The organism is Gordonia sp. PDNC005, assembly GCF_016919385.1.
Lineage (GTDB): Bacteria > Actinomycetota > Actinomycetes > Mycobacteriales > Mycobacteriaceae > Gordonia.
On sequence record NZ_CP070351.1, the window covers coordinates 854,964 to 912,200 of the forward strand.

Genomic DNA, 57,237 nt, shown 5'->3' on the forward strand with positions numbered 1-57,237 from the left:
CAGCGGCAATCCCTCGAAGGGCTCGGGCTGATGAGGGTGTCGATGCTGCGGAAGCGAGGCATCGAACTTCCGCGAGCGTGGTTCGCTCTCGGGCTCGATGAGGACGAGGCATGGGGATTGCTTGAAGAACTCCTCAAGACCGTTCGACTGCAGGGCGCCATCACGCTCCTTGACGAAGTCGATATCCAGCAGGAAATCTTCGAGCCGCGCAATATCACGGTGCGAATCCGGTCTATGGACTCCGATGTGAAGAAGCGCATCATCAGTTGGCTGCCAGGAGGTCGACCCGGCACGTCTAACAACCGGATTCTGCTGGTGCGAAAGGTGCTCGCAGATCTCGGGGCGGACGTAGACGCGGCGAAGGTACTCGACAGCTTCTGGAGGTTTCTGCTTGACAACGGGTACCTCGCGACAGCCGCGGACAAATTCGCCGGCGACGTCTACCAGGTCGATCACACTATGTTGCGTATCCGGTCGGGCGCAGACTGTCACTGGTTTATGTGCGGGTCGTGCCGTCGTCTCACCGCGAACAATGTACGAGGAGTCTGTCCGCACGGACCGTGCGATGGGGCGGTGTCGGAGTTCGAGATCCCCGATGTCGATGCTGACGCGAATCACTATCGGCACATGTACCGCACCATGAACCCCGTGCCGCTGTCTGCGCAGGAGCACACAGCGCAGTGGGCATCGAGGATCGCCGCGCAAGTGCAGAGAGACTTCATTGACGGCAAGGTCAACGTGCTGTCGTGCTCGACCACGTTCGAGCTCGGTGTCGACGTCGGCGACCTGCAGTCTGTGGTGCTTCGGAACATGCCGCCGAAAACCGCCAACTACGTGCAGCGTGCGGGCCGAGCCGGCCGACGGGCAGCGTCCGCCGCGCTGGTGCTGACCTACGCCAAGCGGAGTTCACACGACCTGTCCAAGTATCAGAGCCCCGAGTCGATGATCGCAGGGGAGATGCGGATTCCGTGGATCCCCATCGACAACGAACGGATCGGGCGCAGGCACGCTCATTCCGTCGCCTTGAGCGCGTATTTTCGACACCGGTTCGAGAACGAGGGGCTTACGTGGAAGCATGCCGCGGCGTTCTTCACTCCTGCTGTCGAGGGGCAGGATTCTCCCGCGGCCCAGGTGCGCAGTTTCCTGACGCCCGTGCCAGATCGTGTGCAGAGCGCGATCCTCGACGTCCTTCCCGCCTCTGTCGCATCTGAGATCGGTGCCCTTGACGGCACGTGGGTCGACCGGCTCTGTGAACTGCTCGCGATCGCGGAGCAGGACATCCGAAACGACCTGGATACGTTCCGGAAACTGATTGCAGAGGCGAAGGCGGACGACAAGCTGAGCTTGGGTGGGCGACTGCAGAAAACTCTGCAAACGATCGAACAGCGTCAACTGCTCGGCTATCTCGCCAACAAGAACATTCTCCCCAAGTATGGTTTCCCGGTCGACACGGTCGAATTGCGTACAGCGCACTGTGAGAGTGATGTCGGACCGCGGCTTGAGTTGTCGCGTGACCTCTCCCAAGCCATCTACGATTACGCGCCCGGCAATCAGGTGGTGGCGGGAGGCAAGTTGTGGACCTCGCGCGGCCTGCACAAGCTCCCCAAACGGGAGCTCGTTGAATACCAGTTCCGCGTATGCAGCACCTGCGAACAATTTCAATGCGGCACTGTTCTCGACGCGTCAGAACACTGTCAGAGCTGTGATGAGCCCTACGGTGCCATCCGGACTTTCGTTGTACCTGAGTTCGGGTTCGTCGCCGATCGGAAAGTGGAAGACGTGAAACCGGAGCCACCGTTGCGGAACTGGGGTGGTGCCACCTACGTCGAAGACATCGGCGACGTTCTCGACACGTTCACCTGGGAATCGACGGGAGTGCAAGCACGCGCCGGCACACGTGCCAAGATGGCGGTCATCTCGACAGGCGGTGGCCGGGGATTCGCGCTCTGCGGGTGGTGCGGCTGGGCCGAACCCGCGCCTAATGGACGTCCGTCACCCAAGCGGGCGCACAAGCGTCCGGCCACCGGACAAAGCTGCAGCGGATCTACCCGTACAGTCTCGTTGGCACACCGATACGAGACGGACGTCGCTGAGTTCACGTTCGAAGCGATTGCGTACGACAAGGATTCCGAATCGAGCTGGCTGTCGGTGCTGTACGCCCTCCTAGAGGGTGCGTCAGAGGCTCTCGAAATCAGTCGGGACGACATCGACGGAACCCTGTCGTGGAGCAAGGACGGGAAGCGCAGCATCGTACTGTTCGATACGGTGCCTGCGGGTGCAGGCGCATCGAAGAAGATTGCCGAGAACCTGCAGCGCGTCGTCCAGTTCGCGGTTGCACGGGTGAGCCGTTGCGACTGCGGTGAGGAAACGTCGTGTTACGGCTGCCTGCGGTCCTATCGAAACGATCGGCACCACGATCGCCTGTCGAGGGCTGGCGCACTCGCGATCTTCGCTGAGCTCAAGATCGATGGCGCCGTCGGTGCGGTTGACGGACCGTGGGGTCAGACCCTCACCCATACGTCGAGTTCGGTAGTCGAGTTGTTCGTTTCACTCGCGACTCGGGGCGTCCAGAAGCCAGAGATCGGTGTCGACTTCGGCGAATGCTACTGGCCTGTTGAGGCGTTGTGGCGCGACGCGGGCGTCGTCCTTGTGGAGGACGCAGATGTCGACCGCGACGCTGCGTTGGCGAGCGATGGGTTTACGGTGTTCACCGTCGACGGCTGTGACATCGATCAGCTTGCTGAGCTCTTGGATCCTGAGAGTGCGTAGGCGGTGATCGGTAGCGGCGTCGAGACCCTGCTCGCTATTCCCGTCGACGAGGATGGTCCGCGGGAAATTAACGATTCCCTCACGGGTGCGCGCGTGTTCGGCGAGCACGACCGCGTTCACGCTTGCTGGAGCAGAGGGGCTTCGTCCAGTTGATGTGACGCTGGGGTGATGCCGCCCGGTATACCGTTCACCCGTGACGAACTCTCGCGCGGACCTCCGCCGCCCAGTCTTGGTCGCTGTTCTTCGGTGCTCACCTACTTGAAGTCGACTGACGAGACCGGCTTCGCGTCGATGATCGCTGCAGGTGTGACCGGAATTGGGTGTTGACGTCAGCACGCGAACGGGCTCGCTTTCGCTGGGGCCGTCGAGGTATCGGTGTCCTGAGGGAGGGGAGGTCGCTCGGATCCACATGGACAAGCTAGTAGCGGGGATGGCCGGTGAGTATTTCGCGAATCCAAGGTTGCTTAACTGGTTCGCGGAGGGGCTTGCTCGCGTCCGTCCGCTTCTCTGCGGGCTTCTTCGAGGGCTGTGATTGCGATTCGCCAGCGCGGGCGGTTTGATTGGCGCCTTCCGGGGTTTGCGCGAGGATCGTGAACTTGCTGGAGTACCTTTGGCCGATTTTGACCTGCGCTGCGCTTTATCACATCGATTGCATGTTGTCTTTTGTAAATGGAGCGTCCAAAGTTCCTTCTTGCAGCCACTGCATGTGAAATATATCCTGGACTCTTCGGGCGCGACCTTGTAGTCGTTGCCGTCTCGCCTGGATTTCTTGCGCTTCTTATTCTTTGGTGTGCTGTTGCTCAATTGTAATTGGGCCTTGGGCTCGATGGGGTCGGGCAGTCGCCCAGCCATTAGGGTGCACGGTTGTCGCGGTTGGCAGCCTCGGGTGAATTGCCTGGCAGGTCCGGGTATTGCGGTATATTCGTTCGATCGTGCGAATGGGGACTGGCGAGCGGGGTCCTCGCGCGCACATATTTCACTCCGGTAGGCGCGAGCGGGTTCCAGCTGTGCCGGAGGAGACGGGGTCCGTCCGGCAGCAGGGCAAGGTGGAGGTACTGGCACTGTTACGATCTGTAGAATGCACCCGTGACGAACTCTCCCGCGGACCATCCCCGCCCAGTCCTGGTCGTCGACTTCGGTGCTCAGTACGCGCAGCTCATCGCTCGGCGCGTGCGCGAGGCCCGGATCTATTCGGAGGTCGTCGCCCACGATGCGACGCTCGAGGAGATCACCGCCAAGAACCCGGCGGCGCTGATCCTCTCCGGTGGCCCTGCATCGGTGTACGCAGACGGCGCCCCGACGATCGACGAGAAGCTGTTCGACCTGGGTATCCCTGTGTTCGGCATCTGCTACGGCTTCCAGAAGATGACGACGGCACTCGGCGGCGAGGTCGCGAACACGGGTGGACGCGAGTTCGGCCGCACCAACTTCACACCCAACAACGAGGGCACGCTCCACCGCGGTCTCCCGGAGACCCAGCCGGTGTGGATGAGCCACAACGACGCCGTACAGGTGGCGCCGGAGGGTTTCACCGTCACCGGCTCCACCCCGGGTGCACCGGTCGCCGCGTTCGAGTGCGTCGAGCGCAAGATGGCCGGCGTCCAGTACCACCCCGAGGTGCTGCACAGCCCGCACGGCCAGGAAGTCCTGACCCGTTTCCTGTACGAGATCGCAGGCCTCAAGCCCACGTGGACTGCTGCGAACATCGCCGAAGCGCTCATCGCCGACGTCAAGGCGCAGGTCGGCGACGAAGGCCTCGCGATCTGTGGTCTGTCCGGCGGCGTCGACTCCGCGGTTGCCGCAGCGCTGGTCCAGCGCGCGATCGGTGACCGTCTGACGTGCGTGTTCGTCGACCACGGTTTGCTGCGTGCGGGCGAGCGTGAGCAGGTGCAGAACGACTTCGTCGCCGCCACCGGCGCCCGCCTGGTGACCGTCGAAGCCGAGGAGACGTTCCTCGGCCACCTCGACGGAGTGTCCGATCCGGAGACCAAGCGCAAGATCATCGGCCGCGAGTTCATCCGCTCGTTCGAGGGCGCCGTCTCCGAGGTTCTCGGCGATCAGGCCGCGGCAGGCAAGAAGGTCGACTTCCTCGTCCAGGGAACCCTGTACCCGGATGTCGTCGAATCCGGCGGCGGCAGCGGAACCGCGAACATCAAGAGCCACCACAACGTCGGCGGCCTTCCCGAAGACCTCGAGTTCAAGCTCGTCGAACCGCTCCGACTCCTGTTCAAGGACGAGGTGCGCGCCGTCGGCCGCGAACTCGGACTGCCCGAAGAGATGGTCGCCCGCCAGCCGTTCCCCGGCCCCGGCCTCGCGATCCGCATCGTCGGCTCGGTCAACAAGGAACGCCTCGAACTGCTCCGCAAGGCCGACCTCATCGCGCGCGAAGAGCTCACCGCGGCGGGGCTCGACGGCACCATCTGGCAGTGCCCCGTGGTGCTCCTCGCCGACGTCCGCAGCGTCGGCGTCCAGGGCGACGGCCGGACCTACGGCCATCCGATCGTCCTGCGTCCGGTCTCCAGCGAAGACGCGATGACCGCCGACTGGACCCGCGTGCCCTACGAGACCCTCGAGATCATCTCCACCCGCATCACCAACGAGGTGGAAGACGTCAACCGCGTTGTGCTCGACGTGACCAGCAAGCCGCCGGGGACCATCGAATGGGAGTGACCTCCCGCTGACCACAGACGGCCTCTGCACTCTCATGGTGCGGAGGCCGTTTGTGTGAGTGGGTGCGTATCGCGGCGGCCTTCGTAGCCGTGGGTCGGTCCGTTAGAGTCCGAGAAATGGGATTCTTCCGCAAGAGCGAGGCGCGTGATGCTCCGGCGCCGAAGCCGGGGACGCCGTTCACGTTCCGGGTCGACGACATGTTCACCATCACCGCGCGGGGGCGGGTGTTCACGGGTGTGGTCGAGTCCGGTGAGGTAGTCGTCGGGACGTCGGCCGATCTTGTGCTCGACGATCGGGTGCTGCCGGGTCGCGTGGCGCGGATCGAAGCTCGTCGACGCAAGTCGCAGACTCTTCGTTCGGGCGAGACCGGAGGAGTGTTCCTCGACGGCATCACCACCGAGGACCTCCCGCTGCGGCACTCTGACGGTGACATGCGTGTTGATGTCGCGGCGCTCAAAGGTGCGTTGATTCGGTCGTCGGACTGACCTCGGTTCGACTCAGCTCGTGGGCCTGGGACGCTTCGACTCGCTTCGCTCGCTCAACGAGCAGTAAGGGCGTCCTCGCAACGAGCAGAGCATCCCACTGCTCGTTGAGTGCCTTTCGTCTCGCAGGCTCGCTCAAGACCCGCGCAGCGAGTCGAAGCGTCGCACCAACAACCGCCTAACGCCGTCGCATGCCGGAGGCGACGAGGCCGAGACCGATGACGACTCCGACGGCGAGGACGGCCCAGGGGAGGGCTCGGGTGTCGCCGAGGCTCGGGCCGCCCGCCAGACCCCAGCCGGCGACCATCAGTGCCAGAATGCCGAGGACGGCGAGGCCGGGGCTGCGTCGGCGCTCGGTCGACTCTGCTTCAAGAGTGGTGTTCTCAGTCATCGGATCATCTCCACATTGCCCATGTTCACGTGGGCGTCGATGGTCAGGGTGGGAGTCTTCGCGTCGGGGTTGACGACGCCGTCCTTGCAGCTCACGTCACCGACGGTGACGCTGCAGTCGGTGCGGACACGGATGTCGTCCGGCAGGAACACCTTGATCTCGCCGATGCCCTGGCGGATCGAGACGGTCCGGTCCTTGTCGAGTTCGTTCAGCTCGCGCAGGTCGAGTGTTGTGGAGCCGATCGTCAACGAGTAGTCGTCGCGCAGGTCGGACGACGTCGGGGGAGTCCACGTCCGCTCGCCCACGCCGCCGGACGGGAACGTCTCACCGGGGCCTGCGAACGCGGTGGTCGCGAGGACGGCGACCGCTCCGAGCGCGGCAAGCGGAATCAGGCCCGACCCGCTGTGACCGGCGGGCCGACGCTGCAACGACGCGACCACCAACCCGGTCCCCAGTACAGCCAGCACCAATGACGCAATGCGCCCGGGCGTCAGCCATCCGACTCCGGCCAGTGACGCGGCCGACGTCGCCGCACCGGTCATCACGGCGAGCCCGAGGAAGATCGGTGTGACCGGCGAGCGCGGCACACGAGGGGCAGGCGGCTTCACGGGTTCAGTCGGCTCGGGCAGATCCCACGCGAACCGGGCAGCGCCCAACGGATCCCAACTCGGAGGCGCATCGGTGGGAGGGACGTCTTTCGTGAGCTGGACGGTGTCGCCGGACTGCTCCGTCGCCGCAGCGATACGGGGCTCGGCGCCAGGGTCGACGGACGAGGAGCTCCCGACCGGCGAGAAGTCTCCGATGGTCGAGGAACTGCCGTGGACGAGCTCGGCGGCAGACGTGCCAGCCGGGGCGACGGGAGTCCGCTGGTAGAGGAGATACCAGCCGCCGGCCATCAGGACCGCGCCGAGCACGCCGCTCGTTCCCCACGCGTTCGGGGAACCGATGATCGACATCGCGATCACCGCGATGATGACCAACGGGATCCACCTCAGGTGGCTGCGATGCCCGGCGCGCGCCCACGGAGGCCCGCCGTGCCATTGGTGTGCCTTGCTCTCGTCCTCGGCGGGAAGCGCGATCGCGGCGGCGATGTACAGCAGGATGCCGCTGCCGCCGAACACCGTCGCGACCACGAAGGCCACCTTCACCAGCGTCGGATCCACCCGATAGCGCTCACCGACACCGATGCACACACCGGCCACGGTGTTGCCGGAACGACGTCGCACGGGGCGCGTGTTCCACATGTCTTGGACAGTCGAAGCGTTCATGCCATTCATCTTGGCGACATTCGCGCCGCCGTGAATCCGGCGAAACCCTGAGATGCTCCCTGATGTGCGAACCGGCCACGACGTGCCACTATCGAATCAATGAGAAGAGAACTGCGCACGACTACAACCGTGCCGCGACTGCATCGACGCAGCGGCGGCAAGGTGATCGCCGGTGTGTGCGGCGGCGTCGCCGACCACCTCGGCGTCTCCGTATTCCGCGTGCGGGTCGTGTTCGTGGTGCTCGCGGCGCTGGCCGGAGCTGGAGTCATCGCCTATGCGCTGCTCTGGTTCTTCTGCCCGACCGGCGACGACACCGCCGCCGCGCCGCCGGGGGAACGCCGCCAGGCACACGGCCTCATCGTCATCGGCGTCCTCGCGCTCGCCGCGAACGGCATGGCCGCGACGAGCGCGCCCGCGCAGTCGATGCTCGCGATCCTGTTCGTCCTCGGCGGCGCCGCCATCGTGTGGCGAGAGGCCGACGTCACCGGCATCGCAACATCGCAGTCACGAACGCTGACGTGGGTCCGGCTGGCGACGGGTGCGGTGTTCGTGATCGGCGGGCTCGTCGTCATGGTGACCGTCCCCGACACGGCACTCGCGGGCATGCCGCCGATCGTGGTCGCGGTCCTCGCGACACTCGTCGGTGCGGTGCTGCTGACGGTGCCCGTCTGGATGCGTATGCTCCGCGCCTTGAACGAAGAGCGCGCTGCACGCATCCGAACCGACGAACGTGAAGAAATAGCCTCCCACCTGCACGATTCTGTTCTGCAGACGCTGGCGCTGATTCAGAAGCAGGCCGCGAACCCCGACACCGTCGCCCGCTTGGCGCGCAGCCAGGAACGGGAACTCCGCCAGTGGCTGTTCGGCGACCGCGCCCGGCCCCGCGAGTCCCTCGCCGCGGCGATCAGCGCTGTCGCCGTCGAAGTGGAAGATGCTTACGGCGTCGAGATCGAAGCCATCACCGTCGGCGACGTGACCCCCGACGAGATGCTCGACCCGGCCCGCGCACGCGGCTGGAGCGCACTCGTCTCGGCAGCCCGTGAAGCGATGGTCAACGCGTCCAAACACTCCGGCGCCGCGACGGTCGACGTGTACTGCGAAGTGGCCGATGACCAGGTGGAGGTGTTCGTCCGCGACCGCGGAGCAGGCTTCGACGTCGACGCCGTCGACCCCGACCGCCAAGGTGTCAGCCGTTCCATCCGAGCCCGCATGGAACGCGCAGGCGGCGCGGCACGTGTCAGCTCGACCATCGGACGCGGCACCAACGTCGCACTGACCCTGCCACGTGCCGCGGGCGAGATCGCGTCCGCTACAACAGAAGACGCACCCGCACAGAACGATCAGGAGATCGCATGACCGCCTACCGCCTCTTCCTCGTCGACGACCACGGAGTGTTCCGCTCCGGAGTCCGAGCCGAACTCGCGGGCGAAGACGGGATCGACGTGGTCGGCGACGCGGGCACCGTGCCGCAGGCCATCAGCGAGATCGTCGCGACCCGACCCGACGTGGTGCTCCTCGACGTCCACATGCCCGGCGGGGGAGGTGTCGGTGTCCTGCGCGGCGTGACCGACGCACTCGGTTCTGAGGCGCCGGTGTTCCTGGCGTTGTCGGTGTCGGATGCGGCGACGGACGTCATCGCGACCATCCGGGCGGGCGCGCGCGGCTACGTCACCAAGACCATCAGCGGTACGGAATTGGCCGACGCCGTCCGACGTGTCGCCGAGGGGGACGCCGTGTTCAGCCCGCGGCTGGCCGGATTCGTCCTCGACTCGTTCACCGGACGCTCCGCCGTCCCGGAACCGCACCTCGACCCGGAACTCGACTCGCTCACCAAGCGTGAACTCGAAGTGCTGCGACTGCTGGCACGCGGGTACACGTACCGCGAGATCGCCGAAGAACTCTTCATCTCGGTCAAGACCGTCGAGACTCACGCGTCCAACGTGCTCCGCAAGACCCAGCAGTCCAACCGGAACGCCCTCACTCGCTGGGCCGTCAACCGCCAACTGGGCTGACCGCTCGAAGCGTGTCGCCGCAACGCTAAACAGTGAGGACGATGATCCCGGCGATGATGGCCGTGAGCAGGACGAACAATGCGAAGATCGCGGCGGCGAGGCTGGCGTTGCTGCCACGCTGGGGCTGGTGCTGCGGCGGATAGAACTGGTACTGCGGCTGCGAGTACGGATACTGCTGCACCGACGGGTTCGACGGGTACTGCTGCGGCGGAAGAGGCTCGGGAGTCGCGCGCGGTGCGTACCGGCCGGGCGGGGGTGTCGGAGTGCCGACGCGCGTGTGCGCATACGGCTCGGGCTTCTGCAGCAACACCGACGGCGCAGGGGGACGGACGCGTGTGTGATTGGGCTTCGTCGAGACGAGGCCTGTCAGCACCTTCTCCGACGTGCCGAGTTCGGACGCCGCGTACTGGACGAGCAGATCACGGGCCTGCGACATCGTCGGCCGGTTCGCAGGCGAAGGCTCCAACAGACGCAGCAGGATTGGCTCGAGTCCGCCGGCTCGTGTCGGCGGGTCGATGCGGGCGGCCGCGGCGCGGTGCAGCGTCGCGATGTAGTTGTCACCGTCGCCGAACGGCGGTCGGCCCTCGATCATCGTGTACAGCGTCGCGCCCAGTGAGAACACGTCCGACGCCTCACCGGGTTCGTCACCGCGCGCCACTTCGGGGGCGAAGTAGGCGGGTGTTCCGGTGACGATGCCGGTCTGGGTGATCGACACGTCGTCTTTCACACGCGAGATGCCGAAGTCGGTGATCTTCACCAGACCCGTCGCGCGACCGCTGTTGGCGATCAGGATGTTGGCGGGTTTGATGTCGCGGTGGATGATGCCAGACGCGTGAGCCTCGGCGATGGCGTCGGCGACCTGCGCGATGATCTGAGCGGCCTCGACGGGCGCGATGGTCTCGTTGTCGCGCAGCACGTCGGCGACACTGTGCGAGGGGAGGTACTCCATCACCAGCCATGGCTCTTCGCCGTCGAGCGCGACGTCGTGCATCGACACGGCGTTGCGGTGCGAGAGACGAGCGGCGATCCGGCCCTCCCGCATCGCTCGTTGGCGGTTGGTGAGAGCTTCTTCGTGGGACATTTCGGCGACCGACAGGACCTGCTTGACGGCGACGTCGCGGTCGAGGAGTTGGTCACGCGCAACCCACACGGCGCCCATGCCGCCCCGCCCGATGCGCTTGACCAGGCGGTAACGGCCGGCGACGAGGTACGAGGGTCCAGGTTCGGCCGATCCGGTCATGGAGCCATCGTAGCCGGGACCTGCGACAGTCCATTCGGACACTTGACGAGATGTTCGCACATGTGTTCGGATGGGTGGCATGAGTGGAGTGCTCGAGTTGGTCGATACCGACCTGGTGCGGACGCTCCGGCTGCCGGAGTTTCCGCGCCTCGCGGTGCACGAGGTGCTGGCGTCGGCCATGCTGCGGTCGGTGACGGTGGAACGCGCACATCCCTACGACTACGCGCTCGAGACGATGGTCGGTGACGATCGTGAGATGCGGGTGCGGATGAACGCCGCCGCCGTGCTGAGACGTGAGCTCCGACGCCGGTCGTGGCGTCGATCGACAGTGGCCGTCGGCGTGACCGGCGCAGATCCCTACGGCGTGCTCGAGGAGCGGTATCGGCTGATGCCCGGTGTCATCTCGGCGCTCGCCGAATCGAACACACCGTTCGCGCTGTACACGGGGTCGGATCTGATCGTGCGTGACCTCTCACTGCTGCGGGTGGTTCGTCACGCGGTGCCGACCACGATCGTGGTGACCGTGCCCTGCCTCGACGACGACCTGAGTCGGCGGGCCGATCCGGACGGTTCGCTCCCGGCCGCGCGGATCGACGCCGTTCGGCGCCTCGCCGACGCTGGGCTCGAGCCGCATGTGCGCATCGCGCCGTTGCTGCCGTGCCTCACCGACTCGTCGTCGCAGTTGGACGCGCTGCTGTCCGAACTGTCGGAGGCCGGCGCGGCCCGCGTGTCCGTGTCGGTGCTCCAGCTCGACTCCGACGACGGCTATCTCGACTGGCTGGCGCAGGAGCATCCCGCGCTGCTGCGTCGGTATCGATCGCTGTACGGGCGCGGTTCGTTCGTGCCCGCCGACTACGCGGTCCGACTCCGTGAACGCATGACGCCTCTCGTTCGCGAGCACGGGCTCGCCAAGCCCGACGAGGTTGCGGCCGAAGAAGAGAGTTCGGCACCGTCGGCGGCGGTCGACGTTGTTGAACCGGAGAGTTTGACGTTGTTCTGACCTTTCGACTCGCGGAGCGAGTCGAAAGGTCGGCGGGGTGATTGGATTAGCGGGTGTCCGCACATGATCTGATCGCGACGGCTGTGGCCGTGATCGTGCTGGCGGGAGTGTCGGTCGGTGTTCTGCGCTGGTACGGCGTGCGGGAACGATGGGCGACGGCATCGGCGATTCTGCGCGGGATGGTCCAGCTCGCGGTGGTCAGTGTCGCGTTGACCGGCCTGATCACGCATCCCGGACTGGTGCTGCTCGCCGTGTCGGTCATGTTCACGGTGGCGGTCGGCACCGCGACGCGGCGACTTGCCGCTCCTGGAACCTTGTGGCGCACGGCAGGATTCGTGGCGCTGGCGATCGTGTCGGGGGTGGTGGTCGCGCTCGGGGCGGTGTTCGTGACCGGGGCGCTGGAACCGACGTCGCGCTACCTGTTGGCGTTGTCGGCGATCGTCATCGGCAACACCATGAACATCACGACGCTCACCGGGCGGCATCTCACTGAGACGCTCATCGAGCGGTGGGACGAGGTGGAGGCCTGGCTCGCGCTCGGTGCGACACCGCGGCAGGCGTCGTCGTCGATGGCGCGACATGCGGTGCACAGTGCGTTGGTGCCGTCGATCGATCAGACCAAGACCACCGGGTTGGTCACGTTGCCCGGCGCCTTTGTGGGTGCGATCTTCGGCGGGCTCTCGCCGGTGGAGGCCGGCCGTTTCCAAGTGCTTGTGTTGGCTGCGCTGTTGGCGTCAGGGTCGATCGCGGCGGTCGTCACCGCGCAGGTCAGGGCTTCGTCGCCGACGCGGCCCGAGCCTCTGGACCGGGGCGGGCGGCCACCGCTGACGCTGCACAGACGACGGCCGTGAGCAGAATGGTGCCGGTGGTTGCGACGATGACCGGCGTTTTCAGCGGAACCTGAGATACGAGGCCCGTCGCTCCGATGTTGACGAACAGGTCGCCGTAGAACACTGCGGGCCAGATGAGTGTGATGAGCGGCGCGAGTGCTGCGAGTGCACATGCAGCGGCCGCGACCGCGTTCGCCAACGGGAGAAGTGGTCGGACTTTGGGTGACGGCATCAGGCCGATCAGCGCGGCCAGAATCGCCACCACGGCGGCTGCGACCACCGCCCACCCGACGCCGACCACACCGAGGTCGTCGTCGAGATCGACGCTTGCCATGGCGAGCCCGTTCCACGACCAGTCGAGGCCGAGCGGGGTCAACGAGATCCACGGCAGGGCGGTGAGCGCGATCGACGTCACCGCGGCGATGATCACGGCGAACGGATAAAGGCGTGACTGCATGCGTCCGAATCTACGTGGCGTGCGGAGAGGCGGGGGCCGCGACCAGGAGCGTTGACGGTTGTCAGAGGTCGGTCGTACAGTATCGAACAAGAGTTCGAACGGCGGGAAGGGGAAGTTATGGCACGGTCAGAGGAGGTAGAAGCCCTGCGGAGGCGTCTGGCGGGCATGTCGGGCGACGCCGTTGCGGAGACCTCGGTGCTTCCCGTTCCCGAGGCCATGGCGCCGCTGTTCCCGCGCCGTGGTCTGTCTCGCGGAACGGTGGTCGCGTCCACCGGGGCGATCACCGTGCCGATGGCAGTCATCGCCGAAGCGACCCGGGCGGGCGCCACGGTTGCGCTGGTTGGACTTCCGCGGCTCAACCTGGCCGCGGCCATGGACATGGGGGCCGACCTGAGTCGCGTTGCAGTCGTCACCGAGCCCGGTGTGGACCCTCTGGAGGTGGCGGGGGTGCTGCTCGACGGGATCGATCTCGTGGTGCTCGGGCCCGACCTCGGCCCGGGCCGCAAACGCGGGCCGGTTCCGCCGTCGCGGGCTCGGGTCCTGGCCGGCCGGGCACGCAAGCAGTCGTCGACGCTGCTCGTCCTCGGTGACTGGCCCGGAGCGTCGGTCCGCATCGAGAGCGAGGTGACCGAGTACCGGCACGTGCCCGCGCGGCGAAGTGGGTTCGGGCGCATCGGCGGGTTCGGAGTCGACGTGCGGGTGACGGCTTCGGGTGCTCGTCCATCGTCAGGTGGTTTTGACCTCGTCGCCCCGGGCATGGGTGAGGCGACACCGGGGGAGAAGCCGGTGCTGCAGTTGGTCGCGGCGCACGGCTCGGTACAGCGTCCGTCGCGTCCGGCACTCGCCGTGGCGAACTGATGGACACTCAGAGCGGCCGTCGGGTGATGGCCGTGTGGTGCCCCGACTGGCCTGCGGTGGCGGCCGCGTCGACCGTGGGCATCACGGTGGCCGAGCCGATCGCCGTCCTGCATGCGGGAAAGGTGGTGGCGTGCTCGCGGGCGGCGCGGACCGTCGGCGTCCGCCGTGGCATGCGGAAACGTCAGGCGCAGTCGTTGTGTCCGGATCTGATGGTGTTCGACGCTGATCCGACACGTGACGGTCGGCTGTTCGAACCGGTCGTTGCGGCGGTGACCGAAGTGGTCCCACTCACCGAGGTGTTGCGGCCCGGGCTGCTGGTGGTGACGGCCGATCGGGCTGCGCGTTACTTCGGTGGGGAGGCGGTGCTCGCCGAGCGGATCGTCGACGCCGTCGCCGCGGCCGGCGTCGCAGCGCGGGTGGGAGTGGCTGACGAGCTGTTCACCGCTGTCCTGTCCGCACGGTCCGGACAGTCGGTGCCGCCGGGCACCGACGCCGCCTACCTGGCGACACGGCCGATCTCGGACCTGACAGTGGAGGTCGCGCTGTCCGACCCGACGCGTCCCGATCTTGTCGACCTGCTGTGGCGACTCGGCATCCGAACGCTCGGTGCGTTCGCCGAACTGCCTGTCGCCGACGTCGCATCGAGGTTCTCGGCCGACGCCGTTGTTGCGCACCGGTTGGCGAGCGCGTCACCGGGCAGGAGGCCGAGTCGTGCGCCGATTCCGGCCGTGCTGGAAGTCGAGTACACGTGTGATCCGCCCGTCGACCGCATCGACTCGGCGGCCTTCCTCGGCCGTCGGCTCGCCGAGGAGTTGCACCATCGTCTGTCGGCGGCGTCGCTGGCCTGTACTCGGCTCACCGTTCACGCGATAACCGAACGTGGACAACGACACTCGCGTACCTGGTGGTGTGCGCAGCCGCTCACGCCGGACGCCACCGCCGACCGTATCCGTTGGCAGCTCGAAGGATGGCTGGTCGGTACGGCGGGACGTGATGCGGGTGGGGCCGGTGCGCCGGACTCGCCGATCGCGCGGCTGCATCTGGAACCGGTGGAAGTGGTGGACCCCGGGTCTCTGCAGCACGCGTTCGTCGGGGCCGGTCTGCCCGCTGCGATCGGCGACGGGCTCACCGACCGAGCTCGGCGTGCGCTCGTCCGTGTGCAGGGCCTCCTCGGCGGAGAGTCGGTGCGGGTGCCGATCCGCAGTGGTGGACGCGGGCCCGCCGAGCAGGTCGCGCTCGTGACACTCGGGGACGAGCAGGTGCCGCCCCGCGATCCGAACGCGGCCTGGCCTGACCGGCTGGCCCGACCGTCGCCTGCGCTGCTGTCGCACACCGACGCCGAGCTGCTCGACGCCGAAGGCGATCAGGTCGCGGTGACGCCACGTGGCGGTTTCACCACGGAGCCCGCCGAGGTCCGGGTGGGACGTCGGCCGTACACGGTCTGCTGGTGGGCCGGGCCGTGGCCGTTCGGCACCGACGCCGAGCCGACTGGCGTCTCGGCGAGAGCCCAAGTGCTCCTGGAAGACTCGCGAGCACTCCTGCTCTGCTATCGAGAACGCGCCTGGACGGTGGAGGGAGTGTACGAGTGAGGAGCTCAGCCCTTGCCGAGTGCCGCGTCCGACTCGCCGACCAGCAGGTACTCCTGATGCATGATCCGGTTGGTGAGCCGAGGAACGGTGTGGTGCCCGAGGTCGACGATGTCGCCGATCAGCGTGTTCACGCGTTTCGGCTTGTCGATGATCGCGCGGAGCACCCGGCTCGCTGCTTTGTCGACGCCCCAGATTCCGTGCTGTGCCTGGTAGGCGTCGGTGGGAGCGATCATCTTGGTGCGGGTCAGCGGCAGTCGGACGGTGCTGAACGTGACGTGATCGGACAGCGTCTCGGCGGCCGTCGCATCGCTGAACGCCTCGAGCGCCGCCTTCGACGCACCGTACGCGCCGAATCGGGGCCCGTGACTCTGCACCGCGACCGACGACACGTTCACGATGTGGCCTGCCTGGCGTTCCACCATGTGCGGCAGCAACGCCAAGGTCAGGTAGACGGCACCGAAGTAGTTGACTGCCATCGTCCGCTGATAGTCGTGCGAACGGTCGACCGAGTTGAGCGTCGACCGGCGGATCGAACGTCCGGCGTTGTTGACCAGCACATCCACGTGGTCGTGCTCGGCGATGATCGACTTGATGAGCGTCTGAACAGTCGACTCGTCGGTGATGTCGGCGGGATACGCGTAGGCGTGTCCGGCCGGAAGGCCGTCCTTGGGAGTCTCGGCGTTCAGCTCGTCGGCGACGTCGGCCAGACCGTCGACACTGCGCGCCACCAGGAACACGTTGGCTCCGCGCGTCACGCACATGCGCGCCGTCGCCTTGCCGATACCCGACGACGCGCCTGTGATCAGCACGTTCTTGCCGACCATCGAACCACGCGGATCGGAGCGGCGATGCCTCGCCGGATCAAGATGCTCGTTCCAGTATCGCCAGAGGCCGGGTCCGTAGTCGGTGAGATCCGGCAGTTCGACGCCGAGCGAGCGCAGGATGTCGAGGGTCGTGTCGCTGCGGAACCGGACGGGAAGTGCGACGAGGTCGAACAGGACGGCGGGGACGTCGAGTTGGGCGGCGACGGCGTCGCGCGCGGCACGCAGCGGACCTCGCGAACCGGCGGCGAGCACCGGGCGCACCACCGCGCCGGGCAGCGCGTTGAAACCGCGAGGCGCGTCGAAAGCGGGTGCGAGTGCGTTGAACATCTCGGTGACGGTCCGCCGCTGCGGATCGGACAGGTGGAACACCAGCGAGTCGTCGTCGGGCCGGTGATGCAGCAGCGCGACGATCGAGTCGGCGACGAAGTCGACCGGCACGAGATTCACCCACCCGAGGTTCGGCAGGGGCATCCTGAGGAACGACGGCAACTGTCCGAGCAGCGACATCTGACCGAAGAAGTAGTAGGGCCCGTCGATCTTGTCCATCGTGCCGGTGATCGAGTCGCCGACCACCGCGGACGGCCGGTACACGCGCCACCGCAGCCCGGCCGTCTCACGGACCGCCTTCTCCGCCTCGAACTTCGTGCGGTGGTAGGCGGTGGGAAAGCCCTGGCCGAGATCGAAGTCTGCCTCGGTGAACTCGCCGTCCCAGTCTCCGGAGACGGCTATGGACGACACGTGATGCATCGTCGCGCCGAGATCGGCCGCGAGGGCGGCGACACGTGCGGTGCCCTCCCGATTGGCGGCGTCCTGCGATGCGTCGTCGGCGGTCACGTCGTATATCGCGGCCAGATGGATCACGTGGTCGGTGCCCTTGAGTACCGTCGAATCGTGGATGTCGAGGTCGTCGGCAGTGAGATCGCCGGGCACGGTGATCACCCGTTCGCCGCCGTCGATGCCTTCGAGGACCTGTGCGAAACGTGGAAGCGAACTGGGACGCACCAGCGCGGTGATACGGGTGTCGGCGTCGCGCGCCAGGAGTCGTTGCAGCACTCGACTGCCGATGAATCCGCTTGCGCCCGTAACGAAGTAGCTGGTCACTGACACAGGTTCTCATATGTGGCATGCATTCGGTGTGCTGGCACGATTCTGTGCCCGCCCGGTGTCGGATCTGTGTAGTCCGATTGATCAAGTCAACTCGAGCAATCCGCCGGCTACCGGTTCCATCTATCGAACGTATGTTCTATAATCGGATGAATGGGGTGGAGCAACGGTCCGCCGACCTGGTCGGAGATGGAGAGGGTGCTGTCGGGCCGAGGCCCGGGGGCGGGGGACCGACGCGGCGAGACGTTTCCGCCCAACGTCGGTGACGGCGGCGACTCGCCCGCATGGTCGCGCAAGCGCGGTGAGTACGTGCCTGCCGACATCGCGTTCGGACGGTCGACGATCGGATACGCGGAACTGCACGCCCACAGTGCGTACAGCTTCCTCGACGGTGCCTCGATGCCGGAGACGATGGTCGAGGAGGCGTGGCGGCTCGGACTGACGGCGTTGGCGCTGACCGACCACGACGGCTTCTACGGAGTGGTCCGCTTCGCCGAGGCCGCACGAGAGTTCGGGATGCCGACAGTGTTCGGCGCTGAACTGTCACTGCAGCACGACGCCCCGCGCGCGGGCGCCGTCGACCCGGAGGGTGATCATCTGCTGGTGCTCGCCCGCGGGGACGAGGGATATCGGCGGCTGTCGAGAGTGATCGCCGACGCGCACATGACCGGAGGGGAGAAAGGGCGGCTCCGGTACGACGCCGACGCGATCACCGCGGCCGCAGGCGACGGGCATTGGCAGATCCTGACAGGCTGCCGGAAGGGCGCGGTGCGTCGAGGGTTGGCGCGTGCCGGGCGGACTGGCGCCCGTGATGCGCTGGGCGACCTTGTCGAACGGTTCGGCCGCGACAACGTGACGGTGGAATTGACGGCCTCCGGCTGCTCGGACGACGACGAGCGCAACGCGATTCTCGCCGACATCGCCGCCGAACTGCGCCTGTCGACGGTGGCGACGACGGGTGCACATTTCGCCGGTCCGGCCAACCGCCGACTCGCGACAGCCGTGGCCGCCGTACGTGCGCGCACCGACATGACAACGATCGACGGTTGGCTGCCCGGAGTCGGAGGTGCGCATCTGCGCAGCGGCGACGAGATGGCTCGCCTGATGCCTGCGCACCTCGACGCCATCGACAACGCCGTCCACCTGGCGTCCGACTGCGCGTTCTCGCTCGGTCTGATCGCCCCGAACCTCCCGCCGTTCGACGTCCCCGAGGGGCACACCGAGGCGACGTGGCTGCGGCATCTCACAGAGGAGGGGGCACTGCGCAGGTACGGGACGCGTGTCGCCCGCCCGGACGCGTACCGACAGATCGAACACGAGCTGGCGATCATCGAGACATTGACCTTCCCCGGCTACTTTCTGGTGGTCCACGACATCGTCTCGTTCTGCAGAACCCACGACATCCTCTGCCAGGGTCGGGGGAGTTCGGCGAACTCCGCGGTCTGCTACGCCCTCGGCATCACCAACGTCGACCCGGTCGGCAACCATCTGCTGTTCGAACGCTTCCTGTCGCCGGAGCGTGACGGTCCGCCCGACATCGACGTCGACATCGAGTCGGATCGGCGCGAAGAGGTGATCCAGTACGTGTACTCGCGGCACGGCCGGGCCAACAGCGCGCAGGTGGCCAATGTCATCACGTATCGGGGTCGGTCGGCCGTCCGCGACATGGCGCGTGCGCTCGGGTACGCGCCAGGCCAGCAGGACGCGTGGGCCAAGGTGCCCGACTCCGCGCCGGACGATGTTCGCGACCTGGCATCACAGATCTCGTCGATGCCCCGCCACCTGGGCATCCACTCCGGCGGGATGGTGATCTGCGACCGACCGATCGCCGACGTCGTCCCCACCGAGTGGGCGCGGATGCCCGGTCGCAGTGTGCTGCAGTGGGACAAGGACGACTGCGCGGCCGTGGGGTTGGTGAAGTTCGATCTCCTCGGTCTCGGCATGCTGTCGGCGCTGCACTACGCGATCGACCTGGTCCGCGAGCACAAGGGGATCGACGTCGACCTCGCGAAGCTCGATCTCGGCGAGGAGGCGGTGTACGACATGCTGTGTCGTGCGGACTCGATCGGCGTGTTTCAGGTGGAGTCGCGTGCGCAGATGGCGACACTCCCGAGGCTGAAGCCGCGGAACTTCTACGACCTCGTCGTCGAGGTGGCGTTGATCCGACCGGGCCCGATCCAGGGTGGATCGGTGCACCCGTACATCCGGCGTCGCGACGGCAAGGAGGATGTCACCTTCGACCATGACTCGATGGAGGAGTCGCTCGGCCGGACCCTCGGAATCCCGCTGTTCCAGGAGCAGATGATGCAGGTCGCGGTCGACGTCGCAGGCTTCGACGCAGGCGAAGCCGACCAACTGCGACGGGCGATGGGATCGAAACGGTCGCCGGAACGGATGAAACGTCTCAAGGCGCGTTTCTACCAAGGGATGCGCGAGACGCACGGCATCGTCGGTGAGACGGCCGATCGCATCTACGAGAAGATGGCGGCGTTCGCCAACTTCGGGTTCCCGGAGAGTCATTCGCAGAGCTTCGCGTCGATCGTCTTCTACTCGTCGTGGTTCAAGCTGCATCACCCGGCGGCGTTCTGTGCGGCTCTGTTGCGGGCGCAGCCGATGGGCTTCTACTCGCCGCAGAGCCTGGTGGCCGACGCCAGGCGACACGGCGTCGAGGTGCACCGGCCCGACGTGAATCGGTCGCTGTCGTACGCGACGCTCGAGAACGACGGACTCGACGTGCGCATCGGGCTCGCCGCGGTGAAGGGACTGTCGGACGACGTGGCGCTGCGGATCGTCGACGATCGCAGCACCGGCGGCCCGTTCACCTCGGTGGCCGACTTGTCTCGACGTATCGAGCCCACGCTCGCGCACCTGGAGGCGCTCGCGACGGCGGGCGCCTTCGAGTGCTTCGGCCTGGATCGTCGGGCCGCGCTGTGGGAGGCCGGAGCCGCAGCCGGAATGCGCGACGACCAACTCCCCGTCGTCTCGCCGCGGTCGGCGCCGACACTGCCTGGCATGAGCGAGGTGGAGCTGACCGCCGTCGACGCGCTCTCCACCGGCATCTCGCCCCGCTCGTACCCGACGCAGTACCTGCGCCCGCGGCTGAACGCGATGGGAGTGATACCCGCCGACGGACTGCTCGCTGTGCCGGACGGGTCGCGTGTGCTCGTCGGGGGAGCGGTGACTCACCGGCAACGACCCGCCACCGCGTCTGGTGTCACGTTCGTGAACCTCGAAGACGAGACCGGCATGGTGAACGTCGTCTGCTCCGTCGGTCTGTGGGCGCGTTATCGAACCCTCGCGCAGACCGCGTCCGCCCTGCTCATCCGAGGGAAAGTGCAGAACGCGGAAGGCGCAGTGACCGTCGTCGCCGACCGCCTCCAGAAACTGGACCTCAAAGTCGGAACCCGCTCGCGCGACTGGTGCTGACGGGTACTCCGTTCCCCGAGCGGAGTCGAGGGGCCGCAACGTACCCTCGAACCGAACCCACACACTATGGAAGGTGCAGGTAGCGCATGGAGGTCGTGATCGTCGATCACCCGGAACAGGTGATGGCCGACATCGTCGAGAACGCAGTCCGAGGAGGAGCGAAGACCATCGGTCTGGCCACCGGATCGTCACCCCTCGCGACGTACGACGAACTGATCCGTCGACACCGCGACGAGGGACTGTCGTTCGCCGGTGTCAACGCGGTCCTGCTCGACGAGTACGTCGGGCTGGTGCCGACGCACCCGGAGTCGTATGCGCGGTTCATCCGTGACAAGTTCACCGACCACATCGACATCGGCGACGTCCACTCGCCGGACGGCATGGCGCCCGACAGTCGGATCGCCGCCGACGCCTACGACGCACTCATCGCCGAAGTCGGCCCGGTGGACGTGCAGATCCTCGGCATCGGCAGCAACGGCCACATCGGCTTCAACGAACCGTCGTCGTCGCTGACCTCGCGCACCCGCATAAAGACACTGACCGAGAAGACCCGGCAGGACAACGCCCGCTTCTTCGACTCGTTCGACGAGGTACCGATGCATGTCATCACCCAGGGCCTCGGCACCATCTGCGACGCCAAACACCTGATCCTCGTCGCGACCGGATCCGGCAAGGCTGCAGCCGTGGCTGCCGCTGTCGAAGGCCCGCTGTCGGCATCGTGCCCGGCGTCGGTGCTGCAGCTTCACCGCCACGCGACGATGGTCGTCGATCCCGCCGCGGCCGCCGACCTCAAAGACGCCGAGTACTACAAGTACGTCTGGGCCAACAAGCCCTGATCGGGTCGGCACTGCAAAGATCGCTCGCCGATGAGAAGCGCGATCTCAGCAGTACGTATGGCTCAACGAGCAGGAAGAGTTCCGGGCTCGGGGCCGACGTAGCGCGCAGCGGGGCGGATGATCTTGCCGTCGGCGGCTTGTTCGAGGATGTTCGCCGTCCAGCCGACAACACGGGCGACGGCGAATGTCGGCGTGAACATCTCCGGCGGCAGGCCGACCTCGCTCATGAGGACGCCGGCGTAGAATTCGACGTTCGCGTACAGGCGACGACCGGGCTTGAGTTCGTTGATCGCCGCCTCGATCTCGGCTTCGACCGCGGTGGCCTGCCGGACGAGAGGCGAGTCGTACCGTTGCTGCACAACACTTTTCAGCAGTTCTGAGCGCGGATCGTGTGTGCGGTAGACGGCGTGGCCGAAGCCCATGATGACGTCGCCGGATTCGATTCGACCGCGCACCCACTCGCGCGTGTTGGCGGGGTCGCCGATGTCGTCGAGTGCGGCGAGAGCCCGGCTCGGGGCACCGCCGTGCAGGGGACCGAGGAATGCGCCCAGTGCGCCGAGCACTGACGACGTCATATCCGAACCGGTGGAGGCGACCACGCGGCCGGCGAATGTCGACGCGTTGAAGCCGTGGTCGATCGTGGTGATCAGGTAGGTGCGGAGCGAGTCGGCGGCGACGCGGTCGGTGGATCCGGTTGCCATGCGCAGGTAGTCGGAGACGTGATCTGCGTTCGGGTCGGCGTCGAGAACATCGAGCCCGAGCGCGATCCGATGGGCGGCGGCCAGCACGGTCGGGACAACGGCGGCTGCCCGTAGGGCGGCATCGACCCGTTTGTCCGGGGCGACGTCGAACAGCGGTCTGTCGTCGACACCCAGTGCCGCGAGGGCCACGCGAAGCGCCGCAAGAGGTTCCGTTGTCGGCGTGATCACTGACCGGAGAATGTCGACTGTCGCGCCGTCGATCACTCGGAGTTCGCCGACGCGACGCGCGAACGCTTCGGACTGTCCCGGCTCGGGAAGCGACCCGAACACCATCAGATGCCAGACATCCTCGAACGTGCAGGTGCGAGCGAGCTGCGTCGCGTCGAACTGGCGGTAGTGGTAAAAACCCTCCTCACCTCGGACGTCCCCGATCTCTGTGTCGGTGACGATGACATTCTTGAGTCCTCTCGGGACGGTGATCGGTGTGCTCATGACACGAGTGTGGCGCTGTTGATCAATGTCTGCAATGTTGATTGAATCAACGCGTGGACAGGTGGATAACAACGTCGGAGGCATCGGCGCGGCTGGGAGTGAAGCGCGGAACGCTGTACTCGTACGTGAGCAGGGGAGTGCTGACGTCGCGGCGGATGCCGGGGCAGGCGGAGTCGCTGTTCGACCGCACCGAGGTCGACTCGCTCGCGGCGGCCAAACACGACGGCCGCCGCGCCGGCGACCGCCTCCTTCGGTTCCGGGCCGTCGCGACTCGCGTGTCGACGATCAGCGATGACCGACTCCTGTTGCGCGGCACCGACATCACCGACATCTGCGCGACGATGGACTTCGCCGCGGCGGCGCGATTCGTGCTCGACGTCGAAACTCCTGCGCCGCCCGCTCCGGTGGATCTGAGCATCGTCGAACAGGTCCCTGTGGAACGCCGCATCCCGTTGACCGTAGCGCTGATCGCAGCCAATGATCCGCTGCGCGCCGACCGTACCGACGCTGCTGCCCGTGTGCTCGGGGTGCTTCCGGTGCTGGCGAAGGCGGTCCCGGAGATCGACCTGACACACCCCTGGGTGGATCTCCTCGTCACGACGCTCATCGACAACGGTCTGGCGGCGTCGACGACTGCGGCGCGGGTCGCGGCGTCGGCGCGGGCGGGCGTCTTCGACTCGCTCCTTGCCGGGTACGCCGCGCTGTCGGGGCCGTTGCACGGCGGTGCGCCTGCGTCCGCGTACTCCCTGGTCGAGGCCGTGCGCGGTGGCGTCGATGTGGATCGCGGGATCGCGGACGCGGTCGTCGACGGGCGTCTGCCCGGGTTCGGCCACGTGATCTACGGGGGCGATGATCCGCGCGCACGCATTGTGCTCGATCGCCTGCGCGCCGACCGGCCGGAGTCGGCGGCGCTGGCCGCGGCGGAGGCGATCATCGCGCGCGCCGGACGCCCGGTGAACGTCGACCTGGCGAGTGCCGTTGTTGCACTCGAGTTGGGTCTGGGGTCGCGAGCCGGGGAGGTCCTGTTCCAGTACGGCCGTACGGTCGGGATGGCGGCACACGTCGTCGAAGAGTACGGCGAGGCGCCGCTGCGGTGGCGCGGAAGCAACACCGGGCAGGGGAGGCAGGCATGACCGACGCACAGGTGGTGGCCGTGACTGTGAAGCCGAACAGTCGGAAGGGACCTCTCGTCGAGGTGGCCGACGACGGATCGATCACGGTCTTCGTGCGTGAACCGGCCGTCGAGGGGAAGGCGACGAAGGCCGTCGGAGTGGTGCTCGCCAAGCATTTTGGCGTACCGAAGTCGAGGGTCGACTTGGTCAGCGGCGCGACGTCGCGAATCAAGAGGTTCCGAATCGGTTGAACCGAAAATCGATGGACACGCGGGACTCCCGGTTGTTAGCGTCGTCGACGACCGTGCATCAGCGTGAGGAGGTGGTACCCGTGAATGTTTCGACAAGGGTGCTCCCCGCAGGAGTCACGGTCGGGCGATAGGTCGTCCGCGGAGCGCCGTTTCACGCACTCTGCAAAGGACTTCAGCCATGCACTTCACTTCTCAATCGCGCACAGACGGCTTCGTTGAACGCGACTTCGTTGTCGGCGACATCCCCGGCATTCTGTGGACGCCCGAGAATCCCGACCGTCCGACACCGCTGATCCTTCTCGGCCAGCCGGGCGGACTCGACCGGATGCGGCCGCGGCTAGCGGCGCGTGCCCGATCGTCCGCTGGATTCGCCTGCGCCACCATCGAGCTCCCCGGCAGTGGCGGTCGTCCACGGCTGCCCGACGTCGATCGCGCACGCCGTGATCTGTGGGATGCCGTAGAGGACGGACGTTCGGTCGGCGAGATCGTCGAACGGCTGATCCCGCCGCTCGTCGATGCGGCAGTACCGGAATGGCAGGCAGTGCTGGATGCACTGCTCGAACTTCCGGACATCGATGGCCCCGTCGGTCTCTCCGGCGGCGTGATCGCTGTCGCGGTACGGCTGGCACTGGTCGATCCGCGGGTCGTCGCCGCTACGTTGTTCGCCGGAAGTTACGTTCCCGCAGCGACATTCGACGAAGCACGTCGTCTGACGATCCCGCTCCACATGCTTCTGCAGTGGGACGATGCGGGCAACGATCGGCAGATGGCGCTTGATCTCTTCGACGCGTTCGGCTCGGCGGAGAAGGGGCTCCACGCGAACATGGGCGGGCACACCGGCGTACCCGAGTACGAGGGAGAGTCCGCTTTGCGCTTCTTCGAACGGCATCTGCGCTAGCGTCGACGGCGAGAGCAGGCGGCGCGAGAGGGATCGATGATCCGTCTCAGGGGCTACCCCTGGGTTCATGCACTGCACGGCACTGCGTCGCACGCAGGTCGGCACACTCCGTGTGCTCGACTGCGCGCCGAGGACGACAAGTCCAGGTCGCGTCGCCTGCCTCGCTTGGGGGAAGGGAGGACCATTGGGGGCCGGATTCTCGCGCCCGCGGCGATTCACCGCGCGCGAGGCGACGATGATGGCGGGCGCGATCGCTCAGCGACTCACGCGCGTCCGCGGCAGCGACCTCGGTCCGGAGTGGACACGGCCGGAGCTGTCCGACCTGCTGATGCGGGTGGTGTCACCTGCCGACGCGGAAGAAGTGGCTCGCGCGATCCTCGAGGCGTTCCCCGTGCCGCCGTCCAATCCCGGCGAGGCGATCCGGGAATTGATCGACGCGATGCGTGCCGAGCCGTACGCGTTCGTCGCGGACCCGCACGTGTCGTCGCCGGTCTTCGGCGCACGGCAGATCGCCGACGTCGAGATGTTGGCCGCGTGGCAGAACATGTCCCTGCCAGAGCTCGACTGGTTCGCCGCTCGTGGACGTCGCTCGAAACGACTTCCAGAGCGGCTGCGGCACTATCGGGTGTGGCGGATACCCAAGGCGCACGGTGGGTTCCGGATCATCGAGGCGCCGAAGGAACGGCTCGCGACCGTGCAGCGCCGCATCCTCGACGACGTCCTCGCCGCCGTCCCTCCGCATCCGGCGGCCCACGGTTTCATCCGCGGTCGTTCGGCGGTCTCGTTCGCAGGCCCGCATTCACTGCACGACACGGTGGTCCGGATCGATCTGAAGAACTGCTTCGAGCACGCGAACTACCGACGAGTGAAAGCGGTGTTCACGGCGATCGGGTACTCGCCGGGCGTCTGTGAGTACCTCGCCGCACTCTGCACGACCACCTGCTCCATCGACGATGCTGCCCGGCTGGACCCGTTCCAAGCCGCATTGCTGAGGGAACGTCACCTCCCTCAGGGCGCGCCGACGTCGCCTGCGTTGCTGAATCTGATTCTGCGGCGCATGGACATCCGCATCGCGGGCTTCGCCGCGAAGAACAACCTCGCATACACGCGGTACGGCGACGATCTGGCGCTCTCCGGTGACGACATCGACGCGAAGCTGGTGACGTGGGTGGTCTCGTCGATCGTGCACGATGAAGGCTTCCGAGTGCATCCGGACAAGCTCCGGGTGATGGGCGATCACCAGCGCCAGCAGTTGGCGGGGCTCGTCGTCAACGCGGGGCCGCGTGCCAGACGTGGCGATTTCGACGCGCTGAAGGCGTTGCTGCACAACGCTGTTCGAGGCGGCGGTGAATCGCAGAACAGCGAGGGGCGACGCGACTTCCGGGGATACGTCTATGGCCGGATCGGATGGGTGTCGACGGGTTCGCCGAGCAGGCGACGCAAGCTCATGGCGCTCGCCGCACAGGTCGACTGGTCGGCCTAAACGGCGCCGTCGAACCCGTTCTGCCGCCACGCTTCGTAGAGGGCGACGCTCGTGGCGTTAGCGAGATTCATCGACCGGCGCCCCGCAAGCATGGGTATCCGCAACTGCTCGGTGACATGCGGGTCGTTGAGGACATCGTCGGGCAGCCCGGTCGGCTCGGGACCGAACAGGAGGACGTCGCCGGAGCGATAGTCGACGTCGGTGTGGAACTTCGACGCGTGCGCCGTGTACGCGAATACCCGCTCGGGCTGGAGGACATCCCACGCGGCATCGAGGTTCTTGTGAACGGTCACGTTCGCCATCTCGTGGTAGTCGAGGCCGGCGCGCTTGACCTGCGTGTCCGTCATGGTGAAGCCGAGCGGCTCGATCAGATGCAGCTCGCATCCCGTGTTCGCCGCGATCCGAATCGCGTTGCCCGTATTCGGGGGGATGCAGGGCTGATAGTACATGATCTTCAGGGAGAAACGATTAGGAGCGTCGACCATGACAGGAACGATACGGGTACTTGGTAGGGTCCGGCTGTCTCGGACCACGGAGGAGTCCACCTCCGTGGAGCGACAGCGTGAGGTCGTCGAACAATGGGCGTCGATGCACGACGCTCAGATCGTCGGATGGGCGATCGACGACGGTGTGTCGGGGTCGGTCGATCCGTTCCACACCCCGTCGCTCGGGCCGTGGCTCACCGATCCGGAGAAGATCGGGCAGTACGACGCTGTCGTTGCGTGGAAGTTGGATCGGCTGGGTCGATCCGCCGTCCTGTTGAGCAAACTGTTCGGATGGGCGGACGACAACGGGAAAACGCTCGTATCAGTCTCTGAGTCGATCGACCTGTCGACGTGGTCGGGTCGAATGCTGGCATCGGTGATAGCGGGTCTGGCAGAGGGAGAGCTAGAGGCGATCAGGGAACGTCAGGTCTCCTCGCGTGCCAAGCTCCGAGAACTCGGTAGATGGGCAGGCGGGACATTCCCGTACGGGTACGTGCCAGTACGGGTCAACGACGGAGCGGGGTGGAGGCTCGAAGTCGACCCCGTTGGGCGCTCGGTGATTCAGTCGATTGTCGATGATGTGATCGAAGGTCGGGGAGTGCCGTACGCGATCAAGCGTCTGAACGACGCAGGGACGTTGATTCCGACGGAGCACAAGAAGTCTCTTCGGGGAGGTTCGCCTGACACTTCGAAGCGTTGGGTTCAACAGACCGTCCGGCAACTCCTCCGGAGCCAAGCTCTCCTCGGGTACTCGACGAAGGCAGGAGCCACCGTACGGGACGAGAACGGGGATCCGGTGATGATCGGGGAGCCGCTGATCTCGCTCGCTGAGTTCGAGCGAGTGCAGAAGATGACCGAGAAGAAGATGACGTACGACCGACGTGAGATCCCGTACCCGCTCACCGGGATTGTCGTCTGTCCTGGGTGCCGTCGTCCGTTGCATCACTCGAAGACGCAGACGAAGAGGACGATGAAGTCAGGTGAACCGAAGGTCTACGAGTTCGTGTACCTCATCCACCCTGACGAATACAAAGATCAGTGTGAGTACGGGCGGTCTACTCCGATCCCGTTGGACTACGCGGAGCTGTTCGTCGAGGAGTTGTTCCTCGACGAGGTTGGAGACCTCCCGGTCGTCGAACGGGTCTGGGTACCCGGCGATTCTCGGGACGAGGAGATACGCGCAGCTGTAGCTGCTCTCGACGAGTTGCAAGCGTTGATCGGGACGATGTCGTCGGAGACTGCGAAACAGCGCCTTCGATCGCAGATCAAAGCGAAAGACGCCGAACTCTCGACGCTCGAAGCGTCTCCCCGGGTCGAAGCGCACTGGGAATACAAAGCAGTCGGTGGGACGTACCGCGATCGGTGGCAGTCGTCGACCCCGGAGGATCGCCGCTCGCTGCTCCTTCGCTCTGGGATCACGTTCACCCTCAGGCTCGATACAGGTGGTAAGCGCAGGACGAAGTCAGCGCCGGGAGTGACTTACGGTGAGATCCTGGTTCCTGCCGACTTGCGGGAACGTCTCGGGATCTCGGTGTCCTGAGAGTGTTCTGAGTATTTCGAATCAGACGTAGACCTTCACTCGTCGTCGGGATACGTTGTCAGCATCTGAAGGAATCGCGGCGTCACAACCCGCACCCGTCCTCGGGTCACCCCCCCCCGAGTGAGAACGAAAGGTTTGCACCGTCCGGCGTGAAGTATCCGCCGTGTTTCGCTGCTGTCCTCGGGAGTTCAGATGCTCAATCAACACACCTAGCTGATTCCGTCGGCTGCAGCTCGTCGCGTATCGCGACGAGCGTCTGATCGATTCGCGCAAGGACTCCGACGGGGATCTCGACCTCCCCGTCGTGGCACGGACACCCGTCGTTCTCGCAGTCGCTCACGAACACAGACTTCGGGAGTCGTCGGAATACACGTAGTTCGGACGCTAGAAGACACCGTAATGCCTCTAGATTCAATGCTGACGGCCTCAATCATCAAATGGCACCAAGGGGTGTGCCGCTATTCAATTCCAGCCTTAGAAAGGAGGGTGAACATGACCAACCTCGACCCCGATCAGATCGGGTGGTTACAGATCGATGACCAGATCGGCTATTGGATAACCGTCGAGCAATTCCACGCCGTAGCTCGATCCCAGAGTGACTATTCCCTCGCTGGCTGATTGAACGAAGGAACAAATTGAACTACCCGGCCAAGGGTGATCGACTCCCGTTGTGGGCGATCGTCAGAGCGCTAGATATGCCGGAGACCAAAGTCCTCGAACTCGACAGGCTTGGACTCCCTCTTACAAACGATGGGCAGTACACGACCCGATCAGGATTCCGGTCGGTCGTGCTTCGTGCTGCCGACTCATAATCTTTAGGAACCACCGACTAGATGACAGATCAGAATGATATTCGGCGGCTTGCGCGTGCAGTCGTCCGGCAGAACACAAACGCGATGCTCATCGACGAGACTAACAGGGGGTGCGGTTGGGTACCTCTGGACAATGCTGTCGATTCTGGGGGAGCCTTCTTGGTTCAACCCAAGTCAACGCTTGCTACGTTCGACCTCGATACAGACGAACTCGTTTCCCTCGGGCGCAGGCTCGATGACTCGCTGGGCCTCCCTGCTCTCTGGGTGAACTCCGGCAGGAACACGCACCTGTTCATCCGATGCGATGACGGAGCGGAGGAGATTGAGCAAGCGGCATCGTCGATTGGGCTGCCCCCTGAGTGCTTCCGGTCGAACAAGGGGATCCGGCCTCCGTTGTCTCCACACCGACTCGGTCTGCCGGTTGAACTCATCGGTGCATCCGTTGAAGAGGCGTTAGAGATCCTCGGACCACCTGAGACGCCGAAGTGCCTACCGCCGTGGTTCGATCGGACGCTGAGCGAGGGTGACTACTCAGGTCGTTTCGGAGGTAACCGCTCGAATATGGCTCTGGCGATCGCTTCTGCGATGAAGACCGCAGGGATGACGCTTGCTGATTACCGCATAGTGATGACGAACCGAACGAACCTCGGAGCGGAGAAGGTCCACGAGATGGAGGACCGGGGACAGGACGCGGAAGCGTTCATAATCCGGACGTGGGACAAAGCGCAGTTGTCAACGAAGTCGTACGATGCCGATCATACCGAGGCGGTCCGACGGGCCGTTGAGTCCTCGGAGTGGAAAGGCAAAGCCGGAGGATCACAACGTTCGGTAATGCTCGCGCTATGCTCGCTCTCGGACAATCACGGGACGTCGACTCCGACGTTCGGAGTGCGAACGCTCGCGATCAAAGCCGGGATGAGTGACTCGACTGTCAAGCGCGCTCTTGCGGCGCTCACCGAACAGGGATGGACCTCGAGAGTTAGGGCGGATGGGCGTGGGCAGGCTGATGGATATCGACTATTAGTTCCGGTAGGAGTGTCGAATCGACCTCACCTGTTACCGTCCCCTTAGTAGCAAGTGAGGTCGTTGTGACACACCCTGCCTTCAGGAACGGCAGGGGACTAGGCAAGTCATGTGGTCGAGTGTGGGGAGTCCTATCGGAGACTCCCCGTTCTCGTGCATGGATCATTGAGCAAGCTCGGCTGAGTGCGTCTACAGCTTCCCGTGCGCTGAGGAAGCTGTCGTCGTTCGGTCTAGCTGAGCGGACCTCCGAAGGTTGGGTCCGCATGGGGGACTACTCGACGTTGGACTCCGTAGCGGAGGAGACCGGCGCTCTCGAAAGCGCCGAACGTCAAGCACTCGGTTTCGAGCTTCAGAGGAAGGCGTTCGCGGAGATGGGTACCAACCGTCAGGTTCTGGACCGACGAAGAGTTGAGGATGAGTACGTATTAGCGCAGTGAGCGGACAAAACAACCTACCCCGACCCGAAGGCCGGGGTAGGTCGCTTCCCCACTGTCTAGGTGGTTAGTGCTTCGTCGGGTCAGCAAGCCTGTACAGCTGACCCGCGCCCGGCGTCGGCGGGAACGGTTCGCCCCGGGTCACGGTGCGCTCCTTCCCGGTGCCTCCGCCCCGAGGACCAACGATCTCGTACTGACCTGATCGGGGAGCACGCTCCCCCGGCTTGTACGTCATCAGCTGAACCTCACAGTCTTGGTGATGGTCTGAACCTTCACCGGGACCGAAGTCCGACGCGTGGTGTTCCCGGTCTTGATCTTGACGGGAACGCGGACGGTTCTTGTCGACTTACTGGTCGACGTCTTACGAGAGGCCATGATGTTTGGCTCCTTGGTAGCGTTCGCCACACGTGATGCACCGAACATCTGGGTGATCGCACCCTCTCGGCCCGAATGGAGTACCGTCGCAACTGCAACTTGCCGTAGGAAGTTTGTTGCAGACGAATCGGTTCCCACCCGGAGAGCACCGCTCCCGTTGGTGGGAGCCTTCGTCGTGTCTCGAACATCTAAAACACTACACCTAGTGGGTGGCTTTTCGACTGACCACAAGTAGTTGTGAATAACATCCGTGAAAGTCCCAGGTCAGCGACCATCTATCCACAGGCTACCCGGCGTGTCGCACCGACCCGGGCGTGTCCTTTCCTGCCGCCTAGCGTCTCCATGTGCGCCCTAACATCACCCTTCAAGGGTCGAGAGGTGCCCCGGAACATCCGCTTCGCGAGCGTGTAACTCAGGTGCCTCTCTGTACGTCCCAGTACCTTCCAGTACCTTCCAGTACCTTCCAGTACCTTCCAGTACCTTCCAGTACCTTCCAGTACCTTCCAGTACCTTCCAGTACCTTCCAGTACGTCTCAGTGCCTCCCGGTACGCCGCCGCGACCACTCGTGTACCTCGCCTGCGCGCCCGGAGGTGTTCTGGCACCCCTACAGCGACCCGGGTACAGAGAGTGTGCGTGTACCGGGGTGCCGGGTGGGGTGTGCCTGGGTGTGGGGAGTGAGTGGGGTGTGTGCCCCTGGGTTGTGCAGGGGAGGGGGTGTAGAGGGGGTGGGGTACCACGCCGGGGTGTGTGGGTGTGGGGAGTGCAGGGGACCGCTAGTACCTGGGTTGCTGTGCCTGGGTCTGCCTCCCCTTGGTGGCCCCCTCCTACCCCCCCCCACGGGGTATACCCCTGCGCCCCCGTGTGTGGGCCGGGGCGTGATACGCCTCAGAGGTCGTGAGCGGATATCCCGAGCCGTTTTTCACCCGGTGAGCAGCTGGAACGATCGCGGTTCATCTGTTCGGACGGTAATCGAACATACGTTTGACAAACGTACCCCGTTGGGGTATATTGAAAGTATGGGAGAAGTCCGCCCGTAGCGCACGCTCCACTGATCCGACGCGCGTTGCCGCGTCAAACACCATCTGTTCAACTCCTCGGTAGACCTATGTCTGTCGAGGACTTCGTCGTGCCAGCCTCATTCGCCTGGCGAATCGCACACCCATAGGAGAATCTTGACCACTACCACCACTGCGCCGACTCCGGCGCTCCCGACTGATGCAGGACTCGAACGACTCACCTCGACCCCGGGGACAATCCTCGAAGATCCCACGCTCCAGCGCTCGATCAAACTCGCTGCTACTAAGGTCGTCCGAGAGTATCCGCAGACGTCGAAGTCCAGGCACGGAGTCGATGCCGACGACGTCGTCTCCCACGTCTGGGAGAAGCTGTTCGCTATCGAACGACGAGGGCGTCTTTCGAAGGATCTCCGCCCGTACGGCTACCCGAAGTCCGGTGAGCCGCAGAATCTCGCAGGCATCGTTAGCAAGGCAACGCAGGCTTGGGGCCGTGGTCTCATCGCGAGCGAGACCGCGAAGCTGTACGCCTCATTCGACTCCGACGCGGTGAACGAGATCAAACGAGCGATCGTCGACTTCGACCTCCTGGGAGAGTCGGAACCGGATTGGTCGCAGATCCCGGCGTACATCGCCGATGTCGGTCGCCAACTCCCGTCCGTCACCCTCGCGGAACTCAGTCACCTCGAACGCCTGGCACTCGGGGATACGAACCAGTCGTCAAATCAGAGTCGCGCTGTACGCGCCCTGATCACGAAGTACACCGAGGAAGAGCGTCGGAAAGACAAAGCGCTCGGAGCGCTGTCTGACGTCCCGGTCGAGGAGATCGCGGAAGAGATCGACGACGAGGGAAATCCTGTCCAGCTGTATGGCTTGAGTCCGGCTGACGAGAACTATCGTCGTATCTGCTAGGACGTCGATTGTGAATAATCAGGGATACATATTAGTGAGAGGGAACTAGAGGTCCCTGCCTTCTGACGGGACCGGTCTGACCGCCGGTCCTTCCAACTTCGGATGTACGACGCTCGGGTGTATTACCCCGACTTCCTGGTCGTGCTCCGTCGATCGCTCCGAGGACTTATCTCGTTGAGCGTTAGCCGCACCCGTTTTCTCCACGGTCGAGCGGCCCGATCTTCCACAAACCCCCGGTCTATTCACCGGGATCAAGGTGACAATTGCTGTCTTGGAATCATGTCACCCTGAGGCGGTAGCACCTGGTCTACCGCTTGGAGTAGTCGCACCCTGGTCAGGTGTGGCACTCCTTCGGATTTCTCGCAGCAGAGTTGCGACCCCAGATTTCTTCCCCGTCGTTCTTTAAGTGCGACGGGGATTTTCAGGTCCCATATGGGACTCACACCCAACTAGAGTGAGGTCAAGGTGAAATCAATTTGCACGAACGGGCACGCCGAACGTTGGAAACTACGGGCGGACGGTACGGGCCGATACTGCGCTGAATGCTCGAAAACGAACACTCGGAGGTATCGAGAGAGGCTCGCTTACAACGATCGGGTTGTTAAAGCGATCGAGAAGCGGACTGATCTCGCAGACTTTCTCGAAGCGGTGGGCCTTGAAGTCGACCAGTGACCGTGAGTCACTTGAATCAGCCTCCGAAGCCGTCGTGAGATCAACGCTCAACGCGATCGACCGACTCGACGCCGACGAGTACCGCCGATTGTCCAGGCTAGGCGATGATCATCGACCGATCGAGGATCGAGTCGAACCACTCCGGTACAGGTTCGGTGTGAACAAGTGGCGGAGGGACGAGTGGGCCGCTCGCGTTCTCTCCGGTGAACGTCCAGAAGTCGTCGCACGAGATCTCTCGTCCTGGGATCGGTTCCGACGACCTAGTCGGTTCGAAGGGTGACGCGACGACGTAGTGCGCCCGTGAAGGCGGCTGAGAGCGATTCTAAGGGCCGCGATCACTACCCGAGGGGTTTATATGTCAGCTCGCGAAAATCTGTGACGCAAGACCAGGTAAGTCGGGGTGAAATCCAGAGTTTCGACCGACTGCCGCACCATCAAGTGTTCGCGGTGCGGCAGCTGTTCGTCGACCGAGTTTCCCCAAGCAATCAAAATTCAAGCCGTGCAGAGCGGCCCAAGCGAAAAGGACCAGAAGTGAAGTGACACCGAGTAGCACCACCGACGTACCGAGGACGAAAGACCGTTACCGAACAGCTCCGGCACCGACAAATAGTTGGGCCGAGCGGATATACAGCCAGTACGACAAGCACCTCGCTCACGCTCGGAAATGCAAGGACTCGGCGAAGCCGAGGGTGAACTACGACGCAAACACCCCGGAGCCGGTCCTACGGCGTCATATTGACCAGCTTGCCCGGTTCGTTCAGCTAGCGAACGAGGTCGGAGGGTACTCCGGCAGATACGACACAGACCAGTTAGAGCGTCTCGGGTACCGGATCAAATGAACGAAGGAGAATAGATGAACGAGAATCTGATTCAGCGCATGGAGCGCGAGCGAATACAGCGACTCAGGAAGATCAAGAAACCAGTCGACCCCGAGGTCGCGAAGTGGGCCGAGTTCATCAAAGCCAATACCCCCGCTGCTCCGGTCGAGGCCTCCGTCTCTACAGAGAGCAAGTCAATTCACCAGTCCTCGGCGCAAGCGCTCAGAGACGCTTTCATGGGACCAGATCCTAAGCCGTCGTCGAACGATCGGCGGAACACTCCGCTGAACGGAGACATGAAAAGCCTGATCGCCGGGTACATCGGCTCCCAACCATCGAACGCATCGCACGACCCCAGCGACAACCGCTGGCAGTAAAGGAAGAAAGATATGACCACTAACATCACCGCTCTCACCGCCCAGCTCGAACAGTTCGGCTACAAGCTCCCGAAGACTGTCAAGCCGTATCTCGACTCCGTCGAGGCTGTCCGCTACGCCTACGATGGTCTGCCGGTCGTACCGACCGAACCGGTCACCGAGGAGACGGCAGAGGCGGTAATGCACGCGTTCGCCGCAGAGACCGCGCTCGCGCTCGGGACCGATGGATTCACCCCGTTGGCTGTCGCAAAGCGTCGGATGGTCGAGTCGTACCAGGCGCTCGCTCTGAACGAGCTTCGCGCAGACTCGACAAAGATCTTCGAGACGCTGTCTACCGTCGTCGACTCAGCCGCTGAACGACTGGTCGCAGCAGTCGGTACTCTTCCCGAGACGCTGACTCCGGACGCCCTCGTGCAGGCTGGTCCGGTCGCTGTCGAGGCGCTCGCCACCGCTACGGAGGCTGGACAGGCCCTCGGAGCAATCGACCTCTTCGTGTTCCAGCACGGAAACGCGCTCGGCTTCGGGGTGTCGCCGGACAAGATTCTCCGGTTGTTCACTCCTTCGGGAATCGGTGACTACCGGAAGCTCGAAATCGCTCAGAACACAAGCCATAACGAGACCGAGACCAGGATCGGGTACACGTTCGTCGTCGCTGCCCGAGAGGGCATCCCGATCAGCCTCAACGACAGCAAGACGTCCGCCGTGCTCGCTGACGAGATCGACGCAGACCGTTTGCGGGTGGCAAGCGCCAATCCGTTCAACGGTCGTGGCTGGAAGATCAACTAGTGGCTGAGGAATACCGCCCGGTCGGTCTCGGTACGACGGGTCAACGAATCTGGGATGAGGCGACCGTCGAGTTCGAGTTGACCGAAGCGCAGAAGGTGATCCTCGAAGGAGCGTGCCGACAAGCCGATCAGGCGGACGTCCTCTACGTGAAGATCGCTGAACTCGGAGGAAGCTACCGAGTGAAGGGGTCCATGGGGCAGTGGGTCGAAGCGCCGGAGCTTGCGTCGGGGCGTAAGGCTCAGGCTGAGATGCGCGCAGCTCTCGCGTCGATCGGCCTGACGAAGCCCGACCAGGACGAGGATCAGTCGACCCCGGATCGATCCGGGGTCATTCGTCAAGTTCAGATCCGAGGCACGTAGTTGCCTCCGAGGAAGTACACACCGAAGCGTCGAGATCGTCGCACCCCGACGACGGTCGAGGCGGTAGTCGAGCGTCTTCCCGATCGATTCCTCGCCCCGACGCTGCTCTGGTCGGACGATCGACCCGGCACGTACGACACCCCGGAGTCGCTCAGGTCCTTCGTCCGGGATCTCGACCAGTGGCTCGAACGAGAGAATGTCAGCGGTATTGAGTCCGCTGACCTCCTCGCGGCGCTCGGGATCCCCGTAGCGGATTGGTACAGAGCCGCGAACCAGGGGTAGTGATTACATTCCCTCCATCTGGTAGGGCGTCTGGTTGTCTACAAGATTCGTCGTCCTTCTAGCTTCCTCGTGCAAGACGTCTAGTTGCTCAACGAGGACTTCTACCGCATGCCTGAATTCATGCCATTCTGGGAGTTCTGAACCTTGATACGATCTAATCTCTGTGAGATCAATTGACCACAGGTTTGCTACCTGTTCAATCGTACATAGCAACCAGAGGGCTGAGCGGGCCGTAGCTCGTACTGAGTCGATCTGTCGGAGGTTGCTATTTTGCTGCTCTAGGAGCGTCGACGTCGCTGTCCAGACTCCGTTTCCGTGGACCGGGCGACTCCACTTCGAGTACATCGATTCGTCGAAGTATAGACCGACAAGGCGGCTATATTTAGGCACTTGGTCGGCCCTTCGGGGAGTCAGCTGCTTCTGCCGGCCCCTATAGAAGAGGCCCCATCGATCAATGATCTCGGTGAACTCAGGATTCTCTGACAGGTACTCTTTAGAGCCCTGCAGAAGGATGTTATATGCTCGGCATATCCGCTGTTCGTACGTCAGATCCGGGTCTGCTAGAAACTTTGCCCGGGAACAGTGCTCTGCAGAAGTGCGAGCGATGGACGGTAACGCAACGAGCGGGATTGTTGGCGAATCAATCAGGATTTTGGATGCAGAGTAGAGTGTCTCGCCCGACGATACGAGATAGAATCGTATTAGTCGATGGGTCGTGAGTAGTGGATCCTCAACGTGCGACTCGTCGCCGAGTTGTCCGTCGATGTATTTGATTGTTTTGTCAGTGCTCGGTTCGGAATACGGAAATTCTGAGAAATTCGCAGTCGACGTTGCGAATATCGCAGAAATTAGAGCTGCGGACGACGCATCCAGATCGCTCACCTGGGATACCATGCGCGCTCCGCGCGTTCCCACTCGATGCGGCCGCCGTGTAGTCTTTTGAATTCTGCTAGAACTGGCCTGCTGATTGCGGGATTTCCATTCTCGTTGTCGTATACAAAAGAAGGCCCGAATTGACTCTCAATCTCGAAGACGATGTCAGATTGTGAAACTCCATGCTGGCCGCTCTGAATGATCTCGTTTACCATCCACTGGGCCACTTCCTTCGACGTCGTCATGGACTCCAGGGTAACGACTATTCGTCTCAACTGGAGCGCTTCGAGGTGACCGAGGGGCCGAGAGCTGCACCGAAATGCCCGTCCGGGAACGAATCGAAGCGCCTAGCGATCTCATGCTGGGGCAGGGGCGAGAGCTAGTCGGTGAACGCTTGCTCGTACTTCTTGGCCTGCGACGGCTTCAGGTCACCTGACACCCGGAGTAGGAACGGACCTCGGACGTAGTCGTACTCCTGACCGAGGATCGGCATACCCTCCCGAGCACGTCGGATGTACGCGGATCGACGCTGTGCTGAATCGTTGTCCGGCCACTCCTCGACCATCGCACCGCAGGAGACGCCGATCTTTCGGCCTTCGGAACACTTGATCCGGGAGTCTTCGATCACCGTTGCGCCGACGTACCCGTTCGGACGACCGATCAACTTGTTCGGGTCGTTGTCCTCGGTGATCCCGATCGTCTTGGTTGCTTGCGGCACAGCACCTTGAACGGCTGCCACCACAGACGCAAGCGTGGCTTGATCTCTGGTGGGTTGAAAGAAGGCCTGCGGGGGAGTGCCTGACTCATCGCCGGAGCTGCACCCGACCAGCAGGGCAACAGCCACCAGCAACGGCGCGAATGCGGTGCTCTTCATGTGCCAGACACTAGAACGATCGGCAGCGAGGGTTCGGCGTTGGTAGGCCGAAGAGTCTGAACGGACGACACTGGCGACCAGAACGACCCCGGAGCAGCAAGCTCCGGGGTCGAGTCGGTTGGGATGAATGTCTACTCGTTATCCCTGGTCCTGACTATCGACGGGTGCAGACCGGGGATAAGTGACCCGTCGTCAAGACGCATTAGTAGGCCGTCGTCGACCATTCGCTCGATCAGATTCCCCGTTGAGACCCCGATGATCGAAGCAGCTACGTCGATCGGGACCGATTCGGAGTAGGGGAGAGAGCCGACAGGCCGATCGAAGGTCTCGATGATGATCCTTGCGCCGACCCAGCTTCCATCCGACGGTGCATCGACTTCGTCGGTCGATGCGAGCGTGCACCCTCGGGTGAACTGTTCGGTCCGGCTGTACATATCGTGATGTCGCTTTACGAGCCATGAGCGGGTGACTGTCACCGTGGTATCTGTCCCGGTGACCGAGAGCCAACCTCTGTCGATGTACAGAAGAGCGGTCATCGAGCTTACCTCCGTTCGACGCTGATTGTGTCCGTCGCCAAGCGGTCTCCGGGCACTCTGATCACGCGCTGACCTGCTCTTAGTTTCATCGTCCCAGACATCCGAATCATCTCCTAGTTTGTGATGTACGGTTGAAAGTACACGATGCGGAACACGCAGGTCAGTCTATGCGTCGCCGTCCGACATTCCCGCGGCAGTTCTCGTTCGCGCTCTTCGGCGGGATGAAGAGCGCGAACTGAACGTGCCGCGGGAACGGGGAGTTCGTGATGCTGCTTGACGCGGAGCGAACGAGTGTGCGATGATGATTTGTCCGCAACACGCAGGCGTCGACCCTCTCACGGTCCGCCGACTTCGTTGCGAATCTCCCGAGGATCTCAGGGTCTGGGTTCGCGCGCCGATAAAGGGCGCCGACGAACCGACGAGTCCTCTGTTTCGACTTCGATCGACACGCGGGAAGAGCTGCTCCATGTGCGAGCGAGCGACCCACGACATTTGCGCGCAGCGATTCATCGCTGCCAATCACCAATGCCAGGAGGCATAACCATGCGTACCAACACCATCGACATGACCACCATCAACACCAACCCGAACGACCTGGACCCGGCGCAGACCGTCTGGTTCCAGATCGACGACGCCACCGGCTTCTACGTGACCGTCGAGGAGTTCCTCGCCGTCGCGCGGTCGCAGATGGCAGCCGCCTGACCCGTCGAATCGCCGTCAGTGGAACAATGGATCACTGTGACGGCGATTCGACTGGACGGCAAGCTCACCCGAGACGAGATCTTCACTGACCTGAAGGCGCGAGTGGACACACTCCGTGCTGCGGGCATCACGCCCGGACTGGGCACAGTGCTGGTCGGAGACGATCCCGGTTCGCAGTCGTATGTGAAGGGCAAGCACTCCGACTGCGCGAAAGTCGGCATCTCGTCGATCCGCAAGGACCTGCCCGCGGACATCACGCAGGAGCAGCTCAACGCGGCCATCGACGAGCTGAACGCCGACCCCTCGTGCACCGGCTACATCGTCCAGCTCCCGCTGCCCAAGCATCTCGACGAGAACGCCGCCCTCGAGCGCATCGCGCCCGAAAAGGATGCGGACGGTCTCCACCCGATCAACCTCGGTCGCCTCGTCCTCGGCAAGGAGTCGACTCTCCCGTGCACTCCGCGCGGGGTCATCCATCTTCTGCGTCGCTACGACATTCCGCTTGACGGCGCACACGTGACCGTCGTCGGCCGCGGCGTGACGATCGGTCGGCCGATCGGCCTGCTGCTGACCCGTCGCAGTGAGAATGCGACCGTCACGCTGTGCCACACCGGCACGAAGGACCTCGCCGCCGAGACGCGGCGCGCCGACATCATCGTCGCGGCCGCAGGTGTCGCACACCTCATCACGGCCGACATGGTCAAGCCCGGCGCAGCCGTCGTCGACGTGGGCGTGAGCCGCACCGACGTCGGCCTGCAAGGCGACGTCGCTCCCGACGTCTGGGACGTCGCGGGCGCAGTGTCGCCGAACCCGGGTGGAGTCGGACCGCTGACTCGTGCCTTCCTGCTCGCCAACGTCGTCGAGCGCGCCGAGCAGCAGCTGGCGGCCTCGGAAGCCTGATGTCCGACCGCGATCAACGCGTCGACGCGATCCGCAAGGCACGACGCATCCACCAGGTGATCGCGAACATCCCGTTCTACGTGGTGCTCGCGATCGTCGTGGTGGCCGCGATTCTCGTGCTGATGGACCGTTGGCGCCGCGGCGCGTTCGTCTTCGGATCGGCGCTGCTCGTCGGCGCGACATTCCGCGCGATCCTGCCGACCGTCCGGATCGGACTGCTGCAGGTCCGCAGTCGCCCGTTCGACGTCGCTGCCATGGCAGCCCTCGGCGCCGCCGTACTGTGGCTTGCCACCTCGATCGACTCGCTCGGAACCGCCTGACCCCGTCTGGTCTCTGAACTGGGCTCGGCACGTTTCGACACGGCTCGTTACGAGGGAGGGGAGTCAGCGGCGCTGGGAGCGGGCGACAGAGATGGTGTCGCGCAGCAGGTCACCGATCGGTTCCTTCTCGGTGAGGAAACCGTCGTGGCCTGCGTTGGAATGAACCACGCGGAGCCCGCCGACACAATTGCCGAGCTCGGCCGCCAGTTCTTCCTGCTGGTACAGCGGGTACAGGCGATCGGAGTCGATGCCACCGACGACGGTGGGCACCGTGCAGGCATTGAGTGCAGCCTTGACGCCGCCGCGGCCGCGTCCCACGTCGTGGTTGTTCAGGACCTCGGACAACGCGACGTAACTGCCCGGATCGAAGCGTGACTTCAACTTCTCCGACTGATACTCGAGGTAGCTGGCGATCGCGTAGCGGCCGCCGGTCAGCGGATTCTCATCGCCCTGTGGGAGGTTCTCGAATCGTTCGTCGAGCTCGCGGTCGCTGCGGTAAGACAGGTGCGCGACCCTGCGGGCGACGCCCATGCCGGTCGTCGGAGCGCGGTCGGTGCCGTAATAGTCGCCGCCCTGCCAGTCCGCGTCGCCCTTGATGGCTGCGATCTGAGTTGTCTGGGTTCCGATCTGATCGGCTGACGCGCGGGCCCCGACGGCGAGAATGAGTGCTGCGTCGATCTTGTCGGAGTGCGTGACAGTCCACTCGAGAGCGCGCGCACCGCCCATGGACCCACCTGCTACAACAGCGAAGCGCGTGATCCCGACAGCGCTGAACGCGATGCTCTCGGCGCGGACCAGGTCGCGGACTGTCAGTCGCGGGAAGCGGGAGCCCCACGCCCGACCGTCGGGTGCGATGGAACCCGGACCGGTGGAGCCGTAGCAGCCACCGATCGCGTTCGGTGCGACGACGCACCATTCGTCGGTGTCGACGGCACCGCCGGGCCCGATCAGTCCGTCCCACCAGCCGGTCATCGAGAACCGAGCGTCGGCGGGGCCGGTGACATGCGAGTTGCCAGTGAGGGCGTGCAGAGCCAGGACGATGTTGTCGCCGGCTGCGTTGGGTGTACCCCACTTCTGGAATGTGACAGTGACATCGGCGAGCCCGGCCCCCGAATCGAGGGTCAGGTCGCCGATGCGCACGGCGACATCCGATCCGTCCGGGCGGGAAGCCCAGTCGGAGTCGAAAGCCGTGGCGGCCGGGTCGACGATCACCGACACCGGGCGCCCTCCACATTCACCGAAATCACTTGGCGGCCTTGAACCCTTCAGTCAGGTCGGCGAGGATGTCGTCGATTCCCTCGATTCCGACGGCGAGACGGACCAGGCCCGGCGTGACACCCGCGGCGAGCTGTTCTTCGGGAGACAGCTGGCTGTGCGTGGTCGACGCGGGGTGGATGACGAGCGAGCGGACGTCGCCGATGTTGGCGACATGGCTGTGCAGGGTCAACGCGTTCACGAACGCCTTGCCCGCATCCACGCCACCGGCGATCTCAAAGCCGATCACGGCGCCCGCACCCTTGGGGAGCAGCTTCTGCGCGCGCTCGTAGTACGGCGACGACGGCAGGCCCGCGTACGAGACGGAGGTGACCTGTTCGTGCTCCTCGAGGAACTCGGCGACCTTCTGTGCGTTGGACACGTGGCGCTCGACGCGGAGACTCAGGGTCTCGATGCCCTGCGCCAACAGGAAGGCGTTGAACGGTGCGATGGCCGAACCGGTGTCGCGCAGCAGCTGGATGCGTGCCTTGAGGGCGTAGGCGGGGGCGCCGAGGTCGGCGATGACAACGCCGCCGTAGCTGTGGTCGGGTGTGGTGAAGCCGGGGAACAGGTCCACGCCGTCACGCTGTACGCGCCAGTCGAACTTGCCGCCGTCGATGATGACGCCGCCGATGGCGCTGCCGTGGCCGCCGATGTACTTGGTGGCCGAGTGGACGACGATGTCGGCGCCGTGCTCGATCGGGTTCAGCAGGTACGGGGTCGCGACAGTGTTGTCGACGATCAGCGGCAGACCGTTGTCGTGCGCGACGCCTGCGACACCAGCGATGTCGAGGACCTGGTTGTGCGGATTCGAGATGGTCTCGGCAAACACGGCGCGCGTGTTCGGCTTGATGGCAGCCTTCCAGGACTCCAGGTCGTCGGGGTCCTCGACGAACGAGACCTCGATGCCGAACTTGGGCAGCGTGTAGTGGAACAGGTTGTACGTGCCGCCGTAGATGCGGGGGCTCGAGACGACGTGGCCGCCGTTCTCGACGATGTTCTGGATCGCGTAGGTCGTCGCCGCCTGGCCCGACGAGACGAGGAGCGCGGCGACGCCGCCACCGAGGGCCGCGAGGCGCTGCTCCACGGCGTCCTGCGTCGGGTTCATGATGCGGGTGTAGATGTTGCCGGGCTCGGCCAACGCGAAGAGATTCGCGGCGTGGTCGGTGTTGTTGAAGACGTACGACGTCGTCTGGTAAATCGGCAGCGCACGGGCGTTGGTGGTCGAGTCGACCACCTGACCGGCGTGGATCTGGTTGGTCTCGAAGCTCCAGCTTGTGGCGTCAGACATGGGACGTCATTCACTTTCTCGTGGTCGGCCGGGCCGTGGCCCGCTCTTGTGGGTCCGACCGTCGGACCCGCGCTTGCCGCGGGCGAACACGAAGTCCGCCGCGACCAGGTCATCACCCGGAGCACCCCACCGCGGAGGAGGGTTGCCGATCAGCCAGCCGGGGCTTGTCGCTGATGCTCATGACCTGTTGCACAGGATATATCACCGACCAGCAGGGGCGGGTACGGCCGCAACCCGTCGGAGCAAAAGTCTTCCGCTCGGCGACGGCCCTGTGTTATCGGGCATTTGCGCGCCGTTCGACAGCACTCCGACTCAGGTGCGGCGCGGTGGTCGAGGCCACCGGCGAGTGCATTTCCGTGCCAACCGGACACGTTGGTGATGCACCTCATAGATACGCGCGCGGCCGCATCGCTTCCTTGACGAACTCGGCATTCACCAAGGTAAGGCAACCCTTTCTTTCGTCGCGCTGGAAAACGCGATGCAACAAACTCGTGACGGGCGGATGTCGCCAGGTGTCGGTCTCGGCAACTCTGTGCCAGGAGTGCCTTCTCACTGAGCAGAATCCTCAGAGCTACCTGAGAATCTCCTGGTGACCAAGACGCGCTCCCTCCCTCTCCTCATCTTGTCGTTCACCGCAGCTGTCGCCTTCGCGCCGCTCGGAACCGGAACGGCGTCCGCTGACACCTGTGGCAATGGAGCCGCCATCGTCGTCGCCGGAACGAACGCGCCGCGCAACGGGCACGGCGTCCCGACCGGCGGCGTCACCGGTGTCGGTGCCAGATACCTCAACAGCGGCTACAAGGTGCAGTACGTCGACTACCCGACGTCCCTGTGGCCGCTCGGCCCTATCAGCTACGACGACGACGTCGCACTCGGCAAGGCAGCCACGCAGTCGGCGATCAGCGAGTATCAGCAGCGCTGCCCGGGCAAGCCGGTCGTCGTGTCGGGCTACTCGCAGGGCGCCCGCGTTGCAGGCGACGTCCTGTCCGACGTGGCGAACGGCCGTCAGAAGGGGAATCAGATCTCACGCGCCGGACTGTCCGGCGAGCTGTACTCCGATCCCCGCCGGGTCGGCCGCCCGAACAGCACCGGCGTCGAGAACGCACTCATCGGCTTCATCCCGGGGTTGACGATGTCGGGGCCGCGCGACGGCGGATTCGGCGACATCCCGGTCAAGCAGGTCTGCACCGAGGGCGACGGCATCTGCGACGTCCCCGACCCACTGTTCGATCCGGTGGGCGCCGCCGACTCGTTCCTCGGGTACTTCCTCAAGCACGGCTACTACCCGGGCCGGATGAACCACGACCCGACCGACAAGGCCAAGTGGGGCGGCCTGAAATGTGAACAGCAGGGCGCGACGGACGACTGCGTGACTCCGCTGCCGTCGTCCACGTCGCTGCTCGCGCGAGCAGAGCACGCACTCACCGGCCAGACGAACATCTTCGGCGATGCCGCCGACTACGTCGACAACCGGGCGCCGCTCGACCTCGCGCCCGGTGTCACGATCGCGCAGATGCGCCCGCTCATCGGCGGGGGACCGGATTCGTCGAGCGGCAACCTGTCGGTCGGTGTCGAGGCCGTTGTCGCCGGCGCGGTCGGAGTCCAGGTGGAACGCAACTGGGGAACCAAGAACGACCTCACAGTAGGCGTCGACCTCGGGATCGGAATGACCGACAACCCTTCGGTCGACGACGCGCTGATCCCCAGCACGAAGCTCCTCCACGTGGAGACGACAGTGCCGATGATCGACAGTCGCAAGCTGCTCTACATCGCTCTCGATCCGACGGGCCTGATGGGCTCGAACGCCCCTGGAAACTCAGTTCTGCTCGATCAGGCGCCGACCACGGCGCCGTCGGTGACCGTGGAAGTGGCCCCGGGCACGGCCGACGCCCGCAAAGGCACGGTTAGTCTTCCGATCGGCGGCTGATCACATCATCCAGTCACCCAGCAGATAGCCGAGCGCGAGGGCCGCCCCGCCGATCATCAGCGATCGCAGGGCGGTCCTCGTCGCATTGGCGTAGCCGCGTCGGGCGATGATCACCGAGGTGACCACCAACGATGCGAGCGCAGCGACGATCGTCGACTCGCTGCGCCAGGGGAGGGGAACCAGCACCATCGCCAGAACCGGCAGCGTCGCCCCGACCAGGAACGCCAAGCCGGCAGTGATCGCCTCCCGCCACGCGTCCGACGGTGTGGTCAGTTCGCGGATCCCGTATTCGATCTCGAGCTGAGCGGACAGGGCGTCGGCGTCCCAGAGCTCCTGTGCCACCTGCTTCGAGGTCTCGGGCGTGACACCCTTCCGCTCGAACCACTCGGTGAGCTCGGCCATCTCCTCGTTCGGCGTCAACTCCAGCAGTCGCTGCTCTCGCGCGACGGTCGACTGCTGAGCCTCCCGATGTGACAGTGCTTCGCACAGCTGAACACCGAACACCGCGAACGCGCCCATCAGAGTCGTGATCACCAGCACCGCGAACGATGTGGCCCCGCCGATCTTCGCGCCGGCCAGACCCAACCCGGTGCCGGCCAGGGCGATGATGCCGTCATTGACGTCAGTGAGCCGGTCCCGGAGATCGCCGGCGTCGACGTCGGCCCACCATCGGGCGAATGCGTTGGGCATCTGAGGAGGATAGTCCCAGCGCACAGCGATTCGTGACAAGTGTCACCGCGGCGGGCGGATGAGTGCACGATGTCGGCGCGTTATTGCACTGTGCGCGAATCCGTTGTGAACACCGAGCCGAGAGCCGTCGTCGACGAGCCGTCCACTGCCCGTCCCCACCTGACGTGGATCATCCTGGTCCTCGCTCTCGGCGGATTCGGTATCGGCACCACCGAGTTCGTGGCGATGGGACTGCTTCCCAACATCGCAGGTGATCTGATGATCACCGAGTCGACCGCGAGCTACGTCATCTCCGCGTATGCGCTCGGTGTGGTTGTCGGCGCCCCTGTCATCGCGGTGCTCGCCGCGCGAGTGTCGCGTCGGACCCTGCTGATCGCACTGATGGTCGCTTTCACCGCCGGTAACGCGTTGAGTCTGATCGCCCCGTCGTTCGGCACATTGATGGCGGCACGGTTCATCGCCGGGCTGCCGCACGGCGCGTACTTCGGCGTCGCGGCACTGGTGGCCGCGCACGTCGCGGGCCCGGGTCGGCGCGCACGCGCCGTGGGCCAGGTGATGTTGGGTCTGTCCGTCGCCAATGTCGCGGGTGTCCCGGTCGCCACCTTCATAGGCCAGCACTTCGGCTGGCGGGCGGCACTCGGACTCGTCGTCGTGATCGGCGCCGTCACGGTCGTCTCGCTGTGGCGGGTGCTTCCGAGCCTCACCGACATGACGACAACCGACCCGCGCACCGAGCTCGCCGGCCTGCGAAGCACTCAGATCTGGCTGACCCTGTTCGTCGGCATGATCGGCTTCGGTGGCTTCTTCGCGTTCTACACATTCCTCAACTCGGCGCTCACCTCGATCGGCGGCCTCAGTGAATCGGCCGTGCCCATCGCGCTCATGCTGTTCGGGCTCGGCATGGTGACCGGCAACATCGTCGGCGGCCGCCTCGCCGACCGATACGGGGACATCGCGATCGGGATCGGTCTGGCAGGGGCCGCGGTCACGCTGCTCCTGTTCGCGGCAACGGTCAGCACCGGCTGGCCCGCAGTGGTCGTCGCGTTCGGAGTCGGCATGACCGGGTCGAGTGCGATCCCCGGCTTGCAGACGCGCCTGATGGACGTCTCGCACGACGCTCAGACGATCGCCGCCGCACTCAACCACTCCGCCCTCAACGTGGCGAACGCCCTGGGCGCGTGGATCGGCGGTGTTGTCGTCGCGGCCGGATACGGCTACCGGGCGCCATCGTTGGTCGGCGCGGCATTCGGCGTCGCAGGTCTCGTGGTGCTGGTGATCGCGGTGGTCTCCGCCCGCCGCGGCGCTGTCGGCCCTCGGCGATAGAGTCTCGGGCGTGACCACTCCCTTCGCCATCACCACCGTCAACGTCAACGGGATCCGCGCCAGCGTCAAACAGCGGAACGAGAACAACCCCGGCATGCTTCCATGGCTCGCCGACCACGCACCCGACGTTGTGCTGATGCAGGAGATCCGAGCGTCGGAGGCCATCACGCGAAAGGCGCTCGCACCGGCTCTCGACGACGGGTGGTTCCTCACGATGACCGAATCGGACGTCAAGGGCAGGTCCGGTGTCGGAGTCCTGACACGGGCCGAGCCGTCGGTCGTGCGGATCGGATTCGGCAGCGACGAATTCGACACGTCCGGGCGGTACCTGGAGGCCGATGTGGACCTCGGTGGGTCGACGGTCACTGTCGCCAGCCTGTACCTGCCGTCGGGCGCGGCGCTGACGGACGACCCGAAGGACGTCGAGAAGTACGAAGAGAAGGTGCGCTTCCTCAACGAGTTCGGTCCGTACCTGGACAAGCTCGTGGGTGCAGACGGTCAGGTGATCGTGGCCGGTGACTGGAACATCGCGCACACCGAACGTGACATCAAGAACTGGAAGGGCAACCGGAAGAACTCCGGATTCCTCCCGCATGAGCGCGAATGGGTCGGCGCGCGCATCAGCAGCGGCTGGGCCGACGTCGCGCGCATCCATCACGGCGACGTCGACGGTCCGTACGCCTGGTGGTCGTGGCGGGGCAAGGCGTTCGACAACGACTCCGGATGGCGCATCGACTACCACCTAGCGACGCCTGCACTTGCAGCCCGACTGCAGAGCACACACGTCCACCGCGCGGACGCCTACGACCGCCGCTGGTCCGATCACGCCCCCGTCACCGCGACCTTCGTCTGACAGGGAGGGCCCTAGCTGCCGAGACCTCCGCCGATGCCGCCCATGATGCCCTTGATCACACTTGAGATGGTGCTCTCGATGATCTTCTCAGTGGACCCGCTGCTGGACAGATCGTCGCCGACGCTGCCGATGGCCTCGCCGGGCGAGATCGGGCGAGTCAGAAAGCAGGCGGTGAGGTCGGGCAGTTTGTTGCCGACCCCGACCGTGCCGGTGACCTCGGCGCCACCACTGGTGACGGACAGCCCGGGGACGCTGAACGTGGGCATCGGATAGGTGAACTTGACCGTCGCCGGGTTGCTGGCGTTCACGAACCATCCGGTCGTGGAGACCTGCCAGCCCGAACCTGCCGCGGTGACCGGCACCTTCTCGGTCTTGCGTCCGCCGACGACGTGGTAGACGGTCGCCTCAGCCGTGGGCTTCGCGAAGCCCTTCGGCGGGATGTCGGTGACGCTCTGGACGTAGGGGTTTCCGATGCCGGTGGTGCCCACGTCGATCGTGTAGGTGACCTTGGCGCCTGCCCCCGCTGTCTGGGTGACGGACTTTGCGTACGTGTGCGTCACACCGAGACCCGCGTCCTTCGTGGCACGGCTCGACGCCTCGCAACCCGCTGCGTTCGCGACACCGGCGGTCTGTGCTGCGACACCGGTGAGGCCGCCGACGATCAGGGTTGCCGAGGCGACGAGCGTGGTGGTGCGGGACATGGCTGTGAATCTCCGAGTCATGTCCGGAATCTAACGTCTGCGCGGCTCAAATCCGTTGTCGGCGAGTCGATCGGGCACAGAACACGCGTCGGCCGTCACGCATCGGAAATCGGCTTGAGGCCGTCTGAAACAATCGTGAGCATGACCAATCCCGCACCTGCACCGCGTCGCCGTGTCCTGTCCGGAATCCAGCCGACAAGCGACTCGTTCCACCTCGGCAATTACCTCGGCGCGGTCAAGCAGTGGGTTGATCTCCAGAACGATTTCGACGCGTACTACTTCATCCCGGACATGCACGCGATCACCGTGCAGCACGACCCGAAGGAACTCAGGGAACGGACTCGTCGCAGCGTTGCGCAGCTGCTGGCGGTCGGCGTCGACCCGGAGCGCGCCACGATTTATGTGCAGTCGCACGTCCCAGAGATCACGCAGTTGTCGTGGATCCTGACCTGCATCACCGGTTTCGGCGAGGCCAGTCGCATGACACAGTTCAAGGACAAGTCCGCCAAGGCGGGCCAGGACGCGGCGAGTGTCGGACTGTTCACCTATCCCATCCTGATGGCTGCCGACATCCTCGCGTTCCAGGTCGACGAAGTGCCTGTCGGCGAGGACCAGCGGCAGCATCTCGAGCTGACACGTGATCTCGCGCAGCGCTTCAACAAGCGTTTCGGCAAGGCCCTGACGGTTCCGAAGGCGCACATCGTGCAGGAGTTCGCGAAGATCTACGATCTCCAGAACCCGACGGCCAAGATGAGCAAGTCTGCTGATTCCGATGCCGGGCTGATCAATCTGCTCGACGACCCGAAGCGGTCGGCCAAGAAGATCCGGTCGGCCGTCACCGACAACGACCGCGTCATCGCGTTCGACAGGGAGAACAAGCCGGGCGTCTCGAACCTTCTCACCATTCAGTCGGCGCTCACCGGGCGTGGCATCGACGAGATCGTCTCGTCGTACGACGGCAAGGGTTACGGTGACCTGAAGGTGGAGACGGCCGAGATCCTCACCGACTTCGTCTCGCCGCTGCGAGGCAAGGTCGATGAGATCCTGGCCGACCCGGCACATCTCGACTCGATCCTCGCGGACGGCTCGGCACGAGCCCGTGAGATCGCCGCTGGGACCCTCGCCGACGTGTACGACAAGATCGGCTTCGTTCCGCGGGGCTGACCGAACCGAAGGAACGTGTGGACCGGATCAAAGCGCTCGTCGCCGACCTGCCCGCCCTGCTGGAACGACTGAAGGCGAGGTGGCCGCTGCTCGCCCATGTGATGGGCATGCTCGATCACTATGCGGCACGCCGCGGCAACGCCTACGCCGCCGCGATCAGCTTCATCGGGATCTTGTCTCTGGTGCCGGTGCTGATGGTTTCGTTCGCGATCGCCGCTTTTGTCCTGGCGCGACAGCCGGAGGTGATCAATGACATCACCGACGCGGTACTGCGGAAGGTGCCAGGCGAGCTCGGCAAGCAACTCAACGACGTCATCGACTCCGCGATCGCCTCGCGGCGCACAGTCGGCGTGGTGGGTCTGGTCAGTGCGGCGTTCACCGGCCTCGGCTGGATGGCGCTGGTCCGCAATGCGCTCAGCGAGATGTGGGGTGGCCGTCGCAAGCGCAATGCGGTCCTCGGCAAGGTGTACGACCTAGGGATGTTCGTGGGGATGGGCCTGCTGTTCGTCCTGACCATCGCACTGACAGTCTTCACCACCGGTCCGCTCGGCGACGCGGTCCTCGAGTTCCTCGGCATCGACGACACCCAATGGGGACGTGTGCTACTGCGGCTCGCATCGATCGTCGTGTCTGTGCTCGCGACGTGGTTGCTGTTCATCGTCGTACTGTCGCGGATGCCGCTGCAGACGATCCCGGTCCGGGCCGTTGCGGTGTCGGCGCTCGCGATAGCGATCGCCTTCGAGGCGCTGAAGTCGTTGGGCGCCGTGTACCTCGCGTCCGTGCTGAGCAGCCCCGCAGGCGCTGCGTTCGGTCCGATCCTCGGTGTGATGGTGTTCGCCTACCTCGCGTCCCGGATCGTTCTGTACGGCGCCGCCTGGTCTGCATCGGACCCGAAGCACGCCGACCTCCTCACCGCGGACGAAGTGGAAGGCGACGAGGAACCGGACAAGGGGCCGGTGTATCTCGCCCCGGTCTACGAGGCGCCGAGTGCACCCCGGACGCGAGAGATCTTGACGGCGGCGGGCATCGGCGCTGCGATCGGCGCCATAGCGTCCCGTCGCCGCCGCTGACAAAGACTGCAGCAACAAACGAGCCCGTCCCACCGGAGTGGGACGGGCTCGTCGTGCGGCTGTGCCTACTTCTTCGGCTCCTCCTTGCCGCCGCCACCGATGCCGCCGATGACGCCGGGGATGATGTCGACGAGCGAACCGGTGCTTGACAGCTGTCCCTCAGACGACCCGAGACCCGCCGAGTCGAGGCTGCCGAGGACTGCTTCGCCTGCGTTGGGGGCGCGGACCGTGAAGCACGCGGTCATGTCGCCGAATTCGAGGTAACCGAGCGGGGGCTTCGGCGTCGCTTGGAAAGCGGCGCCTCCGCTGGTGATCTGCTTGCCCGCGGTGTAGCTGGCCGGCGGCTTGTAGGTGAACTCAGCGGTGAACGCACTGCCGGAGAAGATGGCGATTCCGGTGTGAGAGATCTTCCAGCTGCGGCCGTCCTTGATCACGTTCGAAGGTGCAACGGTCTCTTCGTTGACGAGTTTGCCGAAGGCCCCTCCGCCGCCGAGGATGCCGCCGAGAAGAGTGAACTTCTTGAGCTTGACGACGGGCTTCACGTCAACGAGTTCCTTTGGTGGGACGTCCCAGACGCCCTGCACGTAGGGATTGCCGATGCTACTGGTCGACAGTGAAAGCGAGTAGGTGATCGGCTGGCCCTGGCCGATTTCGGTCGGGACCGACTTCATGAAGCCGTAGTCGACGATCAGCGTCCGCTTTTCCGTGGACTCGTTCTTGCACGTCGCGGCACCAGCGGTGCCCTGTGTGGGCGCGGCGACGGCGGCGGTCAGTCCGGCGCCGGCAACAGCGGCGGCGGCGGCGAGCGACACCAGGCGGTGGCGCGTAGGGGCGTGGGTCATCGGGGCTCCGTTCAACGGATGACGTGTAGATAGGGGAGGAGAGTGAGTGGCAACACTGCCGCAACACGTCTGTGAAACGTAACACCGGAATAACGGGCAGATGCCCCGGTATCGGCGGGGAGGGCACGAACCGATCGATCGATCGATAGATCGGGCATCAAACTGGTGCTCAGCGGCACGGAAACGCTGCGTGGTCGGTCAGTCCGTGCCGGGGCGGGTGGCACGTTTCCGCAGTACAGCACCGCCTGAGGCGGCTACCGCCGCCAGTATGGTGACAATCACGATCAGGGCGGTGCGACCAGTATGGGCCGGTTCGTCCGATGCCGCCGACTCGGGTTCCGGAGCGGGTGAGAATGGGGAGTGGGCGTTGTCTCCTCTGTGAGCCAGCGAACCCACACTGGTTCCAGCCGGTGCGGCAAACCCGTAGTCGATCATGCGCTGCGCCTGCTGAACGTACGTGTCGCCTGCAACGGTCAAGCCCGCCATCTGAACGATCACCAGGCGCTTGCCGTTCCGCTCGACGCCTGCGACGAACGTCTTGAGGGCATCATCGGTGAAGCCGGTCTTGCCGCCGAGCATGCCGGGATACCCGTCGCGGAGCAAGGCGTTCGACGTGGCCATCATGTACCCCGGATGAGCCTTGTCGCCCGGAACGTCCTTCAGTGCGGGAAAGCCGGGAAACGTGAACTCGGTGAGCGAGATCATGTGCCGGAAGTCGGCGTTGCGCATCGCCTCGCGAAAGATGAGCGCCAGATCGAAGGGCGACGTCGACATGCCCGGCGCGTCCAGCCCGGACGGGCTCGCCGCCCGCGTGTCGACTGCGCCGATCGCCTTCGCTTCGGCGTTCATCTTGGTGAGGGTCTGGTCGCGGCCGCCGAGTTCGCGAGCGAGTGCGTTGGCGCAGTCATTGCCGGACACCATGAGCAGACCGGTCAGCAGTTCGCGGACGGTGTACGTGCCGCCGGGGCCGATACCGCACGAATCGCCCTCGATCCCGTAGTCGTCGGTGGTGCCGGTGACCACAGTGTCCAGGTTCAGCTCTTTCATCGCTGTCAGAGCGAGCAGGGTCTTGATGGTGGACGCCGGGCGATAGCGCCCGTGCGGATCCTTCGCCGCGATGACCGTCCCGGTGTCGAGATCGGCGATCAGCCATCCTGCACTCGTCAGGTTCGCGGGGACGTCCCCGGCCTTCGGATCGGCCACCACGCCGCACCCCGCCAGTTTCGCGCCGCCCACCGCAGGTGTGGGCACCGGTAGCGCCGTGGGTGTCGTGTGCCCCGGCTGGACGGCCTCCGACTCGTCGATCGCCGGGGGCGTGTGGACCCGGTGCGGGCAGTCGTCGGTGTCGGGCGTCGGCGCCGGCACGTAGCCCTCGACACCGGCGACCGGGTCGGCATAGGAGACGCAGACGGGTGCGGACAGGACTGAGGCGGCGGCGACGGCGACTGCCGCACCCACACGTGAGATGCGCGAGATCATGACTGACTGAGCGTACGGTGCGTCACACCCAAATGCCGCGTGAGGTGTCGGAAAAGCGATGGTTCGGACGACGTTCGCGTGCGTCGGCGGGCCTTTCGACTCGTTGCGCTCGCTCATAGCTCCTATGCAAGCAGCTGACGGAGCAGTGAGCGGAGCTGTCGCCCAAGGATCAGCGGGGTCGCTCGAGCGAAACGGAAAGGGCCCCGACCTGGTGGTCGGGGCCCTCCGGGGCTGCAGAGAAAGGTCTGCGAGAACTAGCGCGAGAACATCAGTGCGCGCTTGACTTCCTGGATCGCCTGCGTCACCTGGATGCCGCGAGGGCATGCGTCGGTGCAGTTGAAGGTGGTGCGGCAGCGCCACACACCGTCGACGTCGTTCAGGATGTCGAGACGCTCGGCGGCCGCCTCGTCGCGGCTGTCGAAGATGAAGCGGTGAGCGTTCACGATCGCGGCCGGACCGAAGTACGAGCCCTCGTTCCAGAACACCGGGCAGCTCGTGGTGCAGCAGGCACACAGGATGCACTTGGTGGTGTCGTCGAAGCGGGCGCGGTCGGCCTGGCTCTGCAGGCGTTCCGCGGTCGGCTCGTTGCCCGAGGTGATCAGGAACGGCTTGATCGCACGGAACGCGTCGAAGAACGGCTCCATGTTGACGACCAGGTCCTTCTCCACCGGAAGACCCTTGATGGGCTCGATGGAGATGGTGATCTCCTTCGACGAGTCCTTCGGCAGCAGATCTTTCATGAGGAGCTTGCAGGCGAGACGGTTCACGCCGTTGATGCGCATCGCGTCACTGCCGCAGACGCCGTGCGCGCACGAGCGACGGAACGTCAGCGAGCCGTCGAGGTAGCCCTTCACGTAGAGGAGCAGGTTGAGCAGACGGTCGGTCGGCAAAGCCGGGACGCGGAAGCTCTCGAAGCCCTGCGCGTCGGGATCCTCCGGGTTGAACCGGAAGATCTTGAGCGTGACCATGGTCGCCTCGGCCGGAACCGGGGGCAGTGCGGGCTCGCTCGTTGCTGGATTCTCCAAAGTGGCAGTCATCAGTACTTACGCTCCATCGGCTCGTAGCGGGTCTGGACGACGGGCTTGTAGTCGAGCTCGATGTCGGCGAGCAGGCCCTTGCCCTTCTTGTACGCCATGGTGTGGACCATGTAGTTCGCGTCGTCACGATCCGGGTAGTCTTCGCGTGCGTGTCCGCCGCGGGACTCCTTGCGGTTCAGTGCACCTGCGACGGTCACCTCGGCCATCTCGAGCAGGAAGCCCAGCTCGACGGCCTCGAGCAGGTCCGTGTTGAACCGACGACCCTTGTCGTGGACGCGAATGTGGTTGTACCGCTCCTTGAGCTCACGGACGCCGTTCAGGGCATTCGTGAGCGTCTCGTCGGTACGGAACACCGAGGCGTTGTTGTCCATGAGCTGCTGCAGCTCGGTGCGGATGTCGGCGACACGCTCGTTTCCGTGCTCGGAGAGCAGGCCCTCGAGCCATTCGTCGACCATCGCGGTCGGAGCTTCTTCGAGCTCAGTGAACTCGGCGGAGTTCGCGTAGTCGGCGGCGGCGATGCCCGCGCGACGGCCGAACACGTTGATGTCGAGCAGCGAGTTGGTGCCGAGGCGGTTCGCGCCGTGCACCGACACGCAGGCGCACTCGCCTGCGGCGAACAGACCGTGGACGACCTGCTCGTTGTTGCTCAGCACCTGGCCGGTGATGGTCGTCGGGATGCCGCCCATCACGTAGTGGCAGGTCGGGTAGACCGGGACCAGTTCGGTCACCGGGTCGACACCGAGGTAGGTGCGCGAGAACTCGGTGATGTCCGGCAGCTTCTCGTTGAGCACGTCTTCGCCGAGGTGGCGGACGTCGATGTACACGTAGTCCTTGTTCGGACCGGCGCCACGGCCTTCGAGCACCTCGAGCACCATCGAGCGGGCGACGATGTCGCGCGGCGCGAGGTCCTTGATGGTGGGGGCGTAGCGCTCCATGAAGCGCTCGCCGTCGGCGTTGCGCAGGATGCCGCCCTCGCCGCGGACCGCCTCCGAGATGAGGATGCCGAGGCCTGCGAGACCTGTCGGGTGGAACTGGTGGAACTCCATGTCCTCCAGCGGCAGTCCCTTGCGGAAGATGATGCCCATGCCGTCACCGGTGAGGGTGTGTGCGTTCGACGTCGTCTTGTACATGCGGCCCGAGCCGCCGGTGGCGAACACGATCGACTTCGCGTGGAAGACGTGGATCTCGCCGGTCGACAACTCGTAGGCGACGACGCCGTTGGCGACGGGCTCGCCGTTCTCGTCGGTCGTCATGTTGATGTCGAGTGCGTAGAACTCGTTGAAGAACTCGACGTCGTGCTTGACGCAGTTCTGGTAGAGCGTCTGAAGGATCATGTGGCCGGTGCGGTCGGCTGCGTAGCAGGCGCGACGGACCGGAGCCTTGCCGTGGTCACGGGTGTGACCGCCGAATCGACGCTGGTCGATGCGGCCCTCCGGGGTGCGGTTGAAGGGCAGACCCATCTTCTCCAGGTCGAGCACCGCGTCGATGGCCTCCTTGGCCATGATCTCGGCAGCGTCCTGGTCGACGATGTAGTCGCCGCCCTTGACCGTGTCGAAGGTGTGCCACTCCCAGTTGTCCTCTTCGACGTTGGCGAGTGCGGCGCACATCCCGCCCTGAGCCGCGCCGGTGTGGCTGCGAGTCGGGTAGAGCTTCGTCAGCACCGCGGTGCGTGCGCGGGGCGCGGCCTCAATGGCCGCGCGCATGCCTGCGCCACCTGCACCGATGATGACGACGTCATAGCGATGTTCCTGCATGGGTAGTCAAATCTCCTTAGCCGGCGTTGCCGAAGGTGAGGATCGCGTAGGTGCCGAGGATCAGCACGAGCAGCATCGACAGGCCGAGCAGGGCGTTCAGCCAGAATCGGGTGCTGTCCTTGCGCGAGTAGTCGGCGATGACGGTGCGGACGCCGTTCGCGCCATGCAGCTGTGCGAGCCACAGCATGCAGAGGTCCCAGATCTGCCAGAAGGGTTCCTTCCAGCGATCGGCGACGAAGCCTGCATCGATGCGGTGCACGCCGTCGTCGACCATCAGCATGATGAACATGTGGCCGAACGTGAGGATGATGAGGGCCAGGCCCGAGAAGCGCATGAACATCCATGCGTACTTCTCGAAGTTGCCGCCCTTGCGGGCCCGCGGGCTGCGCGGGTTGTCCAGGCTGGCGGGGCGGTCGTAGTCGGTGCCGAGTGTCTTGACTTCAGTCATGGTGTCTTCTCCTCGGTCCTACAGTGCGTGGGTGATCAGGATCTGCAGCATGCGCGCGGCCGCTGCAATGAACACGATCGCGAAGATGCTGAGGATCGCCCACAGCATCTGACGCTGGTACTTGGGTCCCTTCGACCAGAAGTCGACGAGGATGATCCGGACACCGTTCAGTGCGTGGTAGAGCACGCAGAACACGAGGCCGATCTCCATGAGGCCGATGAGCGGCGTCTTGTACGTCTCGATGATCTCGGTGTACGCGTTCGCGTCGACGCGGATGACCGCGGTGTCGAGAACGTGAACGAAGAGGAAGAAGAAGATGGAGACGCCGGTGATGCGGTGCAACACCCACGACCACATTCCTGGGTCACCTCTGTAGAGAGATCGTTTGCGCACCGGTGCGGGTGCAACCTCCGTGGGGGTGCTCATCGCGGAACTACGCCTCCAAAGTCGTCGATAATTGTGGAGGACCTCGGGCGACGCGAGACGTCGCGGCGGGACCCATCGCACCTGACTTTAAACCTAAGCTGAGGCCTATCGTGAATTGCCCGAACAATGTGATCAGCCTCCCGCAATTTCATTAGGCATGCCTTACCTTTTGTTACCGCGAGTTCAGGAAG

52 protein-coding genes and 1 riboswitch (1 of these 53 cut by a window edge) are annotated in these 57,237 nt (G+C 64.8%); of the genes, 31 read left to right on the forward strand and 21 right to left on the reverse strand.

Annotation, left to right across the window (positions count from 1 at the left end; all coding sequences use genetic code 11):
• From JVX90_RS04095 to JVX90_RS04105, 3 genes are all read left to right on the forward strand, one after another.
• Window positions 1-2,769: the 3' portion of a DEAD/DEAH box helicase gene (locus tag JVX90_RS04095; RefSeq protein WP_205331170.1), read on the forward strand. It extends 2,163 nt beyond the left edge of the window; the window shows 2,769 of its 4,932 coding nt (coding positions 2,164-4,932); the start codon falls outside the window, past its left edge; its stop codon occupies window positions 2,767-2,769.
• A 1,086-nt stretch (window positions 2,770-3,855) separates the two neighbouring features.
• Window positions 3,856-5,439 (forward strand): glutamine-hydrolyzing GMP synthase, encoded by a 1,584-nt coding sequence (gene guaA, locus JVX90_RS04100; RefSeq protein ID WP_205331171.1) that lies wholly within the window; start codon window positions 3,856-3,858, stop codon window positions 5,437-5,439.
• Window positions 5,440-5,555: 116 nt separating this feature from the next.
• Window positions 5,556-5,924 carry an elongation factor Tu gene (locus JVX90_RS04105; protein WP_240194052.1) on the forward strand — a complete coding sequence of 123 codons (369 nt, stop codon included), beginning with the start codon at window positions 5,556-5,558 and terminating at the stop codon, window positions 5,922-5,924.
• A gap of 175 nt (window positions 5,925-6,099) precedes the next feature.
• On the opposite strand, the gene JVX90_RS04110 is transcribed toward JVX90_RS04105, so the two are convergent.
• Together JVX90_RS04110 and JVX90_RS04115 are read right to left on the reverse strand one after the other, a co-directional pair.
• Window positions 6,100-6,312, reverse strand: coding sequence for a hypothetical protein (locus JVX90_RS04110; RefSeq protein ID WP_205331172.1), 213 nt, complete (start codon window positions 6,310-6,312; stop codon window positions 6,100-6,102).
• Window positions 6,309-7,580, reverse strand: coding sequence for a PspC domain-containing protein (locus JVX90_RS04115; protein WP_205331173.1), 1,272 nt, complete (start codon window positions 7,578-7,580; stop codon window positions 6,309-6,311). Before JVX90_RS04115 ends, JVX90_RS04110 begins: the two co-directional genes overlap by 4 nt.
• Window positions 7,581-7,679: 99 nt before the next feature.
• Between JVX90_RS04115 and JVX90_RS04120 the strand changes: the two genes are divergently transcribed.
• Entirely contained in the window at window positions 7,680-8,936 is a 1,257-nt protein-coding gene (locus JVX90_RS04120) for an ATP-binding protein (RefSeq protein WP_240194053.1), read from the forward strand.
• Window positions 8,933-9,592, forward strand: coding sequence for a response regulator transcription factor (locus JVX90_RS04125; RefSeq protein WP_008380934.1), 660 nt, complete (start codon window positions 8,933-8,935; stop codon window positions 9,590-9,592). The genes JVX90_RS04120 and JVX90_RS04125 overlap by 4 nt, the downstream gene beginning before the upstream one ends.
• Window positions 9,593-9,617: 25 nt before the next feature.
• On the opposite strand, the gene JVX90_RS04130 is transcribed toward JVX90_RS04125, so the two are convergent.
• Window positions 9,618-10,832: a serine/threonine-protein kinase gene (locus tag JVX90_RS04130; protein WP_205331174.1), complete on the reverse strand. Its 1,215-nt coding sequence runs from the start codon at window positions 10,830-10,832 to the stop codon at window positions 9,618-9,620.
• 79 nt (window positions 10,833-10,911) lie between these two features.
• Between JVX90_RS04130 and JVX90_RS04135 the strand changes: the two genes are divergently transcribed.
• Both JVX90_RS04135 and JVX90_RS04140 read left to right on the forward strand, forming a co-directional pair.
• Entirely contained in the window at window positions 10,912-11,832 is a 921-nt protein-coding gene (locus JVX90_RS04135) for a sam dependent methyltransferase (RefSeq protein WP_205331175.1), read from the forward strand.
• Between the two features lie 53 nt (window positions 11,833-11,885).
• A complete protein-coding gene (locus JVX90_RS04140) occupies window positions 11,886-12,683 on the forward strand; it encodes an ABC transporter permease (RefSeq protein WP_205331176.1) in 798 nt (265 codons plus the stop codon).
• Here the strand turns inward: JVX90_RS04140 and JVX90_RS04145 are convergent.
• The gene (locus JVX90_RS04145; protein WP_205331177.1) at window positions 12,601-13,119 is read right to left on the reverse strand and encodes a hypothetical protein; all 519 of its coding nucleotides are present in this window, start codon (window positions 13,117-13,119) and stop codon (window positions 12,601-12,603) included. The two genes, JVX90_RS04140 and JVX90_RS04145, sit on opposite strands and share 83 nt — an antisense overlap.
• Window positions 13,120-13,236: 117 nt before the next feature.
• Between JVX90_RS04145 and JVX90_RS04150 the strand changes: the two genes are divergently transcribed.
• Window positions 13,237-13,977 carry a hypothetical protein gene (locus tag JVX90_RS04150; protein ID WP_205331178.1) on the forward strand — a complete coding sequence of 247 codons (741 nt, stop codon included), beginning with the start codon at window positions 13,237-13,239 and terminating at the stop codon, window positions 13,975-13,977.
• A complete protein-coding gene (locus JVX90_RS04155; RefSeq protein ID WP_205331179.1) occupies window positions 13,977-15,566 on the forward strand; it encodes a DNA polymerase Y family protein in 1,590 nt (529 codons plus the stop codon). Before JVX90_RS04150 ends, JVX90_RS04155 begins: the two co-directional genes overlap by 1 nt.
• A gap of 5 nt (window positions 15,567-15,571) precedes the next feature.
• Here JVX90_RS04155 and JVX90_RS04160 read toward each other — a convergent pair whose 3' ends face one another.
• A complete protein-coding gene (locus JVX90_RS04160; RefSeq protein ID WP_205331180.1) occupies window positions 15,572-17,491 on the reverse strand; it encodes an SDR family oxidoreductase in 1,920 nt (639 codons plus the stop codon).
• 156 nt (window positions 17,492-17,647) lie between these two features.
• Between JVX90_RS04160 and JVX90_RS04165 the strand changes: the two genes are divergently transcribed.
• Window positions 17,648-20,920 (forward strand): error-prone DNA polymerase, encoded by a 3,273-nt coding sequence (locus tag JVX90_RS04165; protein WP_205331181.1) that lies wholly within the window; start codon window positions 17,648-17,650, stop codon window positions 20,918-20,920.
• Between the two features lie 86 nt (window positions 20,921-21,006).
• Window positions 21,007-21,756, forward strand: coding sequence for a glucosamine-6-phosphate deaminase (gene nagB / locus JVX90_RS04170; RefSeq protein ID WP_205331182.1), 750 nt, complete (start codon window positions 21,007-21,009; stop codon window positions 21,754-21,756).
• A 62-nt stretch (window positions 21,757-21,818) separates the two neighbouring features.
• Here nagB and JVX90_RS04175 read toward each other — a convergent pair whose 3' ends face one another.
• Window positions 21,819-22,949, reverse strand: a complete 1,131-nt coding sequence (locus tag JVX90_RS04175) for a citrate/2-methylcitrate synthase (protein ID WP_205331183.1) — start codon at window positions 22,947-22,949, stop codon at window positions 21,819-21,821.
• A 53-nt stretch (window positions 22,950-23,002) separates the two neighbouring features.
• Here JVX90_RS04175 and JVX90_RS04180 point away from each other — a divergent pair, with 53 nt between their 5' ends.
• The 4 genes from JVX90_RS04180 to JVX90_RS04195 all read left to right on the forward strand — a co-directional run bounded on the left by JVX90_RS04180 (window position 23,003) and on the right by JVX90_RS04195 (window position 26,693).
• Window positions 23,003-24,082: a citrate synthase gene (locus JVX90_RS04180; RefSeq protein ID WP_205331184.1), complete on the forward strand. Its 1,080-nt coding sequence runs from the start codon at window positions 23,003-23,005 to the stop codon at window positions 24,080-24,082.
• Window positions 24,079-24,312 (forward strand): DUF167 domain-containing protein, encoded by a 234-nt coding sequence (locus JVX90_RS04185; RefSeq protein ID WP_205331185.1) that lies wholly within the window; start codon window positions 24,079-24,081, stop codon window positions 24,310-24,312. The genes JVX90_RS04180 and JVX90_RS04185 overlap by 4 nt, the downstream gene beginning before the upstream one ends.
• 178 nt (window positions 24,313-24,490) lie before the next feature.
• Window positions 24,491-25,210, forward strand: a complete 720-nt coding sequence (locus JVX90_RS04190; protein WP_205331186.1) for an alpha/beta hydrolase — start codon at window positions 24,491-24,493, stop codon at window positions 25,208-25,210.
• 184 nt (window positions 25,211-25,394) lie between these two features.
• A complete protein-coding gene (locus JVX90_RS04195) occupies window positions 25,395-26,693 on the forward strand; it encodes a reverse transcriptase family protein (RefSeq protein WP_205331187.1) in 1,299 nt (432 codons plus the stop codon).
• Here JVX90_RS04195 and JVX90_RS04200 read toward each other — a convergent pair.
• Complete coding sequence (locus JVX90_RS04200) at window positions 26,690-27,178, reverse strand: tRNA (cytidine(34)-2'-O)-methyltransferase (protein WP_205331188.1); 489 nt, start codon at window positions 27,176-27,178, stop codon at window positions 26,690-26,692. The two genes, JVX90_RS04195 and JVX90_RS04200, sit on opposite strands and share 4 nt — an antisense overlap.
• Between JVX90_RS04200 and JVX90_RS04205 the strand changes: the two genes are divergently transcribed.
• The 8 genes from JVX90_RS04205 (at window position 27,177) to JVX90_RS04240 (ending at window position 36,300) form a co-directional block, all read left to right on the forward strand.
• Entirely contained in the window at window positions 27,177-28,718 is a 1,542-nt protein-coding gene (locus tag JVX90_RS04205) for a recombinase family protein (RefSeq protein ID WP_275889939.1), read from the forward strand. The two genes, JVX90_RS04200 and JVX90_RS04205, sit on opposite strands and share 2 nt — an antisense overlap.
• Window positions 28,719-29,210: 492 nt before the next feature.
• Window positions 29,211-29,336 carry a hypothetical protein gene (locus JVX90_RS20680; protein ID WP_275889940.1) on the forward strand — a complete coding sequence of 42 codons (126 nt, stop codon included), beginning with the start codon at window positions 29,211-29,213 and terminating at the stop codon, window positions 29,334-29,336.
• Window positions 29,337-29,551: 215 nt separating this feature from the next.
• A complete protein-coding gene (locus tag JVX90_RS04210; protein WP_205331190.1) occupies window positions 29,552-30,601 on the forward strand; it encodes a helix-turn-helix domain-containing protein in 1,050 nt (349 codons plus the stop codon).
• A 215-nt stretch (window positions 30,602-30,816) separates the two neighbouring features.
• Window positions 30,817-30,990: a hypothetical protein gene (locus JVX90_RS04215; RefSeq protein WP_205331191.1), complete on the forward strand. Its 174-nt coding sequence runs from the start codon at window positions 30,817-30,819 to the stop codon at window positions 30,988-30,990.
• A gap of 1,545 nt (window positions 30,991-32,535) precedes the next feature.
• Window positions 32,536-33,288 carry a hypothetical protein gene (locus JVX90_RS04225; protein ID WP_205331193.1) on the forward strand — a complete coding sequence of 251 codons (753 nt, stop codon included), beginning with the start codon at window positions 32,536-32,538 and terminating at the stop codon, window positions 33,286-33,288.
• 1,525 nt (window positions 33,289-34,813) lie between these two features.
• Window positions 34,814-35,155, forward strand: coding sequence for a hypothetical protein (locus tag JVX90_RS04230; RefSeq protein ID WP_205331194.1), 342 nt, complete (start codon window positions 34,814-34,816; stop codon window positions 35,153-35,155).
• Window positions 35,156-35,167: 12 nt separating this feature from the next.
• Window positions 35,168-35,941 carry a hypothetical protein gene (locus tag JVX90_RS04235; RefSeq protein WP_205331195.1) on the forward strand — a complete coding sequence of 258 codons (774 nt, stop codon included), beginning with the start codon at window positions 35,168-35,170 and terminating at the stop codon, window positions 35,939-35,941.
• Window positions 35,941-36,300, forward strand: a complete 360-nt coding sequence (locus JVX90_RS04240; protein ID WP_205331196.1) for a P27 family phage terminase small subunit — start codon at window positions 35,941-35,943, stop codon at window positions 36,298-36,300. The genes JVX90_RS04235 and JVX90_RS04240 overlap by 1 nt, the downstream gene beginning before the upstream one ends.
• A gap of 285 nt (window positions 36,301-36,585) precedes the next feature.
• Here JVX90_RS04240 and JVX90_RS04245 read toward each other — a convergent pair whose 3' ends face one another.
• From JVX90_RS04245 to JVX90_RS04260, 4 genes are all read right to left on the reverse strand, one after another.
• Entirely contained in the window at window positions 36,586-37,464 is an 879-nt protein-coding gene (locus JVX90_RS04245) for a hypothetical protein (protein ID WP_205331197.1), read from the reverse strand.
• Window positions 37,461-37,700 carry a hypothetical protein gene (locus tag JVX90_RS04250; protein ID WP_205331198.1) on the reverse strand — a complete coding sequence of 80 codons (240 nt, stop codon included), beginning with the start codon at window positions 37,698-37,700 and terminating at the stop codon, window positions 37,461-37,463. The genes JVX90_RS04245 and JVX90_RS04250 overlap by 4 nt, the downstream gene beginning before the upstream one ends.
• A 134-nt stretch (window positions 37,701-37,834) precedes the next feature.
• The gene (locus tag JVX90_RS04255; RefSeq protein ID WP_205331199.1) at window positions 37,835-38,329 is read right to left on the reverse strand and encodes a hypothetical protein; all 495 of its coding nucleotides are present in this window, start codon (window positions 38,327-38,329) and stop codon (window positions 37,835-37,837) included.
• A gap of 131 nt (window positions 38,330-38,460) precedes the next feature.
• On the reverse strand, window positions 38,461-38,865 hold the full coding sequence (locus JVX90_RS04260) for a hypothetical protein (protein WP_205331200.1): 405 nt from the start codon (window positions 38,863-38,865) through the stop codon (window positions 38,461-38,463).
• Window positions 38,866-39,408: 543 nt separating this feature from the next.
• Here JVX90_RS04260 and JVX90_RS04265 point away from each other — a divergent pair.
• The 3 genes from JVX90_RS04265 to JVX90_RS04275 are packed head-to-tail and all read left to right on the forward strand — an operon-like array spanning window position 39,409 to window position 40,787.
• Window positions 39,409-39,567: a hypothetical protein gene (locus tag JVX90_RS04265; RefSeq protein WP_205331201.1), complete on the forward strand. Its 159-nt coding sequence runs from the start codon at window positions 39,409-39,411 to the stop codon at window positions 39,565-39,567.
• Between the two features lie 36 nt (window positions 39,568-39,603).
• Entirely contained in the window at window positions 39,604-40,467 is an 864-nt protein-coding gene (locus JVX90_RS04270; RefSeq protein WP_205331202.1) for a bifunctional methylenetetrahydrofolate dehydrogenase/methenyltetrahydrofolate cyclohydrolase, read from the forward strand.
• Window positions 40,467-40,787: a DUF3017 domain-containing protein gene (locus tag JVX90_RS04275; protein ID WP_205331203.1), complete on the forward strand. Its 321-nt coding sequence runs from the start codon at window positions 40,467-40,469 to the stop codon at window positions 40,785-40,787. The genes JVX90_RS04270 and JVX90_RS04275 overlap by 1 nt, the downstream gene beginning before the upstream one ends.
• A gap of 63 nt (window positions 40,788-40,850) precedes the next feature.
• Here the strand turns inward: JVX90_RS04275 and JVX90_RS04280 are convergent, their stop codons facing one another.
• Together JVX90_RS04280 and JVX90_RS04285 are read right to left on the reverse strand one after the other, a co-directional pair.
• Window positions 40,851-42,005, reverse strand: a complete 1,155-nt coding sequence (locus JVX90_RS04280) for a homoserine O-acetyltransferase (RefSeq protein ID WP_205331204.1) — start codon at window positions 42,003-42,005, stop codon at window positions 40,851-40,853.
• 25 nt (window positions 42,006-42,030) lie between these two features.
• Window positions 42,031-43,332, reverse strand: coding sequence for a bifunctional o-acetylhomoserine/o-acetylserine sulfhydrylase (locus tag JVX90_RS04285; protein ID WP_205331205.1), 1,302 nt, complete (start codon window positions 43,330-43,332; stop codon window positions 42,031-42,033).
• A 64-nt stretch (window positions 43,333-43,396) separates the two neighbouring features.
• A riboswitch (SAM riboswitch) is annotated at window positions 43,397-43,517 on the reverse strand.
• Window positions 43,518-43,921: 404 nt separating this feature from the next.
• On the opposite strand from JVX90_RS04285, the gene JVX90_RS04290 reads away from it, so the two are divergent.
• Window positions 43,922-45,259, forward strand: coding sequence for a PE-PPE domain-containing protein (locus tag JVX90_RS04290; protein WP_205331206.1), 1,338 nt, complete (start codon window positions 43,922-43,924; stop codon window positions 45,257-45,259).
• Here JVX90_RS04290 and JVX90_RS04295 read toward each other — a convergent pair whose 3' ends face one another.
• Window positions 45,260-45,949 carry a VIT1/CCC1 transporter family protein gene (locus tag JVX90_RS04295; RefSeq protein WP_240194054.1) on the reverse strand — a complete coding sequence of 230 codons (690 nt, stop codon included), beginning with the start codon at window positions 45,947-45,949 and terminating at the stop codon, window positions 45,260-45,262.
• Window positions 45,950-46,054: 105 nt separating this feature from the next.
• Here JVX90_RS04295 and JVX90_RS04300 point away from each other — a divergent pair, with 105 nt between their 5' ends.
• Both JVX90_RS04300 and JVX90_RS04305 read left to right on the forward strand, forming a co-directional pair.
• Entirely contained in the window at window positions 46,055-47,272 is a 1,218-nt protein-coding gene (locus JVX90_RS04300) for an MFS transporter (RefSeq protein ID WP_205332268.1), read from the forward strand.
• A 10-nt stretch (window positions 47,273-47,282) separates the two neighbouring features.
• On the forward strand, window positions 47,283-48,125 hold the full coding sequence (locus JVX90_RS04305; RefSeq protein ID WP_205331208.1) for an exodeoxyribonuclease III: 843 nt from the start codon (window positions 47,283-47,285) through the stop codon (window positions 48,123-48,125).
• An 11-nt stretch (window positions 48,126-48,136) separates the two neighbouring features.
• Here the strand turns inward: JVX90_RS04305 and JVX90_RS04310 are convergent, their stop codons facing one another.
• Window positions 48,137-48,826: a hypothetical protein gene (locus tag JVX90_RS04310; protein ID WP_205331209.1), complete on the reverse strand. Its 690-nt coding sequence runs from the start codon at window positions 48,824-48,826 to the stop codon at window positions 48,137-48,139.
• Between the two features lie 141 nt (window positions 48,827-48,967).
• Between JVX90_RS04310 and trpS the strand changes: the two genes are divergently transcribed.
• Complete coding sequence (gene trpS / locus JVX90_RS04315; RefSeq protein ID WP_008380879.1) at window positions 48,968-49,990, forward strand: tryptophan--tRNA ligase; 1,023 nt, start codon at window positions 48,968-48,970, stop codon at window positions 49,988-49,990.
• A gap of 17 nt (window positions 49,991-50,007) precedes the next feature.
• Window positions 50,008-51,060, forward strand: coding sequence for a YhjD/YihY/BrkB family envelope integrity protein (locus JVX90_RS04320; protein WP_205331210.1), 1,053 nt, complete (start codon window positions 50,008-50,010; stop codon window positions 51,058-51,060).
• A gap of 65 nt (window positions 51,061-51,125) precedes the next feature.
• Here JVX90_RS04320 and JVX90_RS04325 read toward each other — a convergent pair whose 3' ends face one another.
• The 6 genes from JVX90_RS04325 to sdhC all read right to left on the reverse strand — a co-directional run bounded on the left by JVX90_RS04325 (window position 51,126) and on the right by sdhC (window position 57,046).
• Complete coding sequence (locus JVX90_RS04325; RefSeq protein WP_205331211.1) at window positions 51,126-51,902, reverse strand: hypothetical protein; 777 nt, start codon at window positions 51,900-51,902, stop codon at window positions 51,126-51,128.
• 198 nt (window positions 51,903-52,100) lie between these two features.
• Window positions 52,101-53,381 carry a D-alanyl-D-alanine carboxypeptidase family protein gene (locus JVX90_RS04330; RefSeq protein ID WP_205331212.1) on the reverse strand — a complete coding sequence of 427 codons (1,281 nt, stop codon included), beginning with the start codon at window positions 53,379-53,381 and terminating at the stop codon, window positions 52,101-52,103.
• 254 nt (window positions 53,382-53,635) lie between these two features.
• Window positions 53,636-54,418 carry a succinate dehydrogenase iron-sulfur subunit gene (locus tag JVX90_RS04335; protein WP_008380874.1) on the reverse strand — a complete coding sequence of 261 codons (783 nt, stop codon included), beginning with the start codon at window positions 54,416-54,418 and terminating at the stop codon, window positions 53,636-53,638.
• Entirely contained in the window at window positions 54,418-56,172 is a 1,755-nt protein-coding gene (gene sdhA / locus JVX90_RS04340) for a succinate dehydrogenase flavoprotein subunit (RefSeq protein WP_205331213.1), read from the reverse strand. Before sdhA ends, JVX90_RS04335 begins: the two co-directional genes overlap by 1 nt.
• A 16-nt stretch (window positions 56,173-56,188) precedes the next feature.
• Complete coding sequence (locus tag JVX90_RS04345; RefSeq protein ID WP_008380871.1) at window positions 56,189-56,620, reverse strand: succinate dehydrogenase hydrophobic membrane anchor subunit; 432 nt, start codon at window positions 56,618-56,620, stop codon at window positions 56,189-56,191.
• A gap of 18 nt (window positions 56,621-56,638) precedes the next feature.
• Window positions 56,639-57,046, reverse strand: a complete 408-nt coding sequence (gene sdhC / locus JVX90_RS04350) for a succinate dehydrogenase, cytochrome b556 subunit (RefSeq protein WP_075051939.1) — start codon at window positions 57,044-57,046, stop codon at window positions 56,639-56,641.
• Between the last annotated feature and the right edge of the window lie 191 nt (window positions 57,047-57,237).

What these genes read in the sequence shown, in the direction of transcription:
- JVX90_RS04335 (WP_008380874.1), bottom strand. Translation starts at nt 54,418, where the DNA reads ATGACTGCCACTTTGGAGAATCCAGCAACGAGCGAGCCCGCACTGCCC.
- JVX90_RS04345 (WP_008380871.1), bottom strand. Translation starts at nt 56,620, where the DNA reads ATGACTGAAGTCAAGACACTCGGCACCGACTACGACCGCCCCGCCAGC.
- JVX90_RS04310 (WP_205331209.1), bottom strand. Translation starts at nt 48,826, where the DNA reads ATGTCCCGCACCACCACGCTCGTCGCCTCGGCAACCCTGATCGTCGGC.
- JVX90_RS04165 (WP_205331181.1), top strand. Translation starts at nt 17,648, where the DNA reads ATGGGGTGGAGCAACGGTCCGCCGACCTGGTCGGAGATGGAGAGGGTG.
- JVX90_RS04110 (WP_205331172.1), bottom strand. Translation starts at nt 6,312, where the DNA reads ATGACTGAGAACACCACTCTTGAAGCAGAGTCGACCGAGCGCCGACGC.
- JVX90_RS04120 (WP_240194053.1), top strand. Translation starts at nt 7,680, where the DNA reads ATGAGAAGAGAACTGCGCACGACTACAACCGTGCCGCGACTGCATCGA.
- JVX90_RS04125 (WP_008380934.1), top strand. Translation starts at nt 8,933, where the DNA reads ATGACCGCCTACCGCCTCTTCCTCGTCGACGACCACGGAGTGTTCCGC.
- JVX90_RS04115 (WP_205331173.1), bottom strand. Translation starts at nt 7,580, where the DNA reads ATGAACGCTTCGACTGTCCAAGACATGTGGAACACGCGCCCCGTGCGA.
- sdhC (WP_075051939.1), bottom strand. Translation starts at nt 57,046, where the DNA reads ATGAGCACCCCCACGGAGGTTGCACCCGCACCGGTGCGCAAACGATCT.
- JVX90_RS04275 (WP_205331203.1), top strand. Translation starts at nt 40,467, where the DNA reads ATGTCCGACCGCGATCAACGCGTCGACGCGATCCGCAAGGCACGACGC.
- JVX90_RS04135 (WP_205331175.1), top strand. Translation starts at nt 10,912, where the DNA reads ATGAGTGGAGTGCTCGAGTTGGTCGATACCGACCTGGTGCGGACGCTC.
- JVX90_RS04130 (WP_205331174.1), bottom strand. Translation starts at nt 10,832, where the DNA reads ATGACCGGATCGGCCGAACCTGGACCCTCGTACCTCGTCGCCGGCCGT.
- JVX90_RS04230 (WP_205331194.1), top strand. Translation starts at nt 34,814, where the DNA reads ATGAACGAGAATCTGATTCAGCGCATGGAGCGCGAGCGAATACAGCGA.
- JVX90_RS04265 (WP_205331201.1), top strand. Translation starts at nt 39,409, where the DNA reads ATGCGTACCAACACCATCGACATGACCACCATCAACACCAACCCGAAC.
- JVX90_RS04255 (WP_205331199.1), bottom strand. Translation starts at nt 38,329, where the DNA reads ATGAAGAGCACCGCATTCGCGCCGTTGCTGGTGGCTGTTGCCCTGCTG.
- JVX90_RS04260 (WP_205331200.1), bottom strand. Translation starts at nt 38,865, where the DNA reads ATGACCGCTCTTCTGTACATCGACAGAGGTTGGCTCTCGGTCACCGGG.
- JVX90_RS04250 (WP_205331198.1), bottom strand. Translation starts at nt 37,700, where the DNA reads ATGACGACGTCGAAGGAAGTGGCCCAGTGGATGGTAAACGAGATCATT.
- JVX90_RS20680 (WP_275889940.1), top strand. Translation starts at nt 29,211, where the DNA reads ATGACCAACCTCGACCCCGATCAGATCGGGTGGTTACAGATCGATGAC.
- JVX90_RS04285 (WP_205331205.1), bottom strand. Translation starts at nt 43,332, where the DNA reads ATGTCTGACGCCACAAGCTGGAGCTTCGAGACCAACCAGATCCACGCC.
- JVX90_RS04150 (WP_205331178.1), top strand. Translation starts at nt 13,237, where the DNA reads ATGGCACGGTCAGAGGAGGTAGAAGCCCTGCGGAGGCGTCTGGCGGGC.
- JVX90_RS04155 (WP_205331179.1), top strand. Translation starts at nt 13,977, where the DNA reads ATGGACACTCAGAGCGGCCGTCGGGTGATGGCCGTGTGGTGCCCCGAC.
- nagB (WP_205331182.1), top strand. Translation starts at nt 21,007, where the DNA reads ATGGAGGTCGTGATCGTCGATCACCCGGAACAGGTGATGGCCGACATC.
- JVX90_RS04185 (WP_205331185.1), top strand. Translation starts at nt 24,079, where the DNA reads ATGACCGACGCACAGGTGGTGGCCGTGACTGTGAAGCCGAACAGTCGG.
- JVX90_RS04205 (WP_275889939.1), top strand. Translation starts at nt 27,177, where the DNA reads ATGACAGGAACGATACGGGTACTTGGTAGGGTCCGGCTGTCTCGGACC.
- JVX90_RS04145 (WP_205331177.1), bottom strand. Translation starts at nt 13,119, where the DNA reads ATGCAGTCACGCCTTTATCCGTTCGCCGTGATCATCGCCGCGGTGACG.
- JVX90_RS04105 (WP_240194052.1), top strand. Translation starts at nt 5,556, where the DNA reads ATGGGATTCTTCCGCAAGAGCGAGGCGCGTGATGCTCCGGCGCCGAAG.
- JVX90_RS04215 (WP_205331191.1), top strand. Translation starts at nt 30,817, where the DNA reads ATGGGGGACTACTCGACGTTGGACTCCGTAGCGGAGGAGACCGGCGCT.
- JVX90_RS04330 (WP_205331212.1), bottom strand. Translation starts at nt 53,381, where the DNA reads ATGATCTCGCGCATCTCACGTGTGGGTGCGGCAGTCGCCGTCGCCGCC.
- JVX90_RS04200 (WP_205331188.1), bottom strand. Translation starts at nt 27,178, where the DNA reads ATGGTCGACGCTCCTAATCGTTTCTCCCTGAAGATCATGTACTATCAG.
- JVX90_RS04325 (WP_205331211.1), bottom strand. Translation starts at nt 51,902, where the DNA reads ATGACCCACGCCCCTACGCGCCACCGCCTGGTGTCGCTCGCCGCCGCC.
- JVX90_RS04175 (WP_205331183.1), bottom strand. Translation starts at nt 22,949, where the DNA reads ATGAGCACACCGATCACCGTCCCGAGAGGACTCAAGAATGTCATCGTC.
- JVX90_RS04235 (WP_205331195.1), top strand. Translation starts at nt 35,168, where the DNA reads ATGACCACTAACATCACCGCTCTCACCGCCCAGCTCGAACAGTTCGGC.
- JVX90_RS04210 (WP_205331190.1), top strand. Translation starts at nt 29,552, where the DNA reads ATGACAGATCAGAATGATATTCGGCGGCTTGCGCGTGCAGTCGTCCGG.
- trpS (WP_008380879.1), top strand. Translation starts at nt 48,968, where the DNA reads ATGACCAATCCCGCACCTGCACCGCGTCGCCGTGTCCTGTCCGGAATC.
- sdhA (WP_205331213.1), bottom strand. Translation starts at nt 56,172, where the DNA reads ATGCAGGAACATCGCTATGACGTCGTCATCATCGGTGCAGGTGGCGCA.
- JVX90_RS04295 (WP_240194054.1), bottom strand. Translation starts at nt 45,949, where the DNA reads ATGCCCAACGCATTCGCCCGATGGTGGGCCGACGTCGACGCCGGCGAT.
- JVX90_RS04190 (WP_205331186.1), top strand. Translation starts at nt 24,491, where the DNA reads ATGCACTTCACTTCTCAATCGCGCACAGACGGCTTCGTTGAACGCGAC.